The 54,017-nt window shown below is 58.0% G+C and carries 56 protein-coding genes and 3 pseudogenes (1 of these 59 running past the window's edge); 24 read left to right on the top strand and 35 right to left on the bottom strand.

The features are described from left to right. Both fadD2 and fadD1 read left to right on the top strand, forming a co-directional pair. Window positions 1–969 carry the 3' portion of a long-chain-fatty-acid--CoA ligase FadD2 gene (gene fadD2 / locus C8K58_RS28105; RefSeq protein WP_108574740.1) on the top strand. It extends 720 nt beyond the left edge of the window, so the window shows 969 of its 1,689 coding nt (coding positions 721–1,689); the start codon falls outside the window, past its left edge; it ends in the stop codon at window positions 967–969. A 336-nt stretch (window positions 970–1,305) separates the two neighbouring features. Further along, on the top strand, window positions 1,306–2,997 hold the full coding sequence (fadD1, locus tag C8K58_RS28100; protein ID WP_108574739.1) for a long-chain-fatty-acid--CoA ligase FadD1: 1,692 nt from the start codon (window positions 1,306–1,308) through the stop codon (window positions 2,995–2,997). A 55-nt stretch (window positions 2,998–3,052) separates the two neighbouring features. On the opposite strand, the gene C8K58_RS28095 is transcribed toward fadD1, so the two are convergent. Next, window positions 3,053–3,430 carry a hypothetical protein gene (locus C8K58_RS28095; protein WP_027605603.1) on the bottom strand — a complete coding sequence of 126 codons (378 nt, stop codon included), beginning with the start codon at window positions 3,428–3,430 and terminating at the stop codon, window positions 3,053–3,055. 201 nt (window positions 3,431–3,631) lie between these two features. On the opposite strand from C8K58_RS28095, the gene C8K58_RS28090 reads away from it, so the two are divergent. The 3 genes from C8K58_RS28090 (at window position 3,632) to def (ending at window position 5,478) form a co-directional block, all read left to right on the top strand. After that, window positions 3,632–3,817, top strand: a complete 186-nt coding sequence (locus C8K58_RS28090) for a CsbD family protein (RefSeq protein ID WP_016973106.1) — start codon at window positions 3,632–3,634, stop codon at window positions 3,815–3,817. A gap of 167 nt (window positions 3,818–3,984) precedes the next feature. After that, on the top strand, window positions 3,985–4,935 hold the full coding sequence (locus C8K58_RS28085) for a YihY/virulence factor BrkB family protein (RefSeq protein WP_027605604.1): 951 nt from the start codon (window positions 3,985–3,987) through the stop codon (window positions 4,933–4,935). A gap of 3 nt (window positions 4,936–4,938) precedes the next feature. Further along, the gene (gene def, locus C8K58_RS28080; protein WP_027605605.1) at window positions 4,939–5,478 is read left to right on the top strand and encodes a peptide deformylase; all 540 of its coding nucleotides are present in this window, start codon (window positions 4,939–4,941) and stop codon (window positions 5,476–5,478) included. A gap of 39 nt (window positions 5,479–5,517) precedes the next feature. Here def and C8K58_RS28075 read toward each other — a convergent pair whose 3' ends face one another. From C8K58_RS28075 to C8K58_RS28045, 7 genes are all read right to left on the bottom strand, one after another. Continuing rightward, on the bottom strand, window positions 5,518–6,336 hold the full coding sequence (locus C8K58_RS28075; RefSeq protein ID WP_027605606.1) for a class I SAM-dependent methyltransferase: 819 nt from the start codon (window positions 6,334–6,336) through the stop codon (window positions 5,518–5,520). A gap of 60 nt (window positions 6,337–6,396) precedes the next feature. Next, on the bottom strand, window positions 6,397–6,834 hold the full coding sequence (locus C8K58_RS28070; RefSeq protein WP_027605607.1) for a GNAT family N-acetyltransferase: 438 nt from the start codon (window positions 6,832–6,834) through the stop codon (window positions 6,397–6,399). 287 nt (window positions 6,835–7,121) lie between these two features. Continuing rightward, window positions 7,122–7,622 carry a hypothetical protein gene (locus C8K58_RS28065; protein WP_027605608.1) on the bottom strand — a complete coding sequence of 167 codons (501 nt, stop codon included), beginning with the start codon at window positions 7,620–7,622 and terminating at the stop codon, window positions 7,122–7,124. A 133-nt stretch (window positions 7,623–7,755) separates the two neighbouring features. Further along, a complete protein-coding gene (locus C8K58_RS28060; RefSeq protein ID WP_027605609.1) occupies window positions 7,756–9,165 on the bottom strand; it encodes an MFS transporter in 1,410 nt (469 codons plus the stop codon). A 12-nt stretch (window positions 9,166–9,177) separates the two neighbouring features. Further along, entirely contained in the window at window positions 9,178–9,915 is a 738-nt protein-coding gene (locus C8K58_RS28055) for an NAD(P)-dependent oxidoreductase (protein WP_027605610.1), read from the bottom strand. 10 nt (window positions 9,916–9,925) lie between these two features. Next, window positions 9,926–10,558 carry a glutathione S-transferase family protein gene (locus tag C8K58_RS28050; protein WP_027605611.1) on the bottom strand — a complete coding sequence of 211 codons (633 nt, stop codon included), beginning with the start codon at window positions 10,556–10,558 and terminating at the stop codon, window positions 9,926–9,928. 93 nt (window positions 10,559–10,651) lie between these two features. Continuing rightward, window positions 10,652–11,683, bottom strand: a complete 1,032-nt coding sequence (locus tag C8K58_RS28045; RefSeq protein WP_027605612.1) for a LacI family DNA-binding transcriptional regulator — start codon at window positions 11,681–11,683, stop codon at window positions 10,652–10,654. A gap of 212 nt (window positions 11,684–11,895) precedes the next feature. Here C8K58_RS28045 and C8K58_RS28040 point away from each other — a divergent pair, with 212 nt between their 5' ends. Beyond that, window positions 11,896–12,429: a gluconokinase gene (locus C8K58_RS28040; RefSeq protein WP_027605613.1), complete on the top strand. Its 534-nt coding sequence runs from the start codon at window positions 11,896–11,898 to the stop codon at window positions 12,427–12,429. An 84-nt stretch (window positions 12,430–12,513) separates the two neighbouring features. Further along, entirely contained in the window at window positions 12,514–13,866 is a 1,353-nt protein-coding gene (locus tag C8K58_RS28035) for a GntP family permease (RefSeq protein WP_108574738.1), read from the top strand. A 95-nt stretch (window positions 13,867–13,961) separates the two neighbouring features. On the opposite strand, the gene alaC is transcribed toward C8K58_RS28035, so the two are convergent. Continuing rightward, the gene (gene alaC / locus C8K58_RS28030) at window positions 13,962–15,173 is read right to left on the bottom strand and encodes an alanine transaminase (RefSeq protein WP_092358432.1); all 1,212 of its coding nucleotides are present in this window, start codon (window positions 15,171–15,173) and stop codon (window positions 13,962–13,964) included. A gap of 196 nt (window positions 15,174–15,369) precedes the next feature. On the opposite strand from alaC, the gene C8K58_RS28025 reads away from it, so the two are divergent. After that, window positions 15,370–15,852, top strand: coding sequence for a GyrI-like domain-containing protein (locus tag C8K58_RS28025; protein ID WP_027605616.1), 483 nt, complete (start codon window positions 15,370–15,372; stop codon window positions 15,850–15,852). Window positions 15,853–15,893: 41 nt separating this feature from the next. On the opposite strand, the gene C8K58_RS28020 is transcribed toward C8K58_RS28025, so the two are convergent. Further along, complete coding sequence (locus C8K58_RS28020) at window positions 15,894–17,078, bottom strand: hypothetical protein (protein ID WP_108574737.1); 1,185 nt, start codon at window positions 17,076–17,078, stop codon at window positions 15,894–15,896. A gap of 160 nt (window positions 17,079–17,238) precedes the next feature. Beyond that, complete coding sequence (locus C8K58_RS28015; protein WP_108574736.1) at window positions 17,239–17,730, bottom strand: N-acetyltransferase; 492 nt, start codon at window positions 17,728–17,730, stop codon at window positions 17,239–17,241. Between the two features lie 145 nt (window positions 17,731–17,875). Here C8K58_RS28015 and C8K58_RS28010 point away from each other — a divergent pair, with 145 nt between their 5' ends. The 4 genes from C8K58_RS28010 to C8K58_RS27995 are packed head-to-tail and all read left to right on the top strand — an operon-like array spanning window position 17,876 to window position 20,416. Further along, a complete protein-coding gene (locus C8K58_RS28010; protein ID WP_092358438.1) occupies window positions 17,876–18,295 on the top strand; it encodes a nuclear transport factor 2 family protein in 420 nt (139 codons plus the stop codon). Window positions 18,296–18,337: 42 nt separating this feature from the next. Further along, window positions 18,338–18,682, top strand: coding sequence for a YciI family protein (locus tag C8K58_RS28005; protein WP_092358440.1), 345 nt, complete (start codon window positions 18,338–18,340; stop codon window positions 18,680–18,682). Between the two features lie 34 nt (window positions 18,683–18,716). Next, window positions 18,717–19,196, top strand: coding sequence for an SRPBCC family protein (locus C8K58_RS28000; RefSeq protein WP_065925267.1), 480 nt, complete (start codon window positions 18,717–18,719; stop codon window positions 19,194–19,196). After that, window positions 19,193–20,416 carry an RNA polymerase sigma factor gene (locus tag C8K58_RS27995; RefSeq protein ID WP_108574735.1) on the top strand — a complete coding sequence of 408 codons (1,224 nt, stop codon included), beginning with the start codon at window positions 19,193–19,195 and terminating at the stop codon, window positions 20,414–20,416. Before C8K58_RS28000 ends, C8K58_RS27995 begins: the two co-directional genes overlap by 4 nt. A 62-nt stretch (window positions 20,417–20,478) precedes the next feature. Here C8K58_RS27995 and C8K58_RS27990 read toward each other — a convergent pair whose 3' ends face one another. Continuing rightward, window positions 20,479–21,333 (bottom strand): LysR family transcriptional regulator, encoded by an 855-nt coding sequence (locus C8K58_RS27990; protein WP_027605623.1) that lies wholly within the window; start codon window positions 21,331–21,333, stop codon window positions 20,479–20,481. A gap of 88 nt (window positions 21,334–21,421) precedes the next feature. Here C8K58_RS27990 and C8K58_RS27985 point away from each other — a divergent pair, with 88 nt between their 5' ends. Next, a complete protein-coding gene (locus tag C8K58_RS27985) occupies window positions 21,422–21,934 on the top strand; it encodes a multidrug/biocide efflux PACE transporter (protein WP_108574734.1) in 513 nt (170 codons plus the stop codon). Here the strand turns inward: C8K58_RS27985 and C8K58_RS27980 are convergent. After that, a complete protein-coding gene (locus C8K58_RS27980; RefSeq protein ID WP_027605624.1) occupies window positions 21,833–22,591 on the bottom strand; it encodes an SDR family NAD(P)-dependent oxidoreductase in 759 nt (252 codons plus the stop codon). The two genes, C8K58_RS27985 and C8K58_RS27980, sit on opposite strands and share 102 nt — an antisense overlap. A gap of 105 nt (window positions 22,592–22,696) precedes the next feature. Between C8K58_RS27980 and C8K58_RS27975 the strand changes: the two genes are divergently transcribed. Next, complete coding sequence (locus tag C8K58_RS27975; protein ID WP_098478869.1) at window positions 22,697–23,593, top strand: LysR family transcriptional regulator; 897 nt, start codon at window positions 22,697–22,699, stop codon at window positions 23,591–23,593. Here the strand turns inward: C8K58_RS27975 and C8K58_RS27970 are convergent. Continuing rightward, entirely contained in the window at window positions 23,590–24,507 is a 918-nt protein-coding gene (locus C8K58_RS27970; protein ID WP_108574733.1) for a LysR family transcriptional regulator, read from the bottom strand. The genes C8K58_RS27975 and C8K58_RS27970 overlap by 4 nt on opposite strands. A gap of 104 nt (window positions 24,508–24,611) precedes the next feature. On the opposite strand from C8K58_RS27970, the gene C8K58_RS27965 reads away from it, so the two are divergent. Genes C8K58_RS27965 through C8K58_RS27955 form a run of 3 tightly spaced genes read left to right on the top strand, consistent with a single transcriptional unit; the run spans window position 24,612 to window position 27,276 of the window. Beyond that, window positions 24,612–25,367, top strand: a complete 756-nt coding sequence (locus C8K58_RS27965; RefSeq protein WP_027605627.1) for a 5-oxoprolinase subunit PxpA — start codon at window positions 24,612–24,614, stop codon at window positions 25,365–25,367. Between the two features lie 59 nt (window positions 25,368–25,426). After that, a complete protein-coding gene (locus C8K58_RS27960; RefSeq protein ID WP_074847505.1) occupies window positions 25,427–26,305 on the top strand; it encodes an allophanate hydrolase subunit 1 in 879 nt (292 codons plus the stop codon). Beyond that, a complete protein-coding gene (locus C8K58_RS27955; RefSeq protein ID WP_108574732.1) occupies window positions 26,302–27,276 on the top strand; it encodes a biotin-dependent carboxyltransferase family protein in 975 nt (324 codons plus the stop codon). Before C8K58_RS27960 ends, C8K58_RS27955 begins: the two co-directional genes overlap by 4 nt. Before the next feature lie 61 nt (window positions 27,277–27,337). Here the strand turns inward: C8K58_RS27955 and C8K58_RS27950 are convergent, their stop codons facing one another. The 4 genes from C8K58_RS27950 to C8K58_RS27935 form a co-directional block, all read right to left on the bottom strand. Then, the gene (locus C8K58_RS27950; protein ID WP_108574731.1) at window positions 27,338–28,954 is read right to left on the bottom strand and encodes an inorganic phosphate transporter; all 1,617 of its coding nucleotides are present in this window, start codon (window positions 28,952–28,954) and stop codon (window positions 27,338–27,340) included. Between the two features lie 389 nt (window positions 28,955–29,343). Then, window positions 29,344–30,363 (bottom strand): transporter, encoded by a 1,020-nt coding sequence (locus tag C8K58_RS27945; RefSeq protein WP_027605631.1) that lies wholly within the window; start codon window positions 30,361–30,363, stop codon window positions 29,344–29,346. Window positions 30,364–30,511: 148 nt separating this feature from the next. Then, complete coding sequence (locus C8K58_RS27940; RefSeq protein ID WP_027605632.1) at window positions 30,512–30,817, bottom strand: PepSY domain-containing protein; 306 nt, start codon at window positions 30,815–30,817, stop codon at window positions 30,512–30,514. Window positions 30,818–30,917: 100 nt separating this feature from the next. Beyond that, the gene (locus tag C8K58_RS27935) at window positions 30,918–32,045 is read right to left on the bottom strand and encodes a glycerophosphodiester phosphodiesterase family protein (RefSeq protein WP_092358444.1); all 1,128 of its coding nucleotides are present in this window, start codon (window positions 32,043–32,045) and stop codon (window positions 30,918–30,920) included. Between the two features lie 232 nt (window positions 32,046–32,277). On the opposite strand from C8K58_RS27935, the gene C8K58_RS27930 reads away from it, so the two are divergent. Then, on the top strand, window positions 32,278–32,601 hold the full coding sequence (locus tag C8K58_RS27930; RefSeq protein ID WP_027605634.1) for a DUF2025 family protein: 324 nt from the start codon (window positions 32,278–32,280) through the stop codon (window positions 32,599–32,601). Between the two features lie 234 nt (window positions 32,602–32,835). Here C8K58_RS27930 and C8K58_RS27925 read toward each other — a convergent pair whose 3' ends face one another. Together C8K58_RS27925 and C8K58_RS27920 are read right to left on the bottom strand one after the other, a co-directional pair. After that, the gene (locus tag C8K58_RS27925; RefSeq protein ID WP_027605635.1) at window positions 32,836–33,159 is read right to left on the bottom strand and encodes an antibiotic biosynthesis monooxygenase; all 324 of its coding nucleotides are present in this window, start codon (window positions 33,157–33,159) and stop codon (window positions 32,836–32,838) included. Then, window positions 33,156–33,863: a CTP synthase gene (locus tag C8K58_RS27920; protein ID WP_108574730.1), complete on the bottom strand. Its 708-nt coding sequence runs from the start codon at window positions 33,861–33,863 to the stop codon at window positions 33,156–33,158. The genes C8K58_RS27925 and C8K58_RS27920 overlap by 4 nt, the downstream gene beginning before the upstream one ends. A gap of 80 nt (window positions 33,864–33,943) precedes the next feature. On the opposite strand from C8K58_RS27920, the gene C8K58_RS27915 reads away from it, so the two are divergent. Next, entirely contained in the window at window positions 33,944–34,825 is an 882-nt protein-coding gene (locus C8K58_RS27915; RefSeq protein WP_108574729.1) for a LysR family transcriptional regulator, read from the top strand. A 31-nt stretch (window positions 34,826–34,856) separates the two neighbouring features. Here C8K58_RS27915 and C8K58_RS27910 read toward each other — a convergent pair whose 3' ends face one another. From C8K58_RS27910 to C8K58_RS27895, 5 genes and pseudogenes are all read right to left on the bottom strand, one after another. Beyond that, window positions 34,857–35,378 (bottom strand): DUF1003 domain-containing protein, encoded by a 522-nt coding sequence (locus C8K58_RS27910; RefSeq protein WP_092358450.1) that lies wholly within the window; start codon window positions 35,376–35,378, stop codon window positions 34,857–34,859. Between the two features lie 84 nt (window positions 35,379–35,462). Continuing rightward, window positions 35,463–35,900: pseudogene (locus tag C8K58_RS33240) on the bottom strand (methyl-accepting chemotaxis protein); the annotation flags it as partial. Between the two features lie 111 nt (window positions 35,901–36,011). Continuing rightward, window positions 36,012–36,782, bottom strand: a pseudogene (locus tag C8K58_RS33235) (PAS domain-containing protein); the annotation flags it as partial. A 264-nt stretch (window positions 36,783–37,046) separates the two neighbouring features. After that, entirely contained in the window at window positions 37,047–38,105 is a 1,059-nt protein-coding gene (locus C8K58_RS27900) for a diguanylate cyclase (RefSeq protein WP_108574727.1), read from the bottom strand. Window positions 38,106–38,293: 188 nt separating this feature from the next. Beyond that, window positions 38,294–38,920: a TetR/AcrR family transcriptional regulator gene (locus C8K58_RS27895; RefSeq protein ID WP_108574726.1), complete on the bottom strand. Its 627-nt coding sequence runs from the start codon at window positions 38,918–38,920 to the stop codon at window positions 38,294–38,296. A 123-nt stretch (window positions 38,921–39,043) separates the two neighbouring features. Between C8K58_RS27895 and C8K58_RS27890 the strand changes: the two genes are divergently transcribed. The 3 genes from C8K58_RS27890 to C8K58_RS27880 all read left to right on the top strand — a co-directional run bounded on the left by C8K58_RS27890 (window position 39,044) and on the right by C8K58_RS27880 (window position 41,507). After that, a complete protein-coding gene (locus C8K58_RS27890; RefSeq protein WP_027605642.1) occupies window positions 39,044–40,102 on the top strand; it encodes an MBL fold metallo-hydrolase in 1,059 nt (352 codons plus the stop codon). A 339-nt stretch (window positions 40,103–40,441) separates the two neighbouring features. After that, on the top strand, window positions 40,442–40,960 hold the full coding sequence (locus C8K58_RS27885; RefSeq protein ID WP_108574725.1) for a hypothetical protein: 519 nt from the start codon (window positions 40,442–40,444) through the stop codon (window positions 40,958–40,960). Further along, window positions 40,950–41,507 carry an AAA family ATPase gene (locus tag C8K58_RS27880; RefSeq protein WP_108574724.1) on the top strand — a complete coding sequence of 186 codons (558 nt, stop codon included), beginning with the start codon at window positions 40,950–40,952 and terminating at the stop codon, window positions 41,505–41,507. Before C8K58_RS27885 ends, C8K58_RS27880 begins: the two co-directional genes overlap by 11 nt. Here the strand turns inward: C8K58_RS27880 and C8K58_RS27875 are convergent. From C8K58_RS27875 to C8K58_RS27860, 4 genes and pseudogenes are all read right to left on the bottom strand, one after another. After that, on the bottom strand, window positions 41,437–41,817 hold the full coding sequence (locus C8K58_RS27875) for a helix-turn-helix transcriptional regulator (RefSeq protein ID WP_081744427.1): 381 nt from the start codon (window positions 41,815–41,817) through the stop codon (window positions 41,437–41,439). The genes C8K58_RS27880 and C8K58_RS27875 overlap by 71 nt on opposite strands. Window positions 41,818–41,911: 94 nt before the next feature. Further along, entirely contained in the window at window positions 41,912–42,859 is a 948-nt protein-coding gene (locus C8K58_RS27870) for a hypothetical protein (RefSeq protein WP_108574723.1), read from the bottom strand. Between the two features lie 54 nt (window positions 42,860–42,913). Continuing rightward, window positions 42,914–43,081: pseudogene (locus tag C8K58_RS32835) on the bottom strand (MFS transporter); the annotation flags it as partial. A gap of 5 nt (window positions 43,082–43,086) precedes the next feature. Further along, on the bottom strand, window positions 43,087–43,734 hold the full coding sequence (locus C8K58_RS27860) for an HAD-IB family hydrolase (protein ID WP_043293519.1): 648 nt from the start codon (window positions 43,732–43,734) through the stop codon (window positions 43,087–43,089). A gap of 486 nt (window positions 43,735–44,220) precedes the next feature. Here C8K58_RS27860 and C8K58_RS32355 point away from each other — a divergent pair, with 486 nt between their 5' ends. After that, entirely contained in the window at window positions 44,221–46,080 is a 1,860-nt protein-coding gene (locus C8K58_RS32355) for a hypothetical protein (protein WP_133822154.1), read from the top strand. A 56-nt stretch (window positions 46,081–46,136) separates the two neighbouring features. On the opposite strand, the gene C8K58_RS27850 is transcribed toward C8K58_RS32355, so the two are convergent. The 3 genes from C8K58_RS27850 to C8K58_RS27840 all read right to left on the bottom strand — a co-directional run bounded on the left by C8K58_RS27850 (window position 46,137) and on the right by C8K58_RS27840 (window position 48,680). Then, entirely contained in the window at window positions 46,137–46,685 is a 549-nt protein-coding gene (locus tag C8K58_RS27850; protein WP_108574721.1) for a BRO family protein, read from the bottom strand. Between the two features lie 357 nt (window positions 46,686–47,042). Beyond that, a complete protein-coding gene (locus C8K58_RS27845) occupies window positions 47,043–47,492 on the bottom strand; it encodes a very short patch repair endonuclease (protein WP_108574720.1) in 450 nt (149 codons plus the stop codon). After that, window positions 47,493–48,680: a restriction endonuclease gene (locus C8K58_RS27840; protein WP_108574719.1), complete on the bottom strand. Its 1,188-nt coding sequence runs from the start codon at window positions 48,678–48,680 to the stop codon at window positions 47,493–47,495. A gap of 80 nt (window positions 48,681–48,760) precedes the next feature. On the opposite strand from C8K58_RS27840, the gene C8K58_RS27835 reads away from it, so the two are divergent. Next, the gene (locus tag C8K58_RS27835; RefSeq protein ID WP_108574718.1) at window positions 48,761–49,744 is read left to right on the top strand and encodes a DNA cytosine methyltransferase; all 984 of its coding nucleotides are present in this window, start codon (window positions 48,761–48,763) and stop codon (window positions 49,742–49,744) included. A 52-nt stretch (window positions 49,745–49,796) separates the two neighbouring features. Here C8K58_RS27835 and C8K58_RS32350 read toward each other — a convergent pair whose 3' ends face one another. From C8K58_RS32350 to C8K58_RS27825, 3 genes are all read right to left on the bottom strand, one after another. Further along, the gene (locus C8K58_RS32350; RefSeq protein WP_133822153.1) at window positions 49,797–51,158 is read right to left on the bottom strand and encodes a hypothetical protein; all 1,362 of its coding nucleotides are present in this window, start codon (window positions 51,156–51,158) and stop codon (window positions 49,797–49,799) included. Window positions 51,159–51,161: 3 nt separating this feature from the next. Beyond that, window positions 51,162–53,294 (bottom strand): ATP-binding protein, encoded by a 2,133-nt coding sequence (locus C8K58_RS27830; protein WP_108574717.1) that lies wholly within the window; start codon window positions 53,292–53,294, stop codon window positions 51,162–51,164. 363 nt (window positions 53,295–53,657) lie between these two features. After that, on the bottom strand, window positions 53,658–54,017 hold a 360-nt coding region (locus C8K58_RS27825; protein WP_178087838.1), incomplete at its 5' end, for a ribonucleotide-diphosphate reductase subunit beta.

The raw sequence follows: 54,017 nt of genomic DNA, 5'->3' as shown, positions 1-54,017 counted from the left end.
GCCTGCATGTCCCAGACCGGCGATGACGGCCACCCGCTGATCAAGGAAGGGCAGGAGGTGATGATCGCGCCGCTGCCGCTGTACCATATCTATGCCTTCACCGCGAACTGCATGTGCATGATGGTCTCGGGTAACCACAACGTACTGATCACCAACCCCAGGGACATCGGCGGGTTTATCAAGGAGCTGAAAAAGTGGCGCTTTACCGGGCTGCTGGGGCTCAACACGCTGTTTGTGGCGTTGATGGACCACCCGGAGTTCAAGAACCTGGATTTCTCCCACCTCAAGCTCACCAACTCCGGTGGTACGGCCCTGATCAAGGCCACGGCCGAACGCTGGGAGCAGATCACCGGTTGCTCGATCGGCGAGGGCTATGGCCTGACGGAAACCTCACCGGTGGCCAGCACCAACCCCTACGGCAACAAATCACGCCTGGGTACCGTGGGCATCCCGGTGCCCGCCACGGCGATGAAGGTCATTGATGACGAAGGCGCCGAGCTGCCCCTGGGCGAGCGCGGTGAGTTGTGTATCAAGGGCCCGCAGGTGATGAAGGGCTATTGGCAGCAACCGGCGGCCACTGCTGAGGCCCTGGACGCCGAAGGCTGGCTTAAGACCGGTGACATCGCGGTGATCGACGAAGATGGTTTTGTGCGCATTGTCGACCGCAAGAAGGATTTGATCATCGTCTCGGGTTTCAATGTGTACCCCAACGAAATCGAGGACGTGGTGATGGCCCATCCGGCCGTGGCCAACTGCGCAGTGATCGGCGTGCCGGACGAGCGCACGGGGGAGGCGGTGAAACTGTTCGTGGTGGCGCGTGCAGAAGGGGTGAGCCTTGAGGAATTGAAGGCGTACTGCAAGACCAACTTCACGGGTTACAAGGTACCCAAGCACATTGTCTTGCGCGACTCGTTACCGATGACGCCGGTAGGGAAGATCCTGCGCAGGGAACTACGCGACATCGCCTGATGTGGATTCGGTAAAAATGTGGGAGTCGCGGTGCGACGATTCGGCTTGCCCCCTCCCACATTTATCGTGTGTCGTCCTGAAGGCCTTATTCCAGAGCCTTTCATCAACGTATTTCACTTCTGTTTAAAGTGTGACCAAATATTGTAGGACAGTCGTGATTATGACTGCGGGGCCCTCTTTAGGCTCTAGTCGGCCCTTGGCAAAGCTGCTACTCTCGGCGCGCTTTGTGACGTCTAGGCCTGCTTGAAAGCGCCAGATTCACCAAAAAAAAACATACACCAATAATAATCGCATCAAATGCGATGATGAATTCGCGTCGCTGAGGAGTGGGCTTCCATGCACGAAGACTTTTGGAAGGATAAGTACCCCGCCGGGATTGCTGCAGAAATCAATCCAGACGAGTATCCGAATATTCAGGCGGTATTGAAGCAGTCCTGCCAGCGCTTCGCCAACAAACCGGCCTTCAGCAACCTGGGCAAGACGATCACCTACGGTGAATTGTACGAACTGTCCGGCGCCTTCGCCGCGTACCTGCAACAGCATACTGACTTGAAGCCCGGCGATCGCATTGCCGTGCAGTTGCCCAACGTCCTGCAATACCCGGTCGCCGTGTTCGGCGCCATCCGTGCCGGCCTGATCGTGGTCAACACCAACCCGCTGTACACCGCGCGGGAAATGGAACACCAATTCAATGATTCCGGCGTCAAGGCGCTGGTCTGCCTGGCCAACATGGCCCACCTGGCGGAAAAGGTCGTGCCCAAGACCGCCGTCAAGCATGTGATCGTCACCGAAGTCGCCGACCTCCTGCCGCCGCTCAAGCGCCTGCTGATCAACAGCGTCATCAAGTACGTGAAGAAAATGGTCCCGGCCTATCACTTGCCCAAGGCGATCAAGTTCAACGACGTACTCGCCAAGGGCCAGGGGCAAGCGGTCAACGAAGTCTGCCCGGCCAGCGGCGATGTGGCCGTATTGCAATACACCGGTGGCACCACCGGCGTGGCCAAGGGCGCGATGCTCACCCACCGCAACCTGGTCGCCAACATGTTGCAATGCAAGGCGCTGATGGGCTCCAACCTCAATGAAGGTTGCGAGATCCTGATCACGCCGCTGCCGCTGTACCACATCTATGCGTTCACCTTTCATTGCATGGCGATGATGCTGATCGGCAACCACAACATCCTGATCAGCAACCCGCGCGACCTGCCGGCGATGGTCAAGGAACTGTCGAAGTGGAAGTTCAGCGGCTTTGTCGGCCTGAACACTCTGTTCGTGGCGCTGTGCAACAACGAAGCCTTCCGCAAGCTGGACTTCTCCGCGCTGAAGGTCACCCTGTCGGGCGGCATGGCCCTGCAACTGGCGGCGGCCGAGCGTTGGAAAGCGGTGACCGGTTGCGGCATCTGCGAAGGCTACGGCATGACCGAAACCAGCCCGGTGGCCACGGTGAACCCGATCCAGCATATCCAGATCGGTACCATCGGCATTCCGGTGCCGTCGACCCTGTGCAAGGTCATCACCGACGACGGTGTCGAGCTGGCCCTGGGTGAAGTCGGCGAACTGTGCGTCAAGGGCCCGCAGGTGATGAAGGGCTACTGGCAGCGTGAAGACGCCACCGCCGAGATGCTCGACAGCGAAGGCTGGCTGAAGACCGGCGACATCGCGATCATCCAGCCGGATGGCTACATGCGCATCGTCGATCGCAAGAAGGACATGATCCTGGTCTCCGGTTTCAACGTGTACCCCAACGAGCTGGAGGACGTGCTGGCGGGCCTGCCGGGCGTACTGCAGTGCGCGGCCATCGGTGTGCCGGATGAAAAATCCGGGGAACACATCAAGCTCTTCATCGTGGTCAAGCCGGGCGCCACCCTGACCAAGGAGCAGGTCATGGAGCACATGCGCGCCAACGTCACCGGCTACAAGGTGCCCAAGGCCGTGGAGTTCCGCGATGCGTTGCCGACCACCAACGTGGGCAAGATCCTGCGCCGCGAGTTGCGCGATGAAGAACTGAAGAAACTCGGTCTTAAAAAGTAATCCAATCCAAATATGGGAGGGGCTTACCCCCTCCCACATTTTTTTGACCGCGTTCTTACACGGCGAACTGCGCGAAGCTCACACCCGCACCCGCCGGCCGCACATCCTTCAAGAACGAATCCTTATCCGCGCTCAGCTCCAGGGTAATCTCCGGCTTGCGCTTGCCCGCGTTGCGCACCACCAGCCCCTCGAGCTTTTCACGCAGGAACACGGTCGGCACCTTCAGGTGCAGCAGCTGGTCGGTCTCGGCGTTGTGCATCAACAGGTGAATCCACTCGTACTGGCCGACGGCAATACGCCCCACCGGCAGATCGAACCACCAGATGTTGCGTTTGCGGTCCAGGTCGGTGAAGTGGCAGTTGTTGACGCCGAGTACGGCACCGCCCAGTTCCTGGTTTCTGCGGGCGATGGCCTGTGCTTTATTGAGTTTCATAACCTTCCTACGGGATCTGTTATTCAGCGTTGGAGCCTGAATGTGCCGGGCATTCTCGTGGGTTGGCTGCAAAACATAAAGCCAAACCTGTCGTTGGCGATGAAATGTTCACCGAAAAATAATTGAAACTCTGCCGAACGGCCTCGGGTCAATCTCTACGTAATGACCAAAACCCTTTGATTGTTCTTTCGGAGAAATACCATGGGCAGCACAGCGGATAAGGCAAAAGGTTTGAAAGACGAAGCCGTCGGTAACATCAAGCAAGGCGTCGGCAAAGTCACCGGCAACGACAAACTGCGCGCTGAAGGCGTCGTGCAGGAAAAGAAAGGCCAGGTTGAAAAAGCCGTGGGCGACACCAAGGACGCGGTGAAAAAAGCGACCAAGTAAGACTGCCATCGTGCAGCCGGACGGCCATCCACGGATGGCCGTTTTTATGTCACATGCAGTGATTAAAGTTTCGAAATTGTTTCAAGGTCGCCAAATAGGCTACCTTGATGTAGAAAACGGCCCCTGAGTCGCCCATGAACCCCCTTTTTGCGGCGAAAGGAGACGCTATGATTTTTCCGGTTCTCGATGGTCTCAAGCTCCACACAGTGCTGGTGCGCACCGTCAAGGAATTCGTCGATGACGAGATGTCCACCTACGCCTCGGCACTGGCCTACCAGATGCTGTTCTCGTTGTTTCCCTTCCTGCTGTTCCTTATCGCCCTGATCGGTTTCCTGCACCTGCCGGACTTTTTCACCTGGCTGCGCCTGCAATCGGAGCTGGTGCTGCCGCCCCAGGCCCTGGAGCAGGTCAACCCGGTGATCGACCAGCTGCAGCAATCCAAGGGCGGCCTGCTCTCGGTGGGTATCGTGATTGCCCTGTGGACCGCCTCCGCTGGCGTGCGCCTGATGATGAGCGCCATGAACGCCGCGTACGACGTCGTGGAAGGCCGGCCGATCTGGAAGCGTTTTCCGCTGTCGGTTTTCTACACCATCGGCATCGCCGGCATGCTGCTGGCCGCCGCCGCGCTGATGGTGCTCGGCCCGCAGGTGATGGAATGGCTGGCCGGCCAGATCGGCATGCAGGAATTCGTGGTGACCTTGTGGACCATCGTGCGATGGCCGCTGATCGTGATCCTGCTGATGTTTGCCGTGGCCCTCATGTATTACGTGATGCCGGACGTGGAGCAGAAATTTCGCTTTATTACCCCGGGTTCGGTGCTTGCGGTGGTGGTGTGGATCGTCGCCTCCCTCGGTTTTGGCTACTACGTCAAAACCTTCGCCGACTACAACGCCATGTATGGCAGCATCGGTGCGATCATCGTGTTGCTCCTGTACTTCTACATCTCCGCCGCCGTGCTGTTGCTGGGGGCGGAGATGAATGCCGTGATCGAGCACATGTCGGCCGAAGGCAAGGAGCCAGGCGCAAAGGATTTCGATGAGCCCGCGCCCGCGCACGAAAAACAACATGTCTCCGGCCTCGGCCGCGACCACTCCAAACCCACTACCGATGAAGTCTGATCGATGATCCGTGAAATCCTGAAAATGGGCGATGAACGCCTGCTGCGTATCGCCCCACCGGTACCGCCGGAAATGTTCGACAGCCCCGAGCTGTGGCAATTGATCGACGACATGTTCCAGACCATGGAGCACGTGGGCGGCGTCGGCCTGGCCGCGCCGCAGATTGGCGTCGACCTGCAACTGGTGATCTTTGGGTTCGAAGCCAGCGAGCGCTACCCGGATGCGCCGCCGGTGCCGCAGACCATCCTGATCAACCCGTTGATCACGCCGCTCAGCCCGGTGCTGGAAGAAGGCTATGAAGGCTGCCTGTCGGTGCCCGGACTGCGTGGTGCGGTGGACCGTTACCAGCAGATTCGCTACGAGGGTTTTGATCCGAAGGGCGAGCCGATCGTACGTTTTGCCGATGGCTTCCACGCGCGGGTGGTGCAGCATGAATGCGATCACCTGATCGGCCGGCTGTACCCCTCGCGCATTACCGACTTCAGCAAGTTCGGCTTTATTGAAGTGATGTTTCCCGACATGGACCCAACCGCTGACGAGTAATCGCCGGCCCGTTGAGAACAAAATGTGGGCGGGACCAGGTTATTTGGCCGGTTTGACGAACCGCAACGTCATCCGGTCCGACTCGCCAATCGCCACATACTTCGCCTTATCCTGCTCCCCCAATTTCAACGTCGGCGGCAACGTCCAAACGCCGGCGGGATAATCCTTGGTGTCCTTCGGGTTGGCGTTGACCTCACTCTGGCCTGCCAGCTTGAACCCCGCATCGGTGGCCAGTTTCACCACCTGGGCGGTGGTCAGGTAACCGCTGTCCTTGATCGCCTCCAGCTCGGCCCCGTCCTTGGCCCGGTGATCTTCCACACCCAGCACGCCACCCGGTTTCAACACCGTGTAGAACGCGCGGAACGTGGCCTCGGCGGTATCGGCCAGCACCCAGTTATGCACATTGCGGAACGTCAGCACGGCGTCCGCAGAAGCAGGTTTGCCGAACACCGGTGCCTTGGGGTCGAACTCGACCACGACTGCCTTGGCATAGCGCGTCGGGTCGGCGGCGAATTTGTTTTTCAGGTTCTCTTCGGACGTGCGCGCATAGGCGCTGCTGCTTGGCGCTTGCACGGCGGCGATGTAATGCCCGTGATCCTTGAGCAACGGCGCCAGCAGTTCGCTGTACCAACCGCCCCCTGGGGTAATTTCGATCACCGTCTGCCTGGCGCCCAGGCCAAAGAATTCCAAGGTCTGCTGCGGGTGGCGATAGCCGTCGCGGGCGCTGTTGGCCGGGTCGCGCCAATTGCCGGCCAACACGCTGGCGTATTGCTGGGCGCTGATCGGTGCGTCGGCGGCCTGGCTGAACGTGGGAACGAGGAGTGCGGTAAGGGACAGAGCTGCAAAGGTCGCTTTCATGATCATCCGAAAAGTGGGCCACTGTGTCGCCGAGGCTAGCATGGGGCCCATACGGGGCGATCACACATTATCCGAGGACGACCTCACTAAACGATCTAAGCCCATGGCGATCATCGGTTTGTTGCGCTTGTAGCGCACCAGCCGCTCGCTGAGGGATTGCGGCAATAGCGTGTCCTGGGTGAAACCCATGCGCTGATACAAACCTTCCAGGTCCGGATGGCACAACAACCACAGCGTGCCTTGCACCTCGGCCGCCGCCGCGGCTATCAATCGCCCCGCCAACCCCTGGCCGCGATACGCCGGGTCGACAAACACGCCGGTCAACCACTGTCCGCCGACCACGGGTGTCAGGCACAGGCCGGCGACAATCTCGCTGTCGCGCGCTACCCACAAACGCCCGCCCTTGAGCGCCTTCATCGGGGAGTCATGACGGCGATAAAACTTGTTCAGCAGCGGCCACAGCGGCTCAGCCAGGGGGGCGATGTGCAGTTCGGGCATGGTGTTTGGGCAACATAATCAAGGGCCGGGGATTATAAGCGCCTTCTGTGCGGCAATAGGTGGTATACCCAGTGTTACATCCCCTGTAAGTGGAGCATGCATCATGGCCAAAGGTATGGATTCAAAGAAAGCCGCGAAGAAGAAACCGGCAAAGACCGCCGACGAAAAACGCGCCGACAAGAAAGCCAAGAAAACCGAGACGGGCCTGTTCGGTCACTGAGTTAATGATCATTCCCACGCACCCGCGTGGGAATGCCGCCAGGGACGCTCGGCGCCCCACCTGTGACTTAGATCGCCGCCAGGGTTTCTTTCACTGCCTGCGCCTGCGGGTCAGTGGTCTTCGCCGCTACCTGCTGCTCTTGCTGCTGCTTCAAACGTTCGGCCACTTGCTTGGAAATGGCGTCCTGCTTTTCCTGCGACATGTTCTGCACATCCGCCTCGGTCAACCCTTGTTCCTTGAGCAATTGCTCACGGATACGCTCGGCCGGGGTTTTGCTCATGTAATCGGTGAAGTCTGCGCGGGCGGAGCTGGTGGCGGGGACATCCGTCGTCACCGTGGTGGCCGCTGTGCTGGCCTGCAACTGCACGCGGGTCTTGGCGAAAGCTTCGTCGATGCGATCGCCGGCCTTGTCCAGATCCTTCTGCGCGGCCGGCAGGGTCACGCTTTGCTGCGCCGCTTGCAGGGCACCGCTGTACAGCGTGCTGGCGGCGGCGTTGGCCGGGTCCATGTCGGGACGCGTGATCTTTTGAAGGGTCGACACGGCTTGGGGATTGTTGTTAACCAGCATGATCGGTCACCTGGGAAAATGTTCGGTGCCATAGCGGGAGCAAATAACATGCCGGGTCCGATAACCCCGGTTTGACTGGATTTGGCCTGGCCGCCGCGGCAAACATTGTCCCGCAGGCGGCCAACCGTTGCCGTCAATGGGCGATATGTTCCAAGGCCAGGTTGCGCGTACGCGGGCCGAACCAACTGATGGTGATCATCACGATCAGCATGCTGCTGGCAATAAACGCCAACACACCGGGTGTGCCCAGGTGTTCGAGGATAAAACCGATCAACAGGCTGCTGAACACCGTCGACAAGCGGCTGAACGAATAGCAGAACCCCACCGCCCGCGCGCGGATATTGGTCGGGAACAGCTCGCTCTGGTAGGAGTGGTAACTGAAGCTCAGCCAGGCGTTGCAGAAGGTGATCATCACCCCGCAGATCACCAGCCCCACCGCCGTGGTCTGCAACGCGAACAGGCTGCCGAAGATCACCGCACCCATGGCGGAGCCGACGATCTGCCATTTGTTTTCAAAGCGGTTGGCCACCTTCACAAACAGCAACGGCCCCAGCGGGTAGGCGAGGGTGATGATAAAGGCGTACAGCAAGCTGTGGGTCACGCTGACACCCTGGCCCGAAAGCAGTGCCGGCAACCAGTTGCCGAAACCAAAGAAGCCGATGGCCTGGAACACATGGAACACAATCAGCATCAACGCGCGGCGGCGGTACGGCGGTTGCCAGATGTCGGCAAAACGGCCACTGCCTTGCACGCTGACGGCTTCGGGTTCGGGTTCATCCAGCGGTTTGCCATGGTCTTTCCGGCAGCGCGCCTCCAGGGTGTCCATGATCCTGCCGGCTTCTTCGAAGCGACCTTTCTGCGCCAGCCAGCGCGGTGATTCCGGCAGGCGCTTGCGCAGTTGCCAGATAAACAGCGCGAACACCGCACTGCTCAGCACCACCCAGCGCCAGCCAGACACCCCGAACGGCGCCTGGGGCACCAGCCACCATGACATCAATGCCACGGCCGGCACCGACAGGAACTGGATGAAAAACGCAAAGGCGAACGCAGAACTGCGCATGCGCTTGGGCACCAGTTCAGACAGATACGCGTCGATGGTCACCAGCTCGATGCCCAGGCCGATACCCACCAGGAAACGCATGCCGATAATGCCCAGCGCGGATGTCTGAATGCCCATCAATACCGTGGCGACGGTGTACCAGATCAGCGCGAAGGTGAAGATCGCCCGGCGCCCGAAGCGGTCGGCGATGGGGCTGAGCAGGCTGGCGCCGAGGAACAGGCCGAGGAAGGTCGCCGAGGCGAACGCCGCCTGGTCGGAGAAACCAAACACGCCCTCGCTGCCGGTGTGGAAAATCCCGTCACTGATCAGGCCGGGGCTGATGTAGGCGGTCTGGAACAAGTCATACAGCTCGAAAAAGCCGCCGATCGACAGCAGCGCTACAAGGCGCCAGACCGTGGCGACGGCGGGCAGGCGGTCGATACGCGCGCTGATATGGGCGGCGCGGATCGGGTCGATGCCGTCTGTAGCAGGGAGTGCAGGCATGGCGGGGGAAACTCAGTCAGTGATGGGGATATCGAAGGTCTGAAATGCATCGTCCAGCGGATGGTAACCCAACACCCGCGTGGTTTCGCTCAGGTCCAGGCGCTTGAAACGGTTATTGGAAATGCCATGGGCGATCAGGTGTTTCACGCCCTCGGCCTCCACTGCACGCTGCAGCAGCTGCACGGCATCCCGCGGGCTGAGCCAGGCGCTGAGGTCGCGGGCGTTGTTCAGGTCGTGGGTTTCAACGAATTCGAACGCGCCGATGCGCAGGGCAATCGTCGACAGCGGGGTTTTCGCCGCGTAGTAGCCACACAGCGCTTCGCCGTAGCATTTGCTCACGCCATACAGGTTGGCCGGCATCACCTGCATGCCTGGGGTGATCTGCCGGTCTACCGGGTAGCCTTCGATGGTTTGTGCGCTGCTGGCGAACACCAGGCGCTGTACACCCGCCGCCACGGCGGCTTCGAACAGGTAGGTGGTGGCGAGGATATTGTTCGGCAGCAATTCGTCGAACGTGGCGCTGGCGTGGGGGATGCCCGACAGGTGCACGATCACATCGATGCCTTCGAGCAGGCTGGCGAGGTTGGCTTTGTCGCTGAGGTCGGCGTGCACGAAGCGGTGTTCGCCCAGGTCGAAATCAGGCGCGATGCGGTCGGTGAGGGTGAAACGGTAGCGGTCTTTCGAGGCTTCGAAAAACGTCTTGCCGATTCTGCCGCAGGCGCCGGTGAGCAGTACGTTGAGTCCTTTCACGGGCATGTCCTTAGTTATGCCCGTCGAGGGCGAAGAGCTGGAAGCCGTGGTGCTGGCCGAGGCGCTGGTAGTAGGCCGCAATGGCGGGGTAGGCCGGGCGCGCCATGGGCGTCATCTGCCAGCGGTGCACCGAGAGGCCGATGAGGATGTCGGCGAGGGTGAATTCATCGCCGGCAACAAAGGCCCCGGTTTTGCTCAGTTGTTGCTCGAGGATGCCCATCTTGTCGTTCCATCGTTGCACGGCGGCTTCAATCTGCGCCGCGTCCAGGCCGTCCGGGTTATTGCGTACCAGGGCGGTGAAAGCATCGCCCCAGGCACGGTTGAGCTCGACGGCCTGCCAGTCGATCCACTGCTCGACCCGGGCCCGTGGTGCGGGCTCGATGGGCAGCAGGTCGTGGCGCTGGTAAAGCCCCACGAGGTAGCGGCAGATGGTATTGGACTCCCACAGCACTCCGTGGTCGTCGATCAGCACGGGTATCTGCGCGTTGGGGTTCAGGGCGAGGAATTCGGCGGACTGGGTGGGCTGGAAGCCGATGCCCCAGTCTTCGCGCACGTAGTCGATGCCCAGTTCCTGGCAGGTCCAGAGCACTTTGCGCACGTTGATGGAGGACGTGCGACCCAGGATTTTCAGTGAATGTGCCATGGTGCTTTCCTTGCGATGGAGAACAGCCAATCTAGCAGGCGGGAGAAGCTACGGCGATGCCTCCGAGCGGGCGGGGTCAAAATGTGGGAGGGACTACGTGCTCTCGCGAACCTGCAACTCAAATCCCATGTCCACCACCGGCTTGGCGATCCTGTTGCCCGCCATGATCGTCAACAAATGCTCCGCCGCCCGCCGCCCGATCGCTTCCCTGGGGGTACTGATGCTGCTCAGGCGCGGCACCATGAAGGACGACGCCGGCAAGTCGTTGAAGCCCAGCACCGCGACACGTTCTGGCACTTTGATGCCGTGGCGCATGGCTTCCAGCAGCGCGCCCTGGGCCAGGTCGTCGTTGCCGAAGAAGATCGCATCCACATCCGGATGGGTGGCCAGCAGTTGCAGGAACAGCTCGCCGCCCAGGCCCACCGAGGAAGGGCGTGGTGTCAGCAGTTCCAGCGCCGGGTCGTACAGGCCCGCCTGTTGCAGCGCGCGGCGGAAGCCTTCACCACGCAGCAGGGTGCGTTGGTCCAGTTGCGCGCCGATATACGCCAGGCGCTTGCGCCCACGGGAGATCAAATGTGCGGCCGCGGTTTCACCCGCCGCCAACTGCGAGAAGCCCACGCAGTTCACGCCGGCGTTGGGGTCCAGGTCCATCATGTACACACATGGCACATTGCTGGCCTCGACCATCCGTCGGGCGCTTTCGGTGCGATCGAAGCCGGTCAGCAGCAACCCCCGTGGCTGATAGGCCATGTAGTTGCGCAGCAGGTTTTCCTCTTCGTCGCGCGAATAGTGGGAGTTGCCGATCAGCACTTCAAAGCCTTTGGGCCGCAGCACCTGGTGGATGGCTTCGAGGGTTTCGATAAACAGCAGGTTGGACAGCGACGGCACCAGGACTACCACCGAATGGCTCTGGGCCGAAGCCAGGGCGCGGGCTGCGGGGTTGACCACGTAGTTGAGTTCGGCAGCGGCGTGCTGGACTTTTTCCACCAACTCGGTGGCCACGGTGCTGATGCCGCGCAGCGCGCGGGAGGCGGTAATCGGGCTGACGCCGGCCAGGCGGGCAACTTCGTTAAGGGTAGGGCGACCGGTGGTGCGGGTATTTTTATCGTTCTTGGAGGTCATCAGGCGGCTTGCCAAACAAAAATCGAGGCACTAAGGTAGCGCTGTCTCCAAAAGGCTGCAAATTATTGAACTATGGGTTGCCTGATCCGGTTCAAATGATTGGAGCGGATGCACGCGTCACTCCATAAAAATGACAAGACGGCGCGGGAAAAGCCTGTTTTTGCACTTGCCTCACCGCGTGCAAAGGTAGCGCTATCTGCGTCTTGAGGTGTTTCATGAGTCAACCTGTTACCGCCCTGGTCATCATGGGTGTTGCCGGCTGTGGCAAAACCAGCGTCAGTGAGGCCCTGTGCCGCCTGAACGGTGCCACCGCCATTGAAGGCGACAGCTTTCACCCCGCCGCGAACATCGAAAAGATGAGCGCCGGCCACCCCCTCAACGACGACGACCGCGCCGGTTGGCTCGACATCCTGTGCGATGAACTGCGCCGTTCGCTCAAGGCCGGTGAACATCCGGTACTCACCTGCTCCGCGCTGAAAAAGAAATACCGCGACCACCTGCGCGAAGCCGCGCCGGGCCTGGGCTTTGTATTCCTGGAGCTGACCCGCGAAGTCGCCGCCGACCGCGTGTCCCATCGCCCCGGCCATTTCATGCCGGCCAGCCTCATCGACAGCCAGTTCGCCACCCTTGAATCGCCCAAGGGCGAGCCGCTGACCCTGGCCCTCAACGCCAGCGAAGACAGCGTCGAGGAGTTGGCCAGGCAGACCAACGCCTGGTGGCTGACACACGGTTTTGAACCATCCAACTGATTTTTTGCCGGAAAAGATAGCGCTATCCCCGGCAGGAAATTCAACACCCGCTTTAATAACAACAACAAACAGGAGAGACCCCCCATGTTTGGCATGTCCCACGAGTCGTACCTGCTGTTAGATGCAGTCGTTACCATCATCGGGCTGATCGTCTTGATCACCCGCTTCAAGGTTCACCCATTTATCGCGCTGATCATCGCGGCCGGCTTCCTTGGCCTGACCTCGGGCATGCCGGTGGACAAGATCATCAAGGCGTTCCAGGACGGTTTCGGCGGGGTGCTTGGCTTTGTCGGCATCATCCTCGCGCTGGGCACCATGCTCGGCAAGATGATGGCCGAATCCGGCGGTGCCGATCAGATCGCCCAGACCCTGATCCGCGCCTTTGGCAAGGAAAAGGTCCAGTGGGCCATGATGTTCGCCGCGTTCCTGGTGGGCATTCCGCTGTTCTTCGAGATCGGCTTTGTACTGCTGATCCCGCTGGTGTTTATCGTTGCGCGCCGCACCGGCGTGTCGCTGATCAAGATCGGCATCCCGCTGCTCGCCGGCCTCTCGGCAGTCCACGGCCTGGTACCGCCGCACCCGGGCCCGCTGCTGGCCATCGGGGTGTTTGGCGCCGACATCGGCAAGACCATCCTGTACGGCCTGATCGTCGCGCTGCCGACCGCCATCATCGCGGGCCCGATCTTCGGTACGTTTATCGCCAAGTACATCCCGGGCAACCCGTCCCAGGAACTGGTCGACCAACTGGCCCGCGAGCCTGAGAACAAAAACCTGCCGAGCTTCAGTATCACCCTGGTCACCGTGCTGCTGCCGGTGTTCCTGATGCTGCTCAAAACCTTCGCCGACATCGCCTTTGCCGAAGGCAACGTGGTGCGCAACTGGATGGACATGATCGGTCACCCGATCACCGCCTTGCTGCTGGCGTTGCTGCTGTCGCTGTACACCTTTGGCAGTCGCCAGGGCATCCATTCCAAGCAGATCCTCAAGCTGCTCGACGCCAGCCTTGCGCCGACCGCCGCGATCATCCTGATCATCGGTGCCGGTGGTGGCTTCAAGCAGATGCTGGTGACCAGCGGCGTGGGTGACGTGATCGGCCACATGGCGGTGAACGCACAGATCAACCCGATCCTGCTGGCGTGGCTGGTGGCGGCGGTGATTCGTGTGGCGACCGGTTCGGCCACCGTGGCGACCATTACCGGCGCGGGCATCGTAGTGCCGGTGGTGGGGATGATTCCCGGGGTTAACCGTGAGCTGCTGGTGTTGGCGACGGGGGCGGGTTCGTTGATCCTGTCTCACGTCAACGATGCGGGGTTCTGGCTGGTGAAGCAGTACTTCAACATGACCGTGGCCGAGACCTTCAAGACCTGGACGGCAATGGAGACCATCCTGTCCGTTGTGGCACTGATCTTTATCATGTTGCTGTCGTTGGTGGTCTAACAGACACACTACAAGGCAAGGGTGAAAACCCAATCAACTGTGGGAGGGGGCAAGCCCCTCCCACAGGTTGACCACATTTGTTCAGGTGGAACGGGTCAGGCTTTAGCGACCAGCCCATCCGCCCGGAACATCCCGCGAATCCCGCGCACCGCCTGGCGAATCCGGTCCTGGTTCTCGATCAGCGCGAAGCGCACATGATCATCCCCATACTCGCCAAACCCAATCCCCGGCGACACACAGACCTTCGCTTCCAGCAGCAGCTTCTTGGCAAACTCCAGCGAACCCATGGCGGCATACGCCTCGGGAATCTTCGCCCAGACGTACATTGACGCCTTGGGATTCTCCACCATCCAGCCCAGCTCATGCAGGCCCTTGACCAGCACGTTGCGGCGCTGGCGGTACTGCTCGGCGATGTCCTTCACGCACTGTTGGTCGCCTTCCAGTGCGGCAATCGCGGCGACTTGCAGCGGGGTGAAGGTGCCATAGTCGTGGTAGCTCTTGATCCGCGCCAGGGCATTGACCAGTTCCGGGTTGCCCACCATGAAACCGATGCGCCAGCCGGCCATGTTGTAGCTCTTGGACAGGGTGAAAAACTCCACCGCAATGTCCTTGGCCCCCGGCACCTGCATGATCGACGGGGCTTTCCAGCCGTCGTAGACGATGTCGGCGTAGGCCAGGTCATGCACCACCAGCACGTCGTACTGCTTGGCCAGGGCGATCACCCGTTCGAAGAAATCCAGCTCCACGCACTGCGCGGTCGGGTTGGAGGGGAAGCCGAGGATCATCATCTTCGGCTTGGGGATCGACCCACGGATCGCCCGTTCCAGCTCGGCGAAGAAGTCCACGCCAGGCACCAGCGGCACCGAACGCACCTGGGCGCCGGCAATCACGGCACCGTAGATATGAATCGGGTAGCTCGGGTTGGGCACCAGCACCGTGTCGCCCTGGTCCAGGGTGGCCAGCATCAGATGTGCCAGGCCTTCCTTGGAACCGATGGTCACGATGGCTTCGGACTCGGGGTCGATGTCCACTGCGTAGCGATCCTTGTACCAGCGCGAAATCGCCCGGCGCAGACGCGGAATGCCTTTGGAGGTGGAGTAGCCGTGGGTGTCTTCCCGTTGGGCGACGGTGACCATCTTCTCCACGATATGGGGAGGCGTGGCGCCGTCGGGGTTACCCATGCTCAAGTCGATGATGTCTTCGCCGCGCCGACGCGCAGCCATCTTCAGCTCGGCAGTGATATTGAAAACGTAAGGGGGGAGTCGATCTATGCGCGCAAAGCGGCGCGGCGAACCAAGGTCTGCCATTGTTGCCTCGAGAGTACGTAAGCGCCCGGAACCGTCCGAGCGACGTCGGCCACTGCGGTGGCCTGCGGGGCAGACAATACGGTCGATGATGGCCAGTTGTCCAGATGTGTCGGGAAATTTTCTGCGTGGAGTACTGCAAGGATATGCCCCTATACTCGATACGGGTTTGTGCCCTCATAAGAAGGAGACTGTTCAGATGGATCAGCAGACAAAACAACCGTTAGAGCCGCGCATGGAAGACGGCAAGGCCCTGGTGATCGCCGGGGTGCAAGGGCGTTATTCGAAGGCCACCGTGGGCGATATCCCCAAGTTGTGGAGTGTGTTCGACGAAAGCGTAAAACACATCAAGAAACGCGTCGGCGGGGTGACCTACGGCGTTTGCCATAACCCCAGCCACGGTGAATTCGATTACATGGCCGGGGTGGAAGTACCGTCCAAGGGCGATGTGCCGAGCAACTTCGAGTCCGTCGAACTGCCTGCGCACCACTACGCGGTGTTCCCGCACTATGGCCCGGTGCAGGCACTGGAGCAGACCTATGAGCGCATCATGTTCGAGTGGTTGCCGCACTCGGGCTACAAGGTGGCGGGGGCGGATTTCGAGCGCTATAGCGCGGATTTTGATGGGCGCAAGGGCACGGGCACTGTGGAGATCTGGTTGCCGGTGGAGCCCAAGGCTTGATGCAACACGGCTGAGCTGCCTTGGCAGTTCAGCCGCTAGCGTCACTGGCTGAGCAGGCGCCCGATGAAGGATGCGCGCGAGGTGTGCAGGATACCGCTGCTTTGCAATGTGCTATTGACCGTCACCCACTCCACCCGGTTGATTTCGGTGTGCTCAGGTCTTCCTTGTGGGTCTCGCCACGCATCCGCGATGCCTCCTATACCGAAGGTAGCGTCCGGCTGACTGTTCGGATTGAACCGCAGCAGTCGGACGATGCTGCCATTACCGTAGCGAGCCAATACCACAATTTTCCCATCGGGCTGGACCAGTCCACTGGTGTAGTTACCGTAGCTGGCTTCGCTTTCCAGAGGTTTCCCTTCATTAAATTGTGGATCAAGTTGGCCGCTGGCAAGCAGAACGGCTACGAAGTTCATCCCTCGCGGGATCCCGAAACTGCCACCTATTACAACGATTTGGCCATTCTGGTCCTTGGCAAGCGCATCGACTTTTCTGTCTTCATTGGTCGTAAATGGCAATACGACAACGCCTTGGCTGCCAAAACTGTGGTCCAGTTCGCCGTCGTGCAGAAGCCCTAGAATATGGGCCTTCCTTGCACTGGAACCGGCAAGGACAAAACCGCGGTCGGTAATCAACACCCTATCGAGTCGGGTGTTGGGTGCTTCAATCGGACCCTGATTTCCGAAGTTGCTTTCCTGACCGTTGCTGTTGAGTTGGTAGATGAAGCTGGTTTCAGCATCATTGAATACAACGACGATATGCCCGGTGGCCTGCACTGCAATAGCGCCGGCTATCAACAAATGCGGGTTGAATGAATCGCCCAGTTCAGTTGTACCTTTATCGCCAAACGAAAAGTCCACAGTGCCCTGATCGGCATTGAATCGAGTAACACATGCAGTGTACAGGTCTCCCTGTGCGCTCAATAAGAGGGGCTTGTTATCACGCTGAATGAGCAGGTCCACGAGGACAAAGGTGTTTGGAACGGGGGTCATCCAAACCCCGTAATTCTTATCCAGTTCCCCGGCAAGCGTGTGTTTGCTGACAACGATAACTTTGGTTTTTTCAACAGCCGTCAGGCCCACCGTAATCGTCGAACCGTCGCTAAGTACACGGGACAGTCCGCCCGAAGGCTCTGCGATAACCGTGCCGTCTTTAGGCATTGAGTTGCCAAAGGATAGGTCTGGGTGCCCTGCGGTGTTTCGCCTTTTTTTCGTTGATGGGGTACTCATGGTCGTTCTCCATACCGGAAGTCGCGAGTTTCCACTCCTGCTCGTTGCTAACCATGAGCGACAACGTTGGCATTCCAGTACAGGGCAATGAACAATGTTTGTATAGCTGTGAAATCTGACAGTAGACACCGAGGGCCGGGTATCAGTCAGGCTTCAAGTGTCACTCGGCAAACACCCACCTCAACCTCCGCTCATACCCAATCCGGCCCTTATACGCCTCCCCGCTGTCCACCCATCCTGCGCCCAGATACAACCCCATCGCCGCCACATTGTTCGTGTCCACCGACAACTCCAGCGCCTTGATCTGCGGCCACACCTGCAATGCCGCCGCCGGCAAGGCTTGCAAACAGGCCTTGCCGAATCCACGCCCTTGCTGCTGCCGATCCACCTGCAATGCATGCAGCGTTGCGCTGTGTTCATCGGCCCAGTGGGGCAGGCAGGGTGGGCGTTTAAGCAGGAGGAAGGCCACCGGAGTGTCGTCGGCCAGCAGGGCAAAGCCTTTGACGCCGGGGCTGGGCTTGGCCAGGAGCGAATTGAGGGCGCAATACATGTCGCCGCAAAACGGCAGCTGTTCAGGGTGAACTTCGATGGCGCTGACGTGCTGTTGTTGCACGGCATTCAGCGTCTCGTAGGCGACAAGGCGGGTTTGCATCGGCGTGTCCGAACAGCGGCAAGGAAGGGCGCAGTCTATCGGGTTTGTGCTGGACGACATTATTTTTCAACGGGCTGTCGATTTGCCCGAGGGCCGTTCGACTAAGGGTGTCTTCCGTGATTTTCCAACCCGAAGGAGTATCACCATGAGTACCGCAATCAACACTCTGATCGAGCAATGGAAGCAAGCCGTGCTTTCCCGGAATATCCATAAAATTGTCAGCTATTACGCCGACGATATCGTCTCGTTCGACGCCGTGACCGCCCTGCAATTCAAAGGCAAGGCGGCCTACCGTGCGCACTGGGAGGCCTGCATGGAGCACTGCCCCGGCCCGGGCATTTTCGAGTTCCACGAACTGCGTATCGTCGAGTCCCAGGACAGCGCATTCGCCCACTGGCTCGCCCACTGCGGCGGCGCCGGGCCGGACGGTGAAGTAAAGGCTTGCTGGATGCGCGTGACCGCTGGTTATCAACGCTTCAACGGCGACTGGAAGGTGGTGCATGAGCACTGGTCGGCGCCGTTCGACATGGCCAGCGGCACAGCACTGTTCGACCTGAAACCTTGAGCGCCGCGAACTATAGTCAATAGTCCGAAGACGGAGACGCACATGAAATACCTCTGCCTGATCTACAGCAACGAGCAGGTGCTGCACACCTCGCCGGACAGCCCCGCAGACCCGGAATGTCTTGCCTACGCGCAGTCCATCCAAAAAAGCGGGCGGATGCTCGCCGCCGAGCCGCTGGAGTCGGTAACCACGGCCACCACGGTGCGCATGCGCAATGGCAAGCTGTCGATCACCGACGGGCCGTTTGCCGAAACCAAGGAACAGCTCGCCGGCTTCTACCTGATCGAAGCCAAGGATTTGAACGACGCGATCCAGGTGGCCGGTGGGATTCCGGCCGCCCGGGTCGGCAGTGTGGAAGTGCGCCCTGTGCGCCAATTGAATCTCTGAACACAACAACCATAACGCTTGAGGAGGTTTAGCCATGCCTACGCAACCTGCCGAATTTGAACTGTCCATCAGCCGCGTGATCGATGCGCCGCGCAGCCGGGTGTTCCGCGCCTGGACCGAACCCGCGTTGTTGCAACAATGGTGGGGCCCCCACGGCATGACCACCCCCGAGTGCGAAATGAACCTGTGGGTCGGCGGGCTGTTTCGCACCCTGATGCGCGCGCCGGATGGCAGCGAGTACCCGACCCAGGGCGTGTTCCTGGAGATTGTCGCCCCTCGGCGCCTGGTGTTTACCGACGCCTATACGCCGGGCTGGATCCCTTCGGGCAAACCGTTCATGACCGCCGAAGTGACGCTGCAGGAAGTCGAGGGTAGCAAGACCCTCTACACCGCCCGCGCGATGCACTGGAGCGCCGAAGACAAGCAGGCCCACGAAGCCATGGGCTTTCACGACGGCTGGGGCCAGAGCCTGGACCGCCTGGTGACGCTGGTGACCCAGGGTATGCGCGATTGACGCCTCCCATCGAGGCGATCTACCGCAGTGAGTCCCGGCGCGTCCTCGCCACCCTGATCCGCCTGCTGGGGGATTTCGACCTCGCCGAAGAAGCCTTGCACGAGGCGTTCTTCGTCGCGGTCGAGCGCTGGCCGCAAGAGGGGGGGCCGGACAACCCACGGGCCTGGCTGGTGTCGACCGGACGCTTCAAGGCCATCGACCGTTTACGCCGCCAGGCCCGCTTTACCCCGTTATTGCAGGCGCAGGCCGATGCACTGGAAGCCGCTGACTGGAGCGTTGAGGACGTGGAAGACGACCGCCTGCGCCTGATCTTCACCTGCTGTCACCCGGCGCTGGCGGCCGACGCCCAGGCGGCGCTGACCTTGCGTGAGATCTGCGATCTCACCACCGAAGAAATCGCCCGCGCCTTTCTGGCCACCCCGACCACCATCGCCCAACGCATCGTGCGGGCCAAGGGCAAGATTCGCGAGGCCAAAATCCCTTATCAAGTGCCGTCGCTGGCCGAGCTGCCCGAGCGCCTGGACAGCGTGCTGCGGGTGATTTACCTGGTGTTCAACGAAGGCTATTCGGCGTCCATGGGCGAGGACCTTACGCGCGAGGACCTGACCCGCGAAGCCATTCGCCTCGGCCGCCTGCTCCTGGAATTGCTGCCGGAGCCGGAAGTGATGGGCCTGCTGGCGCTGATGCTGTTGCACGAATCCCGCCGGGCGGCGCGCACCTCGGCCAGCGGCGAGTTGGTGTTGTTGGATGAACAGGATCGTTCGCGGTGGGACGCGTCGCTGATGGCCGAAGGTTGTGGGCTGGTGGAGCAGGCATTGAGCCGTCGCGGCTTTGGCCCGTACTGCCTGCAAGCGGCGATTGCAGCGGTGCATGCCGAAGCGCCCAGGGCCGGGGAAACGGATTGGCCGCAGATTATCGGGCTCTACGATGTGTTGCTCAGGGCCGTGCCGTCGCCGGTGATCGAGTTGAACCGCGCCGTGGCGGTGGCCATGGGCGAAGGGCCGTTGGCGGGGCTGCAGTTGGTGGAAGGCATTCTGGCGCGCGGGGCGTTGCTGGATTACCACTTGGCACATTCGGCGCGGGGCGAGTTTTGCCGGCAGTTGGGGCGGGTGGAAGAGGCCCGGGCAGCCTACGAAAAAGCCCTGTCGCTGACCCGGCAAATCCCGGAAAAACGCTTCCTGAAACACCGCCTGGCCGAACTCAATCTCCCCAAGCAATGAAGATCAAAAATGTGGGAGGGGGCAAGTCCCCTCCCACATTAATCTCAATTGTCTGAAAAAAATCACTCCAGCATCTTCCCCAACAACCAACTCCCCGCCGGCCCCGGCGGATGGTGCCGAGACCACAGTGCATCCACGGCCACCGAACGCGGCCAACCCCGTGCCTTGAGTTCGATCAACTGCCCGCCACCAAAGCGCTCCACCAGCCAGCGCGGAATCGGTGCCCAGCCAAACCCCAACTGGGCCATCTCCAACAGCATCAGGTAACTGGGGGCCGACCACACACGGCCATTGGCGCGGGTTTCGTTCGGGTTGATGATGCTGGCCAGACGCAATTCGCGGTGCTGTTGCAGGGTGTGCGCGGTGAGGGTACCGACGCCCGCCAGCGGATGTCTGGGTGACACGAACAGGGCAATTTCCGTGCGCTCGTCCACGGGCGCGCGGGTCAGGTCCGGCGGATACTCTTCCTGGTGTTCAATAAACGCAATCTGCGCGCGACCGCTTTGGACCAGGGCGATCAGGTCTTCGCATTCGGCGATCAGGCATTCCAGCTCCAGGTCCGGGTAGCGCTGTTCAAAGGCGCTGAGGGCGACCTCGAAACGGTCGGACTGGTAGGTATCGGACATGGCGATACTCAGCTTCGGCTCCAACCCCTGGGCCAACTGACTCGCCGCCAATTCCAGCCGGCTGCTGGCCTCCAGCACCTGCTCGGCGCGTTGCAGCAACACATGGCCCGCCGGCGTCAGCGTCGGCTTGCGGCTGCTGCGATCGAACAGCACCACATCCAGGTCAATCTCCAGGCTCGCCACGGCCGCGCTGACGGTGGACTGGCTCTTGCCGAGCTTGCGCGCCGCCGCCGAGAACGAGCCTTGGGTGGCCGCCTGCACAAACGCCTGCAGCACTTCGTTAGAGGCCATGACTATCGCCTTGATCGATGGTTATTGGTTATGAAGTATCGAGTCAAAGGCTAATGATGACAACCATCGTCACTCACGGAGCCGGGTCATGAACCCTACCAAGTCGATTACTGAACGTGTTTGCCAGGCCATTGGTTTCGAAGCCCTGGCATTGTTGATCTGCACCCCGTTGCTGGCGTGGATCATGGACAGGCCTGCCCTGGAGATGGGCATGGTCACCCTGGCGATCAGCCTGTTGGCGCTGGCCTGGAACGTGATTTTCAACGGCCTGTTCGACCGCCTCAAGGCGCGCCTGCAACTGGCCAGCAACGGTTGGACCCGCGTGCTGCACGCCTTGATGTTTGAAGGTGGGTTGATCCTGGTGTGTGTACCGCTGATTGCCGCCTGGCTGAACATCAGCCTGGTGCAGGCGTTTATCCTCGACATAGGCGTACTGCTGTTTTTCCTGCCGTACACCTATGTGTATCACTGGGGGTATGACGTACTGCGCGACAAGCTCCTACAGAAACATGCCGCCCGACGCCTCGATACGCTGGCCGGTGATCCAGGCACTACCGTCGGCGAGCAGGCTGGCAATCGCGCCGCCGATATCGTCCGGTAACCCGGCGCGGCCCAAGGCGGTATTGCTGGCGACCATGGCGTTGAGGTTGGCGTTGTCGCGCACGGCACCACCGCCGAAGTCGGTTTCAATGGCGCCGGGGGCCAGGATGTTAACGCTGATGCCACGGCCGCCCAGCTCTTTGGCCTGGTAGCGGGTCAGCACTTCCATCGCGCCTTTCATGGCGGCGTAAGCGGCGTAGCCGGGCAGGCTGAAACGCGCCAGACCGCTGGAAATATTGACGATGCGCCCGCCGTCGTGGATCAACGGCAACAGCTGTTGGGTCAGGAAAAACGGACCCTTGAATTGGATCGCCACCAATTGATCGAACTGCGCTTCGGTGGTCTCGGCGAAGCTGGCGTGAATGCCGATACCGGCGTTGTTGATCAGAAAATCGAAGCGGTCCTGTGCGAAAACGTCCTTGAGTACGCCAGCAATCTCACCGACGAAATCAGCAAATGTCGCGCTCTGGCTCACGTCCAGTTTCAGCATCGCGGCACGGCCGCCCAGCTGTTCGATCTGTGCGACCAATGCCTGCGCTTCATCGGCCTTGCTGTGGTAAGTGCCAATGATGTCGACGCCTTGTGCCGCCAGGTGCAGGGCGGTGTTTTTGCCCAGGCCACGGCTGGCCCCGGTGATCAATGCGATTTTACGGGTCATGGTGCAGTCCTCTGATGTGATCGTGGGAATAAGTGTATTTGTCCGTGGATAACGTGATAAACAGCGCTATACCGGAATCACTGGCCGAATAAGGCGAACAATCCCATGAACAAACTGGAGCTGCTGCGCACCTTTGTGCGCGTCACTGAGCTGTCGAGTTTCACCGGTGCCGGCGAGAGCCTGGGCCTGCCGCGCTCCACGGTGTCGGAACATGTGCAGGCGCTGGAAGAGCTGCTCGGCGCCCGCCTGTTGCAGCGCACCACGCGCAAGGTGCAGGCCACCCAGGATGGCCGCGTGCTGTATGAGCGCAGCAAGGATTTGCTCGCGCACATGGAGGAGTTGGAAGGGCTGTTTCGCCAGGACGAAGCGCAACTGGCGGGGCGGATTCGGGTGGACATGCCCAACATGATGGCGCGGGACTTGATCCTGCCGCGTCTGCCGCAATTCATGGACGCGCATCCGCTGATCGAACTGGAGATCAGCACCACCGACCGCCAGGTCGACCTGCTCGCCGAAGGCTTCGATTGCGTGCTGCGCGTGGGCGCGCAGCCGGACCAGAGCGTGGTGGCGCGGCTGCTGTGCAGCATGCCGATGATCAACTGCGCGAGCGCCACCTACCTGCAACGCTACGGCGTGCCCCGGACACTGGCCGACCTCGCCGACCATCACCTGGTGCATTACGTGCGGCCGTTGGGTGCACGCTCGGCGGGGTTTGAGTACGTGCAGGGCAACAAGGTGCTGCGCATTCCCATGGGCGGGCGGGTCACGGTCAACAGCACCGATGGCTACAAGTCCGCCTGCCTGGGCGGTTTCGGGATTATTCAGGTGCCGGCCCTGGGCATGGGTGACGAATTGGCCAGCGGGGAGCTGGTGGCGGTCCTGCCGGACTATCCGGCCCCGCCGCTGGATGTGTCCCTGCTCTACGCCGGGCAGCGGCATCTACCCCTGCGGGTGCGGGTGTTCATGGACTGGCTGGCGACCATTCTGCATTCGCAGCTTTAACGCCGCGCCGACAGCTGTTGCGGCGCGAGGAAGGCGTCGTGGAAGTAATCGCGAAATGCCTGCATTGCCGGGGTAAAGGCGCGTTCGCGGTGCCAGGCCAGGCCGACGCTCATGGGCGTGACGGGGTCGGTGACGGTCAGGGTTTCGATGCGCTTGCCTTCCAGCGACCAGGGCCGGTGCACCAGGTCCGACAGGATCGCCACGCCGCTGCCATTGGCAACCATGCTGCGCACCGCCTCCACCGAGCTGGTGCGCAGCCGCACCTTGGGCGTTTGCCCGGCCTGTTCCCAATAGCGCATGGCGCTGTGTTCGGCTTCATCGACGGTGAGCAGGATGTACGGCTCTTGCGCCACATCCGCCAGGCTCACCGCGCCGCGTTCGCACAACGGGTGATGGCTGGGCAGCCATAAACGACGTTCCGAGTTGAACAGGATTTCCGAGACGATCGCCGGGTGAGTGAGGTTCGCGGTGAGGACCACGGCCATGTCGAACTGGCCGTCGAGCAGACCCTGTTCGATGGCCTGGCGCTCCTGCTCGAACACCTCCAGGGTCACATCCGGGTGCCAGTGCTCCATGCGCTGCAGGTGGTGCGGCAGGAAGTAACCCAGCACCGTGTAGCTGGCCGCCAGCCGCAGCACGCCGCTGGCGCGGTAGTCGGGCAACGGGCTGTTCAGCGCATCGTCGACACTGCGCACAATCACGTAGGCGCGGTTGAGAAAGTGCCGCCCGGCATCGGTCAGGTTCATGCCCTGGGCCGAGCGCACAAACAGTTGCACGCCGAGCAGGGCTTCCAGCTCCTTGATCGCCGTGGTCACGGCAGACTGGGAGATGTTCAGATAAATCGCCGCCTGGGAAATCTGGCCGATTTCGGCGGTGGCCACGAAGTAGCGGATTTGGCGCAAGGTCAGGGACATGGCTTTATCTGATTTTCAGAAGATGAGCCATCTGATAATAGATCTTCCCAAGGGGTCAAGCCGCAGCCTACTTTCGAGCATCACCTTTTGGCGGAGCGTCCCCGATGCAGGCAGTGGATTTCAATTCAGACATGGGCGAAGGCTTCGGTCCCTGGACCATCGGCGACGGCGTCGACGCGGAGCTGATGGCCTATATCAGCTCGGCCAATATCGCCACCGGCTTCCATGCCGGCGACCCCGGCACCATGCGCCGCACCGTCGCGCGGGCCAAGCAATTGGGGGTGGCCATCGGCGCGCATCCTGGCTTTCGCGACCTGGTGGGTTTCGGTCGTCGACATATCCATGCGCCGGCCCAGGAACTGGTGGACGACATGCTCTACCAACTGGGCGCCCTGCGCGAAATCGCCCGCGCCCAGGGCATGACCCTGCAACACATCAAGCCTCATGGCGCGCTCTACATGCACCTGGCCCGCGACGAAGAAGCCGCGCGCCTGCTGGTACAGAACCTGCAAATCATCGAGCCGACGCTGTTGCTGTACTGCATGCCCAACTCGGTGATCTGGCGCGTGGCCAAGGAACTCGGGCAGCCGGTGGTGCGCGAATTCTATGCCGACCGTGAGTACGATCTAACCGGCTCCATTGTGTTTACCCGCAACGTACGTGCGCTGGATCCGGCCACGGTCGCGGCCCGTGTCCTACGGGCGTGTCAGACGGGGCTGGTGCGTACCGTAGAAGGCGAAGACCTGTTTATTGAATTCGACTCCATCTGCCTGCACAGCGATACCCCCGGCGCGCTGGAGTTGGTGGAGGCCACCCGTGAAGCGTTGGACCAGGCCGGCATCACAGTCAAAACCCCCTAATAAGATCGTACGTTTACTTTTTTGCCTGCCTTTCTATAACGATTCCAAGAGGAACAGACATGGCTGAAACGTCCCCCATCCGCTACAGCTTCGGCGGTGATGAACACCTGTTCGCCGAAGTCAGCGAGAGCATGTCCCTTGAGGCTTTTTTCAAGGGCATGGCCGTGACCCGTGCCGTGGAACGCCTGGCGCTGGAGGGCGTGCTGGATGTGTGCCTGGCCAATGCCTCGTTCCAGATTCGCTTCGACCCCGACCGCATCGCCCCCCATGTGCTGCTCGACGCCGTGCAGAGCGCCGAAGCCCAGGCCGTGGCCGAGCGCACCCTGCACACGCGCATCATCGAAATCCCGGTGCTCTATAACGACCCCTGGACCCATGAAACCCTGATGCGCTTTCGCGACCGCCATCAAGACCCCGGCGCCACCGACCTGGAATATGCCGCGCGCATCAATGGCCTGGCCGATGTCGAGGCGTTTATCGCCGCCCACAGTGGTGCGCCGTGGTTTGTCTCGATGGTGGGTTTTGTCGCGGGCTTGCCGTTCATGTTCCAGATGGTCGAGCGCGAGCGGCAGTTGCAGGTACCCAAGTACCTGCGCCCGCGCACCGACACGCCGAAGCTGACGCTCGGCCATGGCGGTTGCTTCGGTTGCATCTACTCGGTGCGCGGCGCCGGCGGCTACCAGATGTTTGGTGTGACCCCGGCACCGATCTACGACCCGGCGCAGCAGCTGGCCTACCTCAAGGCGCATATGGTGTTTTTCCGGCCGGGTGACATCGTGCAATTCAAACCCATCGACCGGGACGCCTACGACCTGGCGGTTGCCGAGGTGGAGGCAGGACGTTTCGACCTGCGCATTCGCCCGGTGGAATTTTCCCTCGATGCGTTTCTCGCCGACCCCATCGGCTATCCGAAAACCCTGCAGGAGGCGCTGGCATGATCAAGGTCCTCAAACCCGGCCTCGCCACCTCTGTGCAGGACCTGGGCCGCGAAGGTTATTACCATCTGGGCATTCCGCCATCGGGTGCTTTGGACCAATACGCCCTGAGTGCGGCCAATCATCTGGTGGGTAACCCGGTAGGCGCTGCCGGCCTGGAATGCACCTTGATCGGGCCGGAACTGGAGTTTCAGCGCGATACCCTGGTCGCGCTCAGCGGTGCGTTGATGTCACCGCGCCTGGACGGCGAAGTGGTGCATCAGGACACCGCCTTTGAGGTGCGCGCCGGGCAGGTGCTGCGTTTCGAATTTCCCAAGGCCGGTGCCCGCACTTACCTCGCCGTCGCCGGTGGCATTGACGTGCCGTTGGTGCTTGGCAGCCGTTCCACCTACACCCTCGGTGCACTCGGTGGTTTCCACGGGCGACGCTTGCAGGCAGGCGATGAGCTGCCCATCGGTGAAGCCAGCGGTCTCGGGCGGGCAGGCAACAGTTTGCCGATGGCATTGCGCCGCTCGGTGGGCGGCGATGTCACCTTGCGCGTGGTGCCGGGGCTGTATTACGAGCGCTTGACCGCGGGTGCCAAGCGCAGCTTTTTTGCCGAACCGTGGACGGTCGGCTCCGAGGCGGACCGCATCGGCTATCGCTTCAAGGGCGGCAGTGCGCTGAGCTTTCAACCGCGTGAGCAGCCGTTCGGCGCGGGGTCGGATCCGTCGAATATCGTCGACAGTTGCTACCCCATCGGTTCGATCCAGGTGCCGGCGGGGTTGGAGCCGATTGTGCTGCACCGCGATGCGGTATCCGGCGGTGGCTACGCGATGATTGGCACGGTGATCAGTGCCGACCTGGACTTGATCGGGCAGATGCAGCCGAACCAGCGGGCGGGGTTTGTGGCGGTGACGTTGGAGCAGGCACTGGAGGCGCGGCGGGTGTACAAGAAGCGGCTCAAGGCCATGGCGGGACTCTTCAACAACTGACACGACACACATCCAAATGTGGGGGGAGCAAGCCCCTCCCACATTTTCAATCTTGGGTTGGTCAGAAGAGTTGGGTGAACAGCCAGTAGAGACTACCCGACAACACAATCGCCGCCGGCAAGGTGAGCACCCACGCCATCAGCAAATTGCGGATGGTCCGCATCTGCAGCCCACCCCCATTGGCCACCATGGTCCCCGCCACACCCGACGACAACACGTGGGTGGTCGACACCGGTAGCCCGAACATATCCGCTGCGCCAATGGTCAGCATCGCCACCGTCTCGGCCGAGGCGCCCTGGGCGTAAGTCAGGTGAGTCTTGCCGATCTTCTCGCCCACGGTGACCACGATGCGTTTCCAACCGACCATGGTGCCCAGCCCCAGGGCGATGGCCACGGCGATCTTGACCCATAGCGGAATAAAGCGCGTGGCATCGTCGATCTGTTGCTTGAACAGTTGCAGCTTGCCTTGGGTGTCGGCGTCGAAATTGCCGACCTTGCCTTTGTCCATCAGGCGAATGGTTTCGCTGCTCAGGTACATGTCGTTACGCACGTTGCCCACGGCTTCGGCGGGGACTTTGGCGAGGGAGCCGTAGCCTTTGACCTGGTCACCAATCTGGCCGGCGAGGGCGGCGAGGGCCGGAATCAACTCGGGTGTGGCTTCCTTGGTACGCATGTAGGTCGACAGCACCGGCCGCGGGTCACCCGCCAACGCCAGCGGCGCTGTTTTCATCAGCGCCACCTGGGTCACTTCGGCGACTGCGGCGAACTGCAACGACTGTTCGGCCGGCATGGTGCGGTTCAGCGCATAGGCCATGGGCAGGGTGCCCACCAGGATCAGCATGATCAGGCCCATGCCTTTTTGCCCATCGTTGGAACCGTGGGCGAAGGACACGCCGGTGCAGGTGGCGATCAGCATGCCACGGATCCACCACGGCGGCGGGGTGTCGCCCTTGGGGGCCTTGTACAACGCGCGGTTTTTCACAAAGGCGCGCAGGGCCAGCAACAGCAAGGCGGCAAAGGCAAAGCCGATCAGTGGCGAGAGCAGCAGCGCATAACCGATCTTGATCGCCTGGCTCCAATCCACACCGCTGGTGCCATCACGCCCGTGCATCAAGGCATTGGCCACGCCGACGCCGATGATCGAACCGATCAGGGTATGGGACGACGAGGCCGGCAAACCCAGCCACCAGGTGCCGAGGTTCCACAGGATCGCGGCGATCAGCAACGCGAAGATCATCGCGAAGCCGGCCGATGAACCCACCTGCAGAATCAGCTCCACCGGCAGCAAGGCAATGATGCCGAACGCCACCGCACCGCTGGACAGCAGCACACCGAGGAAATTGAAGAAACCCGACCACACCACCGCAAACTGCGGCGGCAGCGAGTTGGTGTAGATCACCGTCGCCACCGCGTTGGCAGTATCGTGGAAACCGTTGACGAACTCGAAACCCAGGGCAATCAACAGCGCCACACCCAGCAGCAGGAACGGCGTCCACGTGGTGAGCTGGGCGCCCATTTCGTGCATGTCGTGCATGAGGCTGTAGGCGGTAAACAACAGGCCCATGGCAAGCACGGCGAAGAAAACGATCACCGTCACCAGGCCGGGTTTCTTGTCCAGGCGCGGTTTTGAGTCGACGGAGGATGAGTGCGTGGAGGCAGTCAGGGAAGGGGTGGCCATGCCGGGGCATCCGTGTGGGGAGGATGCCGCTCATATTCATTGCAGAATGTTACAGCGATGCTGCCGCAAATCATTGTTTAGGTAATTGGATCTGCCACTGGTCTATAAACCGCTGGAGAGCCACGTGTCTAAACAACTTTTCAGACCTTGAAAAATCTCCCTGTGGCGAGCGGGCTTGTCCCGCGTTGGGCTGCGCAGCAGCCCCAGTAAAGAAGAACGCGGTGTATCAGACACTCTGTAGAGGCTGGTTTTGGGGCTGCTTCGCAGCCCAACGCGGGACAAGCCCGCTCACCACAACAGCCCTATTTGCCGGACGTTCAGCGTTCAGCTAGCGTTGTGTGGATACCCACGGTCATCGGGACCAAGCCCCTCCGACAATTGATCGCATTTCAATTTGAAAACTTGCGAAACGCCCAGCGCCCGGCGATCAGCGTGAAGGTCGCGACCAACGCCACCAGGATCCAGAACCCCTCGGGGTCCTGTGAAAGTGGCACACCGCCCACGTTCATGCCGAAAAAACCGGCGATGATATTGATCGGCAACGCCAGCACCGTCACCACGGTAAGGGTGAACAGCGTGCGGCTGCTTTGCTCGTTGAGGTTGGCGGCGATCTCTTCCTGCAGCAGCTTGATCCGTTCGCCCAGCGCCGTCAGGTCGTTGATGATCAGCGCAAACTCCTCGGTGGATTTGCGCAACTCCTTCACGTCTTCCTTTTGCAGCCATTGCGGCGGGCGGTTGAGCAGGCGCAGCAGTGAACCCGGTTCCAACGCGAGCAGGCGTTGCAGGCGCACCAGCACCCGGCGCGCCGCCCCCAGTTCCGCGCGGTTGGTGGACAGGCGCGAGGACAGCAACTGGTCCTCGATATGGTCGACGCTGATGCTGGTCTTGCGCACGATCTGGGTCAGCACTTCCCCCTGGTCGCGCAGCAGGTGCACCAGCAACTCCAGCGGCGAACGAAAGCGTTCGCCGGCCTTCACCGACGAGCGCAGCTTGTCCACCGAGTGCAAGGGTTGCAGGCGTGCGCTGATCAACAGCCGGCTGCGGGCGCAGACCCACAGCGTGGAAATATCCGACGAAACCATGCTGCTGAAGTTGAACACCACGTCGTTGACCACCGCCAGCAAGGCTGAGTCGACGTGTTCGATACGGGTGGAGCGCGAGCCTTCGTGCAGGGCCTCGAAGAATTCTTCGGGTAAATCCAGGTTGGCCTGCATCCAGCGTTCGCAGGCGGCGTGGGCCAGGTTCAAGTGCAGCCACAGGAACTCTTCCGGGTCGGCGGGTTGCTGCAAGGCCGCGAGGGCCGCGGCCGAATCAATCTGTTCGCCCTTTTCACCGGGACGAAAACGAAAACCGTAAAGCAAGCCAAACAGGTCGGAGTCCTGGTGGCTGTGGTCGAGGCTGTGGTTCATGGAGACTCGCAGAGAAAGCGCCTGTAGGACGTTTCACAGGTTCGCGTGGGCGAATCATTGCAAGGAGGTATGACAGTTATATGACGTTTTAACGCTGCGCATAAAAAAACGCGCCACCCGGAGGTGGCGCGTTTTTTCGAGGTTCAACTCAAGTGTCTTGCTTGTTTTCCAGCACCGCGCCGGTCTTGGCGTCGAGCTTCACTTCAAAGCGCTTGCCGGCGGTGTCGGTCAGGTCGACTTCGTAGACCAGTACCCCGTTTTTGTGGTCAAGCTCGGTGTCGGTGATGCTGCTACCGGCGTGGGTGGCCACGGCGGCGGCATTGAGTTTCTCGAACGGCATCACGGCGCCGGACTTGAGCAGGCCTTCAATCTGGTCCGGGCGAACATCGGCCTGGGCCAGGCCGGCGGTCAGGGTCAGGGCGGTGGCGGCGAACAGGGCGGTCAGGGTTTTCATGGTGTGTATCCTTCTCTGGTGAGCTGTTTAAGTGGCGCCAGATTAACCGGCGCAACTTAACTCATCCTTAATGGCGCACTGACACCAATGACCGACTCACTCAGTACTTATAGTCGTTCAGCAGGTCTTGCACGCTGGACGACGGCCAGCGCTTGTAGAACTTCAGCAGTTCGGCGGCGCGGTTGGTGAAGATACCGTCGACGCCGGCTTTCATCACTTTGTCGAAATCGACCGGCTCATCCACGGTGTAGACGTGTACCAGCAGGCCCTTGTCGTGGGTCAGCTTGTTCATTTCAGGTTTCACCAGGTCGGTGTAGCTCTGGTCGCCATGGGCGGTCAGCTCAGCCGATGGGCCGGTGCCGATGGCGCCGAGGCTCTTGGCTTCGTCGACCCACTTTTCGAACTCGGCAGCGTCTTTCGGCTCTTGCTTGGCGTAATAGGCGGCCTTGGTCGGTTCGCCGGATTCGGCAAAGGTCTGCGTGGATTTCGGCTCGATGCTGCCCGGGCCAACCCACAACAGCAGGATTTTTGGGGTGTTCGGCATTTCTTTCTGCAGCTCTTTCAAGCTGTCTTTTTCAAACGTCTGCAGCACCACACGGCCCTTGCCCTGGCCGACACCGGTGTTGCTCTTGCCCAGCTTGGAGCCGGCGGAGCTCAACCAGCCTTTATCCAGCAGCTTGTTTTTCAGGTCGGCTTCGATACCCGGGAATTGCTTGGGCTCCTTGGTTTCGATGTACAGGCCGGGTTTGTGCTGCGGGTTGCCTTCGGCGATCTTGATGATGTCGTCCAGGCTCTGGATCTTCAGGCCAACGAAGCCTGGACGCGCACGGTCCGGGTAGGCGGCGTTGAACCAACTGCCGGCGTCGAGGGTTTGCAGTTCTTTCCAGGTGAACTCGTTGGCCGGGGCGTCCTTGCGCTCAGGGAACTTGGTGGCCACGTCGGTGGTGCGCTGCAGGTTGTTGTCGTGCAGGGCGAACAGCACGCCGTCCTTGCTGCGCTGCAGGTCCAGTTCCAGGTAGTCGGCACCCAGGTCGCGCGCGACTTTGTAGGCGGCGGCGGTGGATTCCGGCGCGTCGTAGGACGCGCCACGGTGAGCGATCACGGCGGGGTAGGGAATGCCTTCGTTTGTCGCCAGTTCAGCCGGGCTGATCGGTTCGGCAGCCTGTGCCTGGCCGAGGCCAAGCGCCAGTGCGAGCAGCAGGGCGCTCTTGGAAAACGTGACAGGCATATGCGAAGTCCTTTCGTGGAGGTAGCTTTGAGAAGGCCTCCTTTTTAACAATTGATTGCGAAAGGCGCTATCACCAAACCGACATTAACGTGCGCACGTGCCAATTTTCTCGGTTTTTTTGCGCGGCATTGCAGTACTCTTGCTCGCAGCCGCCCCGCCAGAGGACGGTATTTTCTGCCACGCGTGTAAACCATCTTTCCAGTCCCTGTGGGACTTTTCAGTGAGGTTTACCATGCGCATCACCTCCGAGCTTATCTGCCAGGCCGCCGACCAACTCCACGGTTTTGTTGGCCTCAACCGCAAGACCGGCCAGTACATCGTGCGTTTCAGCGAAGATTCCTTCGGCATGGACGTGGCCGACGACGGCATTATCCCCACCGCTGAATTTGTCTGGCTGCCGGCCCCCGAGCAGACCATGACCCTGTCCCGCGAGCGTATCCAGTTGCTGCTCGACCAGAATATCGACGACCGCATCAACATCAGCGAGCCGCTGCGCGTGTACATGAAACGGGTGGAGATTCCACAGATCAGTGCGCTGCGCAGCCTGGTGAGCTAGGCGGCATAGGCGGTGAGCGAGGGTTCTGTGGCAGGCCGGCTTTTTAGGGTAGCGGGCCTGTTGTGGTGAGCGGGCTTGCCCCGCGCTGGGGCGCGAAGCGGCCCCTGAACCAGACGCTGCGGTTAGTCAGGAGAACCGCGTCAACTGAATTGGGGCTGCTTCGCAGCCCAGCGCGGGGCAAGCCCGCTCACCACAACAGGCCTGCTAGCCACAGAGGGCCAGGCGATACGACGGTTACTGGCCTTGGAATGTGTAGGCCCGCTCCACCTTGCACACCCGTGTTTGAAACGCCGAGTACCAGGTGGCGCGTCCTTGTTCGCGCACCGCCCGGTGCTCGGCCTGCTGCTTCCAGGCCAGGATCGCCGCCTCGCTGCTCCAGTAGGACACGGTAATCCCCAGGCCATCCTCCCTCGCCGATTCCACCCCGAGAAACCCCGGTTGATCGCGAGCCAACTCCAGCATGCGGGCGGCGGCCTGGCCGTAGCCTTGATCGCCGTCGGTGCGCAATGAGCTGAAAATCACTGCGTAGTAGGGTGGGGCGGGGGTCTTGGCGATCATGCGTATTGCTCCTGGCACGCCTTGAGCAAGGCAATCGCCAAAGGCGGCGTGACGCCCTTGAGGGCGGTACGTTCAGGCTGGAACAGGGTGGCAACGAAAAATGGATGGTCGAGCAACTCCACCGCGCGCAGATCGCCGGCTGCGTCATGCCCGCTGGGAATCATCTCGCGCTCGAGCAGCGCATCGGCGAATTCGGGGTTGATGCCGTAGCGGCAGCGGTAACCTTCCTCGATGTCAAGACGGCCGTAGGCCTCGGCGATGCGTGTGTAGGGTGTCAGGCGCAGGCTGTCGGTGGCGTCAACCAGTGCGCAGCTCAGGGGGGTGATCACTGCGCGTTCGGCGCCCGGCGCCAGCTCGCCATGTTCGGCATCGGTCCAGCCCAGTTCGTTGCGGGCGTATTCCAGCACCGCATGTTGAAAACCACCGCAAGTGCCGAGGAAAGGTCGCCGCTGTTCGCGGGCAAAACGGATCGCCCGCAACGCGCCGTCGGTGTCGCGGTAGGGGCTGGCGGGCACGCACCAGAAACCGTCGAAGTCGTGCAGTGCTGTGGTGGGCGTGAGGGTGTCGGTGTCGAGCCATTGCAGATGAACCTGCAAACCGAGGGTTTCGGCGGCCCGTTGCAGCGCGACGGGAATGGCCTGGTGCGCGATGACATCGGGGTTGTAATCGCCGATCAGGGCGAGGTGCAGGGTGGTGGCTTTCATCGTGTGCGTCCCATGGCTTGTGGTGTCCTGATGCGCACTATAGATTGGCGTGCACGCAATCAATATTGGCGTTTGCCCACATGCTCAATGCAGCCACGCACTATCAGCTCGATTACCCCGACCTGTCGCTGATCCTCGCCCTGGTGCGTGGCGGCACCCTGGCGCGGGCGGCGGCATTGTTGCGGGTGGATGTGTCCACGGTGTTCCGCGCGGTGCGACGGCTGGAGGCCGCATTGGGCCAGACGCTGTTTGAAAAAAGCCGCGCCGGCTACCTGCCCACCAGCCTCGCCAATAGCCTGGCGCAGCAGGCCGAACGTGCCGAACAAGCGCTTGAGGCGGCGCGCATCGGCGTGGAGCAGGGCGGCGAGGTGATCAGCGGCACGGTGCGCCTGACCTGTACCGACTCAGTGCTGCAAGAGCTGCTGCTGCCGGCGCTGGCGCAGTTCATGCCGGACTACCCGGCGCTGACCCTGGAGCTGAGCACGTCGAATGATTTCGCCAACCTCAGCCGCCGCGATGCCGACATCGCCCTGCGCCTGACCAGGACTCCGCCAGCGCATCTGGTCGGCCGTTGCCTGGGGGCCGTGGCGTATCAGGTGTGTGCCAGCCCCACGTATGCGCATCAACACGCCGCACGCTCACTGGCGGACCTGGCCTGGATCGCGCCGGACGATTTCCTGCCCGACCACCCCACGGTGACCTGGCGCCGCGAACACCTGCCCGGTGTACGCCCCAGCTATCGCTGCAACAGCATGTTGTCGGTGACCGAACTGGTGCGGGCCGGGTTGGGGGTGGCGGCGCTGCCGGACTTTCTGCTGGATGATGGCCTGCAACCCCTGGGCCCCGCGTTGGCCGGGCACGACACCGCGTTATGGCTGCTGACGCGCCCCGATTGCCGCGCGTTGCGCTCGGTGGTGACGCTGTTTGATGAGTTGGGCCGGCATGTGCAGATGAAACCCTGACACACCTCCCTCCCACGTGGAGTTCGCGTTGTTATTGAGGTTTTCGCACATAGTGCTCGTGCATTTCGCACGTCAGGGTTTCGATGTGTTCGGTCAGTTGCTTGGTCATTTCCGTCAGCCGGGTGTTTTGCTCCAGCAATTCGAGCAACTGTCTGGTGGTTTGCGCGGCCTGGGCCTGGCGTTCGGTATTGGCGATGGCCAGGGCTTCACGGTGTTGCGCATCGGCGTCGGACTGGGCTTTGTCGCGGGCCGCCTGGCGCGTCTGGGCCAGCAGGATCAGCGGCGCGGCATAGGCGGATTGCAGGCTGAAGGCCAGGTTGAGGAGGATGAACGGGTACACGTCGAAGTGGGTGATGCCGGTTACGTTCAGCGCCACCCACAAGATCACGATCGCGGTTTGCGCACCGAGGAAGGTCGGTGTACCAAAGAAGCGCGCAAAAGCCTCGGCCTTGAGGGCAAAGGTATCGTTGCCGAAGGTCGGGGCCAGGTGGGCGTGGCGGCGGTGAAAACGCAGGTGATCGACGGGGGCGGTTTCGGGCTTGTCGGGGGTCATGGTCGGCTCGGGTCATCAACGTTAAGACAGTGAATCACTATAGTCCTGGCGACCTGTCTTACACATGAATAACCCGTGGCCTACTTAGTGGGCACTCCGCTCATTGGCAAACGCACTCACCGCGTGCACCGCCTCGCTGGTGCCTTCGCGAATCTGCAGGATCACCGTACCGGCCTGGTCGGCCAGTTCCACGCCCTGGGCAGCGCGGTCGCGGGTCGCGTCCATGCTGTCGATGGCTTGGCGGGTTTCAGCCTGGATCACCGCGATCATGCTGGAAATCTCCGTGGTGGACCCGCTGGTGCGCGCCGCCAACTGCCGCACCTCATCGGCCACCACGGCAAAACCACGGCCTTGTTCACCCGCACGCGCCGCTTCGATAGCGGCATTGAGTGCCAGCAGGTTGGTTTGTTCGGCAATGCCGCGAATGGTGTTGACGATGGTAGTGATCTGCTGCGAGCGCTCGCCCAGCTTGGCGATCAGTTGCGAGGAGTTGTCGATGTCCGAGGAAATTTCACGCATGCCGCTGGCTGTTTTCTGGATCACGTCGGCGCCTTTTTCTGCCATGTCCTGGGTGTGCAGCGACAGGTGATAGGCCTGGGCGGCGCTCTGCGCGTCAGCGGCATGTTGTTGCACGCGCGCGGTGATGTCCGAGGCGAACTTCACCACTTTGCGCAGGCGCCCGCTGGCGTCGTACACCGGGTTGTAGCTGGCTTCGAGCCAAACGGGCCGGCCGTTTTTATCCACGCGCTCGAACTGGCCGCTGAACAATTCACCTTGGTTCAGGCGTCGCCAGAACTCGCTGTAGGCTGAGCTCGCGGCGGTCTCTGGGGTGCAGAACAGACGATGATGCTGACCCTGGATCTGCGCCAGGCTGTAGCCCATGCGCTGCAGGAAGTTGGCGTTGGCGGTGATGATCGTGCCGTCGAGGTTGAACTCGATGACGGCCATGGCCCGGCCGATGGCTTCCAACTTGGCGTTGGCCTCGCTTTCGGCCTGCAGGCGCGGGGTAACGTCCAGGGCGTACTTCACCACTTTGATCACGCGGCCCGCGTTATCATGTACCGGGGTATAGCTGGCTTCCAGCCACACCGACTGACCATTGCCGCCCACCCGTTCAAAGGTACCTGACTGGAACTGACCCTTTTGCAGGTTGGCCCAGAGTTGCTGGTACTCGGCGCTGCGGGCGAAGGCGGGCGTGCAGAACATCCGGTGGGATTGGCCTTCGATCTGCTCGGCGCGGTAGCCCAGGGTATTGAGGAAGTTGTCATTGGCCCGCAGCACGAGGCCTTGCGGATCGAATTCGATCACCGCCATGGAGCGTTCGATGGCGTCCAGCAGGCTGGCCTGATGAGCCACGGTGTGTTGCAGGGTATCGATGGTTTTCTTGTGGGCGTTGAATAGCATGTTCGGGGGCTCGGGCAAGCACGCGTCTGGGAGGATCCATGTATAGGCGCCTGCCTCCGTAAGGCATTTGCCCTACGGTTGACCTGCTCATTGTCAGCTCCCTTGTGCTGACAGCGGGGGGTGGAACAACGGGTTAAGAGTCATCAGCCTGACAAAAAGTTCGCCCCATGGGCAGGACCATTTTTGGGTAGGCGACCAATGGAGGCATTGTGCTATCTCGTGCGGGGCTGCACGGAGGATCCAGACCGGTGTCGTAGGACAACGTCAGGCGGAACAGGCTATCCGGTCGTCGTTGACACTGACTCGATTACGCCCGGTGTCCTTGGCGGCATAAAGTGCCCGGTCCGCCGCGTTCAGCCACATGGCTGCGTCGGTGAAGCGCGGCTGGAAGTCCGCCAGGCCGATGCTCAGGCTGACGCGCAATTCCGGTAGGTGCGGGGTGCGGTAGTTGCCGAATGTTTCGCGCATCTGCTCCATGATCTGCGCCGCTTGCTCCAGAGGCATTTGCGGAAGAATCACACAGAACTCATCGCCACCGTAACGTCCGGCCAGGTCGTTTTCCCGCAGGTTGCGCCGCAGTTCCAGGCTCAGTTGCCGCAGCACCGTGTCGCCGACGATATGGCCGTGGGTATCGTTGATCTGCTTGAAGTGGTCAATATCGATCAATGCGATGGTGGCGTGGCTTTGCTGCTGCTGGCACTTGTGGAACTTGAGGTGCAGCAGGTCTTTCCACGAGCCGTGGTTGAGCAGGCCGGTGAGGCTGTCGGTGCGGCTCAGGGCACTAAGGGCGCGTTTATGTTCCGAGAGCTTGATCGCCAGTTGATAACAGACCATGCCGATGGCCATGGGGTAGAGGGTCAGCATGGGCAGGCAGGAGTAGACCTGCAGCAGGCTGACGTCGGGGTTGAACTGGATGCCGAACAGCGCCCACGCCACGCCGATCCCCAGCCCCTGGGCGAGCAGTCCACGCAGGAACAGGCGCCGGCCGCCGGCGGCGACGTTGTTCATGGTCATCATCGACAGGATGGTCACGGCTGTCAGCGGCGTGAACTGCGTGGCCGCCGCCCAGAACCCGCCGAGTACCGAGTCATACAGGAAGTTGCGCTGTTCAGCCTGGTAAGGGAACGGCGAGCGGGTCGACAACTGGTACGCCAGGTGCGCCCAGGCAAACCCATTGAACAGCAGTAATGCCCAGACCCAGCCCGCCATGGCGAGCGGGTACAGGGCGCCGGTGACGCTGATGCTGCCGACACCCAGGCCGATGATCCTTGGCTGGTAGATACGCCGGGCAAATGAGAGCCCTTTGCCTCGTCTGTTTTCCATAAATTCCTGGTTCAGCTGTTTTTCACATTTACGCCGGCGCGGCCACTGGATCGACCGTTGATCGGATAAGGCCTGTGAATATTGTCAGTTATTCCCATGGGAATAATCAGTGGCCTTCCAGGCCATTTGCGCAAAACAGAGGGCGAATGCGTCAAAAGCGACCAGGAATGTCGCTCCTGCAACGGTTTTTACTCGGGGCGGGGGGCGCTGACTTCATAGCCGGCCAGGAACAGGTCAATGGCCGAGTCAATGACGCGCGCCTGGTGGGCGGCATCCAGGGTCGGCTGGCCCAACGTGATCTGCGGCCAGAACGCGAAGGCCTTGAGCAGGCTTTGGATCTGGTGGGCGGCAAACGCCGGGTCGGTGCAGGAGAGGCGGCCGTCTTCCTGGGCGGCGCGTACCCACTGGGTAAAGCCTTCTTCGCGCTGGCTCAGGCGGGTGACCATGTCTTGCGCGCGTTCCGGTGAGTGGATGGTGGCGGCGATGGCTACCCGGGCCAGATCGAGGAAATTGGTGTCCGACATCATCTTCATCTTGGCTTCCAGCAAACCACGCAATTGTTCGCGCAGGGGGCGCTCGCTGGTGTAGCTGACGTCGAGTTGGGCGACGCTGCTGGCCCAGAGTTGGTGAAGGATTTCGGCGAACAGTTCTTCCTTGCTGGGAAAATGGTTATACACCGTGCGCTTGGACACCCCAGCGGTGGCGGCGACCTTGTCCATGCTGGTGACCTCGAAGCCGTTATCGCGAAACTCAGCGATGGCCGCTGCCACGATGGCTTGGCGTTTGCGGTCGGTGAGGCGTTGAGGGGCAGTCATGGGTGGCGTTCGGCTCTTGAGGGTAAATTACACTGGGTAGTTTACTTGCTGCGGATTTTGTTGCAATCTTGAAACTACACTGTTCAGTGTAACTTATGCGCGGACCGTAGGAGTCACTCTGTAATGGCCACCATCTCAACCCGCCTCAAGTCTTCACCTGCGGCGCCCAAGCCTGCCGATCTGGACCTGGGGCGCTTCAGCAACGAGGCCCCCGTGCAGCACGGTGGCTTTGGCAAGACCTTGCGTATCTTCTGGAACATGCTGTTTAACAAGCCACGCAGTACGCGGCCGGTGGGGCAGATCCCGGTGCAACCGCTGACCCGCGAGCAATTGTTGGCGGCGCCTGATCACAGCGTGTTCCGCCTGGGGCATTCCACCGTGTTGCTGAAAATGCGCGGCAAGTTCTGGCTGACCGACCCGGTGTTCGCCGAGCGTGCCTCGCCATTCAGTTGGGCTGGCCCCAAGCGTTTCCACCAGCCGCCTATCCGTCTTGAAGAGCTGCCGCCCCTGGAGGCGGTGATTCTTTCCCACAACCACTACGATCATCTTGACCATAAGGCTGTGGTCCAACTGGCCGACAAGACCCGTTACTTTCTCGCGCCGCTGGGCGTGGGCGACATCCTGGTCAAGTGGGGTGTCGACGCCAGCAAAGTGCGGCAGCTGGATTGGTGGCAAGGCACCGAGGTGGATGGCATTCGCTTTGTCGCCACGCCGGCGCAGCACTTTTCCGGGCGCGGCCTGTTTGATGCCAACCAGACCCTCTGGTGTTCCTGGGTGATGATCGACGGCACGCGTCGTATCTTTTTCAGCGGCGACACCGGCTACTTCGACGGCTTTAAACGCATCGGCGAACAGTACGGCCCGTTCGATCTGACGTTGATGGAAACCGGTGCTTACAACGTCGACTGGCCCCATGTGCACATGCAGCCGGAGCAAACCCTGCAAGCGCATATCGACCTCAGGGGCCGCTGGCTGCTGCCGATCCACAACGGCACTTTCGACCTGGCGTTCCATGCCTGGCACGAACCTTTCGACCGCATCATGGCGCTGGCGTGGGAGCGCAATGTGTCGATTACCACACCGCCGATGGGCCAGGCGTTCAGCTTGAACCAGCCGGAGCGTGGGTATGCATGGTGGCTGGAAGTGGAAACCCAGGGTGCACAAGAGCACCTTGTGGGCTGAGGGCGCAGAGGTAATGGAAAAGGAGTTTTCAAGCTGTTTCGGGTCTGCGACAGGCGCCGGCGAAGGATGCGATGATCCCTGGAAAGTGTTTTCAGGGGAGGCGTACCGATGGACAGCATATGCAGATGGTTTTTGCGAGCAGATGCGGTTTGCCAGGTTGGCCAGCCGTTGTCTGCGCTCTTGGGCATGACCGATTCGGCATCTCCATGTCGCCGTCCTTCCCCCGATCAAGTGCCCCCCCGCAGTATCGAGTTTGATGTCGATCCCCCCCCTCAAACCCACCCCAAGGGTGGCGTCCTGATCCCCGGGTATAACGTACCGGCAATTCCCATCAGACCCATGCCTGATCCCTCGTTGACGCTGATTGCCCTGAGCGGTATCGACCCAGAGGGCCCGGTGATGGTGGAGGTGCCCCTGGTGCAGAACAACAGCCGCTTTGCCGCCACGCAAGCGTTGGCCGGCAGGCGCGTGGGGTATGCCGACCGATATGGACGTGGCGATGGGCATGAACCGATTCAACACCGTGCGCCCTTCATGCGTGCGCTGGACGTACTGCGCCGGGCCGGGGCGCAACTGATACCCGTGCCGGCGCAACGTGTCGACGGCACCCTCACGTTCAACCTGCACACCCATAATGAAATCGATGAAATCGTGAATGAATACCGGCTGGATGCCCTGGTGTCGGACAGTGAAAGTGCTGCGTTCCATGCTGCCTGCTGGAGTGGTTACCCGAAGTTCGCCGAGGCTCTCGATGACGGCGGGACGTTGTGGTTCTACGGTGCGCGATGGTCGAAGGAATCGTTGGCCGTGCTGGCGCAGGGTTATCGCAATGCCAGGGAGGGAAGCCATGGCCTATAGAATTCATATCCTCGGTGCTGCGGGGGCGGGCACTACCACCCTGGGCAGGGCCTTGGCGGAGAGTCTGAACGTCGCTTACTTCGACACCGACTATTTCTACTGGCAGCAAACCGACGCCCCCTTCACCATTGCCCGGCCCAAGGATGAACGCATCCGCCTGCTGCAGGAGCAGACTGTCGGCCTGGCAGGCTGGGTGCTGTCCGGTTCACTGTGTGGCTGGGGCGACCCGATGATCGCGCAGTTCACCCACGTGGTGTTCCTGCGCCTCGACCCGCACGTGCGCCTGCACCGTCTGCGCATGAGGGAGGTGCAACGCTACGGTGATGAAATCCTGGAAGGTAGCAGTCGCCACGAGAACAGCGTCGCCTTCCTGGCCTGGGCCGCTCGTTACGACAACGGCAACCACAGCCTACGCAGCCTGCGTCGGCATGAAACCTGGTTGGCGACACTGACCTGTCCGGTGATCCGCTTGGACTCTACGCACCATTCGGCTGGGGCGTTGGTGAATCAATTGATGCTGCTGTGGAGCCCATCAGCCGCGACATAATGTTTTGTGCTGCGGGTTCGGCAGGGGCGGTGTCAAAACGCCGTACACTCATGCCCCACCCCGGCGCAAACCCCGGGAAAAACACCAGCCCTTGCGCCTCCAACCGAAACGCCAATGCCAGGCGGGTTTCATCACCTACATCGCCCTGGCTTTCGAACTGTTGGATGGCATCCACCGTCACACCCGCCTGGCGGGCCAGCTCGTCGCGGCTCCAGCCCAGCATCGCGCGGGCCTGTACGCTGTGTTTGGCGGTGAATTGGTGCAGGACGATCTGCTGTTCTACGAAAGAGCTCATTGCCAGGGAGGACATGGGGTTTCTCCAGGGTTCGACGGGGGAGGGCAAACTATACTGTGTTTTTGTACAGTTGTTTTGACCGCTCATCAACTGGATGCTTATCGACCCACTATTCCAACCCTGGCGCCTCACGAATGATCAGGTGATCGAGGTTCTCGATATTCGCGCTGAATACCCCGAAGGTCTGCTCGGGGTTCTTCTTGCTGGGCACTTGTTTCAGCTCCGGTGTCACCCCGTAGAAGAAACAATACAACGCCCGCTCACTGTCCGCCGCCGCCCTGATCTGCTCGAGGAACGCCTTGCGCTTGCGGTAGTTCTCGATGAGCTTTTTGCTCAGGTAGACGTTGACCGAGTAGGGCTTTTTGTCGAGCCACACCTTCTTTTCGAAGTCGATGCGGAAGCTGCTCGTGTAGTCCTTGATCGCCTTGACCTTGCCCCAGTAGATCAGGCCTTTGTTGTCTTGCAGGTATTCGATCTTCTTGAAAAACGCCGCGTAAGTCGCGGTGTGCTCGCCGATTTTCAGCGGCATGCGTTTGAGTTTTTCCTTGTCGTCGATGTTCGACACAAAACATTCCACCGGGTGGGCGAACACGCTGGTCTTGTCCGGGGTGGTGTCGCTCGAACTGACAGATTCGCCGCTGCGGGGTGAAGGTGTTTTCGCTGAATCTTGTGGGACCAGCCCCTCGGTGCCGGCCACTGCGGTTTTACGCTCGTACGTACGGCGGGTGAGGACAAATTCCGATGGGAAATTGTCCTCACGCTCATCGTCGTTTTCGCCTGCTGCACCCTTGTGGAGGCTGGCATAGCGGCAGCCGTCGATATGCCGGGTGCTCGGCGTGTTTTTGAAATGCGGGGTGCGTTGGTAGTTGACGTTCTTGGCGTTAAACGTGCTCAGCACATTGCCTGCTTCAAAGGCAGCGCGACAGGCATCGTTGGGACAGAGGAAACTGTCCTTGTCGGAGTCAAAGGTGGTGGTTTCGTCGAAATTCAGGTCTCGTACGTCGTAGATCGACAGCTTGTCATCGAGACTCAGGCTGTAGGCCGTGTCGAATTTCATGGGGCTCGGGTCCGTGAGAGGTTTCGCTATTAATAGCGGGAACCCGCGCAAATATCAGCAAGAACCTGCAACCCGTCGTCCGCTGAGGAAGCACAAGGTCCCACCTATCGCTGTGAGTGTACCCAAGGCATAGAACATGCTGGCCGGCGCCGCGTTGATCAGCAGATACCCGCATATCACCGGGCTCATCGCCCCACCGAACGCCGCCAGGTTCTGCGCCCCCCGCATCACCGCTGCAACCGAGCCCGCTTTTTCTTCTTCGCATGAAAATGCCGAAAATGCGCATCCTGTGCCGCCGCCAACAACTCCCGATCCCCACGCGTATCGCCCCAGGCCCGCAGCCGATACTCGCCCAAATCGCCATACACCGCTTCCAGCCTTAGCACCTTATTCTCACACCGGCAGTTATTCCCGGTGAGCTTGCCGGTCAACACCCCGTCGACCACCTCAAGCTCAGTGCCAATCAACTTGATCCCAAGCCGATCGGCAAACGGCTGCAGCACCAACGCCGGCGACGCCGAACACAGCGTCACCACCGCCCCCGAGCCCAACTCCTGCTCCACCGACAGCACCCCCGCCGGGCGCATCAACCGCGCCCAATTACGCTGACAATACTCCTCGGCCTTCTGCTGCACCCACGTCTTCTCCACCCCAGTCATAAAGGTGCGGATCAACTGCGCCTTCAACTCATCCCGGCTGATCTGCCGCACCAAAAAGCGCAGCCCGGGCACGGCCAGCTTGACCATCCGGCCATAAAACTCGCCGGTGCCAAAGGCAAACTTGAGGAAGGGCACGAAACTGTCGTGGTGGGTCAGGGTGCCGTCGAAGTCAAAGACGGAAAGTACTTTGGCATCCACAGGGCCGGCTTCGAGCATGTCTGGGTTCACGGGTGGTCCTTGATCAGGTGGAGCGGGTTCTCATAACGTGTTATCGGCACCCGCTAGGATGCGCGATATTTTTGTCAACGCGAACAGAGTTTAACCGCTCAGCGACTGAATGTAAGGTCAAAGTATGGTTTTAGCGGTAGTGAGACCGCGCCATAAAGGAAAACAGCAGCCTTATATGGGGACCTTTAATGGTGAATCTAAGGATGTGAATAGACACTGTTCAGGTCAATATCGCGAAGATTTTTAGTAGTGTTTTTGTTTGCAGTTGTCGTAGAGTCGTTAGCCAGGATGAATGAATAATAGATTTTTAGTTATGAGGTTGTGCCTTCAAAAATCATCTCTGAAAATTAGATAAATAGAAGTGTTGAATGAGAAGCTTTAGTTAAATTGATTGGTTTTCTAAAAGGGTGAGAAATGCATAATGTATTCAGTTCTGAAGTTTATAGTATTGCGAGTAAGCTTAGGAAGGATAGGTTGAAAGAACCTTTTTCTTTTCTTGGTGATGAAAATGGAGTGAACGCTTTTTTCGTTTCTGGACGTATTTTTTCGATTTCTGAGGATGTGCGATCGAAAATATTGTCTGATGTTATAAGTGGCGGGTTTGATATTGCGTTAGTGGAAAAGGCATGTTTTTTTAAGTGGGCTATGGAGAGGGCGGAGAAAACTTTTAGAGAAGCTGAACTTAAAATTAAAGATGTGAACTGTAAGGAGATTATATCTCATCTGGAAACTTTGATCTTGCGAATGGAAGTTTATGGCGTAAGTATTGACGGAAGAACATATGCAGAAGATGTTTTGAATTCGCAGGCAAGTCATTTGGTCTCCACCTTGACATCCGTTCTATATCTCATCTCCAAAAGAAAATCATTGGGCGAAAATACTTCCGATCATCAGCGGCAGCTTTCAGAGTTTTGGGCTGAAATGGCTCACTACGAGTCTTTGAAGGAGTTTATTCAGGAAGCATCACACGGAAACTGTATTCCGGTAGATGTTTCCGTGCAAAGCCCAGTTGTTACTGCTAAAAATCTTGATAGATTTGTTGGACGAGCAAGTTATTTTATGGACTGGTATGATCATGCGTGGCGCAATCTGGAAATATACAGGGATCTAAATTATAAGTTTTATAGTATGTATGAAGGGAATGCTGATGAACTGTATGGTTTGATGTCGCGAAGTGGCATGGGGAAGCTCAGTCGAGATGTGATGAGAATTGATCTATCTCGAGGCGATTGCTTTGAAGACGAATTGCTGAGATATAAAATAATAAAGCGTTTAGAGTTGATGTATTCGAGTGATGGAGTTTATAGTTATAAAGGTGAGATGTTTACTATAAAAAATCTACTTGAGAGTTTTAGTTCGTTGTTGAATTATGCTCGTATAATAGATGAAGAAAATAGGAGTCGGATCAAAAAAGGGGGGCGGGCTACGGTGCGTTCAATGGGGTTGCACCGAATATGTAGGTTGCTAAAGATTCCTGTTAAGAAAAAGGCGTTGCTTGATGTTTTTATTTGTGATTTGAATATTTCTGGGCCCAGCGCTGATATAGGTATATATATGCTAGGGCAAGAGTATTATGTAATTCCTTCTCACGTTCTATCTCTATGTTTTGAGAAGGTAATAGATCGGATTTTAGTCCGAGGTGATGTGTCGCTCCTAGATAGTGCTGCTATTGATAAAGGTTATTTTTTTGAGTCTGAAGTTAAGCGGGTAGTTGAGAAATCAGGGCGAGCCTTTTATAAACTAAATAGAGATGTTAGGAAGGGCGCCCCTGAAATTGATGGTGTTTTCAATGTTGTCGGCCCAGTTTGGGCTATATGTGAGGTGAAGTGTAGTATTAAACCTGAATGCAGACGCGACGCCTATCAGTTCACTGAAAATCATCTTGTGGGAGCTTTGACTCAGTTGGATGAGCGCTACGACTATCTCAAAAAAACAAAAAACGTAATTCAAGGGTTTGCTTTTGGTGAGTCAGAGGTGTTGTTGTTGATTATAACCAATCATAATTATTTTACCGGTCTTAATCTGAAGACCTCGATGGGGAGAAATGTCCATGTAGTGGATTATCTATACCTGCATGATTTACTTGTTGGTGGCTTTGTTCCAGCTTGGAGCTACAATGGGAAAAGTCAAAAGTATTTGCGTTCAGAGAATTTGGTGGTTGGTTTAGGCCTCGTTGAGGCTATAAAAAATCCCATAGGGAATTTGATATGTAAGGAGTCAGATTCATTTCAAATTCAGAAGTCAGGTATTGCTATACGAATCCATAAAGAATCAGTCGTAGATGAGATGTCTTTTTATGATGAGTCTGTTCGAGAAACGCTCAGTGAGCTATGAGATATGGTGTTTTTTGAAAGTATTAGAACCGCTAATGAGCGGTTTTAATATGATTTCTATCGATGTATAAAAGTCAAAGCTAAATTTTCCGTTTGTTGAATAGCCAAGAAAAAATCGCTTAGCTTCCGTAGGGACGCTTTTCTTGGCGGCAAGCGCCGGCGAGTTCTGTTGAGCAGAATATATGGCATGTCTCTCAGCCGTATCCAACCTTCATCCTGCCAATGCAAAAGTCTCAAAGACATCTCCGGCCAATCCAGCAAACTCAACATTGGACGGTCTGTGGATCGTGATTGATGCCTATCACGTAAAGTAGGCACCACTTGGTGTGTCAACCATTTCCGCAATAGACGATGCCCGGGCGCGTAGTGATAAATGAGCAAGCCATATACGCCGGACTCGCTGATCATCAGCATATCGTCAGGCTGGCCGTGATAGCAGATTTCCATCGTTTGCCTCTGATCCTCATCGAACTTGCTGACTTTGCGCTCATCTAGATACAGTCCCGTCAGGCGACCAAGGTCACGGGCACAGAACCATGGCTGATTCTCTACAAGTAGGGCATGCAAATGCAGGTTGTGGCGGGTGAGGATGGTAGGTTCATGCATGACACACCTCCGGGCCGGAGCGTGTTTGAGAAATGGTGCAGGTGCTGCGAATGTCCTTCGCAGAGGATGCAAAGTGTCCAGGCATTTCCGTTACCTCTGGTTGCTTTCTTAGGGCATGCGTTATGGGTGTCGGGAGCTAAGAAACCCACCAGAGACGGGCCGGACATATTCCCCTTTCGGGTCTTGTATTCGCCCACTCCCGACATAACGGGGATTTTTCACAGGCGTAGTGAAACCGCTGGCGAAAAAAAGCCGCATGGCTGTCGGGTGCGGAGGACCGCTCTGGTTGAGGCGTTTCTTAGGCGCCGAGGTGAGAGGTAGGTGGACGATTGGAGGTGGTCAAGCTTCCAAGATTATTCATTCTATTTCAGTGGTGATGGGCTTACTGTCGTGTTCAGGATCGATCATTTTTTGGATTTCAGTTCGCAGAGCATCACGGCTTTTTGTCTGGCATTCCCAGATGATCGATACGCGCCAACCTGCGGCTTCAAGCGCTTGTTGAGCCTTTGTATCTCTCTCAACATTTTTTGCGAGCTTAGGTAACCAAAAATCTGATCTGCTTTTGGGCGTATATGCGTATTTACATCCGGGGTGCCTATGCCAGAAGCAGCCGTGAACGAATAAACATAATCGGTGCTTCGAGAATACCAAGTCTGGCGTTCCCGGTAGGTCCTTTCGGTGTAGACGATAGCGAAGCCCCAGCTCATAGCACGCCGACCGGACAATCATTTCGGGCTTCGTGTTTTTGCCCTTGATTTTGGACATGTTTTTAGACCGCTGCTCCGGGGTGACTACGTCTGCACTCATTTAGGTTCCACTCAATGGAAAACTTGCTTTCAACCAAGTCAGTACCGTAGCGCTGTCCTGTAGGCCAGTTTCTCTCAGTAGCTCCACAAGGTCCTTGCCGGCAAGAATCATTACAGGGTGACCGTCCTCCACGATTTCCTTATAGGCTTGATCATGTAGCCATGATGTCGTGACGATTACGCCAAATTGACGGTGCCGAAGGCGAGAGATCAGCCTTGAAACATCCCTGACACCTACAGAGCTATTTGTACCGTAACACTTGGCTTCAATCGCAAAGTCTACAAGCACTGAAGTCTCAGGTCTCCCGATCCGAAGTCTGCCAATACCGTCCCGCCCACCGTCTCGATATCGCCGTGTCAGGTCCAGCTCTACAGTGTCGGGCAAGCACACCCTAACCAAGTGGGCTGCACATTCCTCGAATGCGTAAGGGGCTGACTCGAAGTGTTTATGTAGGATCGCCAACGTCTTGACATCATCTTTCAAGGTTGGGAGCTGGTCTTTCTTTGACCTGATAGGTTGTGAGCGTTTGGCGATCAGAGGGGTGTATTGGCCCGTTTTCACCCATTTAAGCCATCCAGCCGGAGCATTCTCGCTGTCGTTCGCTCTTACGCCTGAAATAATATCCGTAAGCCATGCCCTGGGGATTTCTGGCAGGTCGAGAATGGTGAAGGTGGCTCTGTAATTCTGAAATCGCTGACCGTTGCTCGCGTGCCAGACTGCTACCAAATCATCATTGTGAGTGCTTCCAATTCTGCCGGGCACTGCCAGTCCCCTGAAAATCATGTCGCGATAGATACCAGCCTTGGTAAAAACGAAAATTGGTGGGATATCCGCCCGTAAACCGGAGTGTTGCCGTTCAAAAATTAGCTCTAAAAGATTGTTGCCATACCGGTTGGTTTCGTCCAATTTACGACCCGGCTTCTTGTTATCGCCATAGTAGGTGAACACGCCTGTGGAGAGGTCCAGTTCATCGGGCCAGTCAAGATCCTCCATGCTCGACAACAGCGCGATGAGACGCGGGTCGTTGCGCTTTCCTCTAATTCGAAAGCCGCCTTGATTGCTGAGGCTAAGAAGCTTCGTTAGAGGGTCGTCACTCGAATTTCCGTTTCGGCTACCTGAATAACGAGCATCGATCACCAAATTTGAGCTTGAGAGCTCGTCAACTGTGTAAACCAGATTGTCGTTCATGGTGGTGTCCTTGTGCCATTAAGGTTGAATGGTGCCGGGAACCTGGTAACCTGGCTAGAAGATAAAATTAAGGCTGTGAAATGGATCAGATTCGTACGTTTGACATGTTCTGCGGGGCAGGAGGCAGCAGTCTGGGGGCTCGTGAAGGTGGTGCGAAAATCATGGGTGGAGTCGATTTGTGGGGGCCAGCGGTCGAGTCCTTCAAGCTGAATTTCCCTGATGCGCATGTATTTCAAGAGGATCTCCGAATTCTGACACCCGAAGACGTTTTAGCTAAAACTGGTCCTATAGACTTACTAATCTCGTCTCCTGAATGCACGCATCACACCTGCGCGCGAGGCGCTAAACCTCGCTCCGAAGAAAGTAAGGACACTGCTTTCCAAGTAATCAGATATGCAGAGGTGATGAAGCCTCGCTGGATCACGCTTGAAAATGTTGTGCATATGAAACCTTGGGGTAGGTACAAAGAGTTGATGGAGGAGCTTGTTCGTTTGAAGTACAGCGTACGTGAACAGGTTATAGATGCTTCTGGCTTTGGCGTTGCTCAGCGCCGACGCAGACTTTTCATGATTGCAGATCTCATAGATATGCCCAGTCCTGTATTGCCATTAAATACGGCTTATAAGAATGTTTGGGATATTTTAGATAAAACTGAAAAGTATAAAATGACTCCGCTCCGCCGCCCCAATCGGGCGAAAGAAACTCTTGCTCGCGCAGACCGTGCGATTTCTGAGTTGGGAGAAAATACGTCATTTTTGATTGTATATTACGGTACTGATGGTGGCGGGGGGTGGCAGCGTATGGACTCCCCCTTGAGGACTATCACAACAGTTGATCGCTTTGCTTATGTGAGGCCTAGTTCTGAAGGTCATATGATGCGTATGCTTCAACCCGAGGAACTCCGGAAAGCTATGGGGTTCCCGGAGCACTATAATTTTCCGAACGTAACTAGGCGTGAAAAGGTAAAATTAATGGGGAATGCCGTTTGTTCTCCTGTTATGGAGGCCATTGTTTCGTCACTAAGTGCAAAATTGGAATGTAAAAAAAATAAAGATGCTGCGTAGATTTGAGCCTTGCTGTAAAGGTACGGCAAGGCTGTGATCTTTCTGGATGCTATTAGTAAAATCGCATAACGCCAGGTCTTCTTGCATGTGTTGTGTAGTGGTGCATTATTTCCTCTAGAGTGTTTCTTCTCAATCGCGCTATAGGCGTGATAGGCATTGAAAAACTAACAGAATGCTCACTAGTAAATCTACGGCAGGAGACCAAAATGCACTTTGCTACGCCCCCAACTTTGATTTTTCCTATGTTTTGTAGTGCGGCCCTTGCCGGCTGTCCATTTCTAAGGAAAGATTTCAAATCTGTTGCGTCGAAAATTACACCAAGAAGATACCTGTGACTCGGAATCTTTCCCTGGACCTCATCGCACTCTGCCGACAATGATATTAAACAAGGTGCAGTTCTGCTAACCAACGTTTCATCGGTGGCTATTGTTTCTCCATTAACTATAAACTCTTTATATAGTACTTCTGCCCATTCAGCACCGAAGTGAGCTGAAATGAAATTTTCCGGATTGTCATTGAGCTTTGAAATTACTCCTCTGAAGTTATATGGTTGATTTCCTCCTGTATTGAAATCCTCGACTAGATAAAAAGAGTTGAGAGATGCTGTGTCTATAGAGGCTGATAGTTTGAGTTTTGCACCGTCCAGTGCGGACAGCTTTTCACATATAGCATTGTCAACATCTTGTGCGCGCGAAGGTTGAGCTCTGAGTTGGTCTTCTAGTACGGGAAGCAACGCGTTATCTAGCGCGCCGGAAGCATTCGAGATAGCTGCAGCTTTTCCTACTGCCTCCTGGCTCAGGAATGCTAGTAATTTCAACCACTCTTCTGATATAAATTCACTTTCAATGCCAGGAGCGTTCTTGATTACTTGAAAGAGACTATTGCTTGCTTGTGTTGCAGCTAAAAGAATACGTTCTTCCCAATTCATTACGATTGAAAGAGATTGCGACTTTGCGACTTCTCCGTAGATTAGTTTCGCAAATAATTCATAATCAATATCCGCTTCTGCGGCGCCGATTCCTACCTTGTTTTTATCCATGAACCCAAAAAAAACTGGTAGGTTAAAGCCTATGTCCGGTGCTCTTGACATAAGCTCGCTTACGATTTTATGTTCGTCAGCCTCATGTTTTGACCAAAAAATCACACCGTATGGACCAGTTGGCACGATTTGTTTTAGGAAGTTTCCGATGGTCGCAGCATGGTCGACCCCATTTATACTACTTGTCGGTGTTAGATGTATATCTGAGAAAATAAGCCTCAATCCAGAGCAAGGTTGAGTAATTGGTGGTACAAATTCACCTACATCAAAAAGATATGGTATGGCGCTATAGCCTGCCCTGCCTAACGCCCGGACGATGGAATCTAAATCCTCTTGGTTATTATCTAATGCAACAACTCTGGAAAAAGGTTTCATTTTCTAATCCTTGAAGGTAAATACTACGGCTGCGCCATCATAAGAGGGGGAGAAATTAAAATCATCTCGTAGTTCTTCGGCACGGCAAACCATAAAACGCCCACCCATTGACTCAAGTACTAACCTAGCAAAATAGAGTCCTAAGCCAGACCCTCCTGCCTTCAAAGTCATAAAGGGCTTGGCAATTGAGTCAGGGTTAAGTTGGAAACCCATGCCATTGTCAATTATTGCGAGCGTGCCTTCCTTAAGCTCTTGATCCCAAGATGAAAGAATTAAAATCGCGGCTGGATCGGAGCGATTTTCAAGTTCTTTTCTATAGCGTGACCAATAAATGGCGTTGTCAATTACGTTGCTGATTGCACCTATAACGAGGTTTAGCGGACCTTTGATCTTAAAGTTTATTGCCTTGTCTGTATCGTTAGTCCAGTCGGAGAGCGCCACTTCATGTCGTGGGAATCTATGCTGGTGCATTTTAAGTACGCGTGTCGTTAGCTCGTTAACAGGAAGAGATCGGTTTTTTTCTCTCTGTAAAAGCGGTTTGAATGTATCGAGCAAGCTTCTAAGATGACGGACTGTGCTTAAGATTATTTCTTTGTTTGAGTTGCGTTCAAGCTGACCTACTATGTTGTCTACGCCGTGAACCATTTCGTGGAATGCGAGGCCGATGTTCATATTTGCCATGCCTGATCCCACCATCACTTCTTTGAAACTATCTAGCTCGTTTTTTATTGCCGCAACTGCTGGAAGTATTTCTTGTTCGAGTTTGTGTTTCTTAGCAACTTTGATGATTTCATCAAATGCATTTTCAATAGGTGGAAGTTTTTCTGTGTTTTTAATTGCTTTGTCTACAGCGTCACGATCCGGTGCCAACTCGCGCTCGAATTTATCAAATATACTCAACGCAATAGCGCGTAAACTGTCGAAGGACTTGTTTTCATCAAAGCCTTCACGGTTTGTCTTTTCTCGGAGGCCTGTGCTTTTGTCTAAGTCTAGATCTATATATGATACAATACTATTTGAACCAAGTTTTTTGCCTGGTGTGTTTATTCGTCTCGCATTCAGACGTAGCCAGTCGTCGCCTGGTTCGCCGTAGTTAAAAACCCGAACTCTGTCCCTGTAAACGCGAACGCCTGACTGGCCAGCTAGCCATGCTTTCATCTGTTGGCTATCGCCAAAAAGCCGCAATATCTCAGGGCTTTGATGAAAAGCATATATTCGACCTTTTATTGGGCCTATGTCTTTCAATATATCTGCACCTACAAATATTTTTTGCTCTTTTTTCTGTTTTCCTGTTTTTGTATCATCACCTTTTTCTGGAAGAATATCTAAGCGTCCTGTATAACGTCTGTATCTACGTTGCAGTCCTTTATATTTAGGAGGCTGAAAAAAGTAAGCCCATCTGAAAACTCCTTTCTCATCAAGGCGATACGTTAATTTCCACATCGCTCTATCGAGCATATCCTCAACATCGGGCAGGCCACTTATCTCATCTTGTCGGCCTGGAACGTCTAGGCTTACGTTGAATGAATCTACACGGTTAAATGGATTGCTGAGTGATTTTACTAGTCGGTACAGTTCTCTTATATCCCCGCGCTTCCACTCCGCCAGATAGAGGTCTGAAATTTTTATGAATGTGCCACTTCCAGTTTTAAAATGTGAAGGTTTAGTTTTTTCTATGACTTCAACCGATAAGCTGTCATTCAGATATTTTGAACTGCCAATTAGTACATCCCAGTCTATATTGAACTCATATTCTGTTGAGTTTTCTTCTCTGGTGATAACCTGTAACTTTTTTCCTAGTTTTTGAACTGCAAGTCTACCCACCCCCTTTTCACCCAAGGGGAGTCTATTGAATAATTTTGATCTTTTTCTATTCTGAGCTGTGCGTTTCGAATCTGTTCCAACTTCTAACCACGCACCGGTGATTACCGAAAGGCTCATCCCGGAGCCATTGTCTTCAACTTTTACACAAGGATCGACCTCATTGAGGTCGATCGTAATGGCGACTGTACTGGCATCTGCGTCGTAGGAGTTTTTTACAAGCTCAAATACGGCTAATCGATCATGTCCAATTAACTGGTCGCCCAGAAGCCGTAAGATATGAGATTGAACTCGAAGTGGATGTTTGTTTGGCATGCTATTCCCTTAGGTTTCAATTTGACGTTTTTAGGAATTGCTTAGGTGGCTAATAATGTGGGTGCTCGGTATGGTTTCTGTACATCTTATATTTGCAGAATATCGAATTGCATTTTGCATATACACTGCCTCCTTGCATGGGATAAGATTGCTGGATCGTATTATGATGGCTTTTTGAATCTCGGCAAGTGTTGCTTGGTGATGTCAGTGTTTTGTTATGTTTTGGTTGGTAGAGCTTGGTCTTCTGCCTGAAATTCTTTTTTCGCAGGCTTGTTTTTAATGTTTTTGACATGTAACTAGAAATAGAGCGTTGAGCATAGAAAAAAGGCTGCCCAAGGGCAGCCTTTTTATCAGTAATTAACGTTAATCCCAGCTCAACGCCCCACCCGTCTGATACTCAATAACCCGAGTTTCAAAGAAATTCTTCTCTTTCTTCAAGTCCATAATCTCGCTCATCCAAGGGAACGGGTTAGTCGTCCCCGGATACTCTTCCTTCAAGCCGATCTGCGACAGGCGACGGTTAGCGATGAACTTGAGGTAATCCTCCATCATCGCCGCGTTCATGCCCAGCACACCGCGCGGCATGGTATCCCGCGCGTATTCGATCTCCAGCTGCGTCCCCTGCAAAATCATCTGGGTCGCTTCTTCCTTCATCTCGGCATCCCACAAGTGCGGGTTTTCGATCTTGATCTGGTTGATCACATCGATACCGAAGTTCAGGTG

It is taken from the genome of Pseudomonas sp. GV047 (genome assembly GCF_003058245.1).
Classification (GTDB): domain Bacteria; phylum Pseudomonadota; class Gammaproteobacteria; order Pseudomonadales; family Pseudomonadaceae; genus Aquipseudomonas; species Aquipseudomonas marginalis.
The sequence above is the reverse complement of the archived record's forward strand: the minus strand, read 5'-3'. Positions and strand labels throughout refer to the sequence as shown.

Excerpts from the sequence above, each read along its gene's own strand:
- fadD1 (WP_108574739.1), top strand. The coding sequence starts at position 1,306 with ATGCACGAAGACTTTTGGAAGGATAAGTACCCCGCCGGGATTGCTGCA.
- C8K58_RS28095 (WP_027605603.1), bottom strand. The coding sequence starts at position 3,430 with ATGAAACTCAATAAAGCACAGGCCATCGCCCGCAGAAACCAGGAACTG.
- C8K58_RS28090 (WP_016973106.1), top strand. The coding sequence starts at position 3,632 with ATGGGCAGCACAGCGGATAAGGCAAAAGGTTTGAAAGACGAAGCCGTC.
- C8K58_RS28085 (WP_027605604.1), top strand. The coding sequence starts at position 3,985 with ATGATTTTTCCGGTTCTCGATGGTCTCAAGCTCCACACAGTGCTGGTG.
- def (WP_027605605.1), top strand. The coding sequence starts at position 4,939 with ATGATCCGTGAAATCCTGAAAATGGGCGATGAACGCCTGCTGCGTATC.
- C8K58_RS28075 (WP_027605606.1), bottom strand. The coding sequence starts at position 6,336 with ATGAAAGCGACCTTTGCAGCTCTGTCCCTTACCGCACTCCTCGTTCCC.
- C8K58_RS28070 (WP_027605607.1), bottom strand. The coding sequence starts at position 6,834 with ATGCCCGAACTGCACATCGCCCCCCTGGCTGAGCCGCTGTGGCCGCTG.
- C8K58_RS28065 (WP_027605608.1), bottom strand. The coding sequence starts at position 7,622 with ATGCTGGTTAACAACAATCCCCAAGCCGTGTCGACCCTTCAAAAGATC.
- C8K58_RS28060 (WP_027605609.1), bottom strand. The coding sequence starts at position 9,165 with ATGCCTGCACTCCCTGCTACAGACGGCATCGACCCGATCCGCGCCGCC.
- C8K58_RS28050 (WP_027605611.1), bottom strand. The coding sequence starts at position 10,558 with ATGGCACATTCACTGAAAATCCTGGGTCGCACGTCCTCCATCAACGTG.
- C8K58_RS28040 (WP_027605613.1), top strand. The coding sequence starts at position 11,896 with ATGAGTCAACCTGTTACCGCCCTGGTCATCATGGGTGTTGCCGGCTGT.
- C8K58_RS28035 (WP_108574738.1), top strand. The coding sequence starts at position 12,514 with ATGTTTGGCATGTCCCACGAGTCGTACCTGCTGTTAGATGCAGTCGTT.
- alaC (WP_092358432.1), bottom strand. The coding sequence starts at position 15,173 with ATGGCAGACCTTGGTTCGCCGCGCCGCTTTGCGCGCATAGATCGACTC.
- C8K58_RS28025 (WP_027605616.1), top strand. The coding sequence starts at position 15,370 with ATGGATCAGCAGACAAAACAACCGTTAGAGCCGCGCATGGAAGACGGC.
- C8K58_RS28020 (WP_108574737.1), bottom strand. The coding sequence starts at position 17,078 with ATGAGTACCCCATCAACGAAAAAAAGGCGAAACACCGCAGGGCACCCA.
- C8K58_RS28015 (WP_108574736.1), bottom strand. The coding sequence starts at position 17,730 with ATGCAAACCCGCCTTGTCGCCTACGAGACGCTGAATGCCGTGCAACAA.
- C8K58_RS28010 (WP_092358438.1), top strand. The coding sequence starts at position 17,876 with ATGAGTACCGCAATCAACACTCTGATCGAGCAATGGAAGCAAGCCGTG.
- C8K58_RS28005 (WP_092358440.1), top strand. The coding sequence starts at position 18,338 with ATGAAATACCTCTGCCTGATCTACAGCAACGAGCAGGTGCTGCACACC.
- C8K58_RS28000 (WP_065925267.1), top strand. The coding sequence starts at position 18,717 with ATGCCTACGCAACCTGCCGAATTTGAACTGTCCATCAGCCGCGTGATC.
- C8K58_RS27990 (WP_027605623.1), bottom strand. The coding sequence starts at position 21,333 with ATGGCCTCTAACGAAGTGCTGCAGGCGTTTGTGCAGGCGGCCACCCAA.
- C8K58_RS27985 (WP_108574734.1), top strand. The coding sequence starts at position 21,422 with ATGAACCCTACCAAGTCGATTACTGAACGTGTTTGCCAGGCCATTGGT.
- C8K58_RS27980 (WP_027605624.1), bottom strand. The coding sequence starts at position 22,591 with ATGACCCGTAAAATCGCATTGATCACCGGGGCCAGCCGTGGCCTGGGC.
- C8K58_RS27975 (WP_098478869.1), top strand. The coding sequence starts at position 22,697 with ATGAACAAACTGGAGCTGCTGCGCACCTTTGTGCGCGTCACTGAGCTG.
- C8K58_RS27970 (WP_108574733.1), bottom strand. The coding sequence starts at position 24,507 with ATGTCCCTGACCTTGCGCCAAATCCGCTACTTCGTGGCCACCGCCGAA.
- C8K58_RS27965 (WP_027605627.1), top strand. The coding sequence starts at position 24,612 with ATGCAGGCAGTGGATTTCAATTCAGACATGGGCGAAGGCTTCGGTCCC.
- C8K58_RS27960 (WP_074847505.1), top strand. The coding sequence starts at position 25,427 with ATGGCTGAAACGTCCCCCATCCGCTACAGCTTCGGCGGTGATGAACAC.
- C8K58_RS27955 (WP_108574732.1), top strand. The coding sequence starts at position 26,302 with ATGATCAAGGTCCTCAAACCCGGCCTCGCCACCTCTGTGCAGGACCTG.
- C8K58_RS27950 (WP_108574731.1), bottom strand. The coding sequence starts at position 28,954 with ATGGCCACCCCTTCCCTGACTGCCTCCACGCACTCATCCTCCGTCGAC.
- C8K58_RS27945 (WP_027605631.1), bottom strand. The coding sequence starts at position 30,363 with ATGAACCACAGCCTCGACCACAGCCACCAGGACTCCGACCTGTTTGGC.
- C8K58_RS27940 (WP_027605632.1), bottom strand. The coding sequence starts at position 30,817 with ATGAAAACCCTGACCGCCCTGTTCGCCGCCACCGCCCTGACCCTGACC.
- C8K58_RS27935 (WP_092358444.1), bottom strand. The coding sequence starts at position 32,045 with ATGCCTGTCACGTTTTCCAAGAGCGCCCTGCTGCTCGCACTGGCGCTT.
- C8K58_RS27930 (WP_027605634.1), top strand. The coding sequence starts at position 32,278 with ATGCGCATCACCTCCGAGCTTATCTGCCAGGCCGCCGACCAACTCCAC.
- C8K58_RS27925 (WP_027605635.1), bottom strand. The coding sequence starts at position 33,159 with ATGATCGCCAAGACCCCCGCCCCACCCTACTACGCAGTGATTTTCAGC.
- C8K58_RS27920 (WP_108574730.1), bottom strand. The coding sequence starts at position 33,863 with ATGAAAGCCACCACCCTGCACCTCGCCCTGATCGGCGATTACAACCCC.
- C8K58_RS27915 (WP_108574729.1), top strand. The coding sequence starts at position 33,944 with ATGCTCAATGCAGCCACGCACTATCAGCTCGATTACCCCGACCTGTCG.
- C8K58_RS27910 (WP_092358450.1), bottom strand. The coding sequence starts at position 35,378 with ATGACCCCCGACAAGCCCGAAACCGCCCCCGTCGATCACCTGCGTTTT.
- C8K58_RS27900 (WP_108574727.1), bottom strand. The coding sequence starts at position 38,105 with ATGGAAAACAGACGAGGCAAAGGGCTCTCATTTGCCCGGCGTATCTAC.
- C8K58_RS27895 (WP_108574726.1), bottom strand. The coding sequence starts at position 38,920 with ATGACTGCCCCTCAACGCCTCACCGACCGCAAACGCCAAGCCATCGTG.
- C8K58_RS27890 (WP_027605642.1), top strand. The coding sequence starts at position 39,044 with ATGGCCACCATCTCAACCCGCCTCAAGTCTTCACCTGCGGCGCCCAAG.
- C8K58_RS27885 (WP_108574725.1), top strand. The coding sequence starts at position 40,442 with ATGCCTGATCCCTCGTTGACGCTGATTGCCCTGAGCGGTATCGACCCA.
- C8K58_RS27880 (WP_108574724.1), top strand. The coding sequence starts at position 40,950 with ATGGCCTATAGAATTCATATCCTCGGTGCTGCGGGGGCGGGCACTACC.
- C8K58_RS27875 (WP_081744427.1), bottom strand. The coding sequence starts at position 41,817 with ATGTCCTCCCTGGCAATGAGCTCTTTCGTAGAACAGCAGATCGTCCTG.
- C8K58_RS27870 (WP_108574723.1), bottom strand. The coding sequence starts at position 42,859 with ATGAAATTCGACACGGCCTACAGCCTGAGTCTCGATGACAAGCTGTCG.
- C8K58_RS27860 (WP_043293519.1), bottom strand. The coding sequence starts at position 43,734 with ATGCTCGAAGCCGGCCCTGTGGATGCCAAAGTACTTTCCGTCTTTGAC.
- C8K58_RS27850 (WP_108574721.1), bottom strand. The coding sequence starts at position 46,685 with ATGCATGAACCTACCATCCTCACCCGCCACAACCTGCATTTGCATGCC.
- C8K58_RS27845 (WP_108574720.1), bottom strand. The coding sequence starts at position 47,492 with ATGAGTGCAGACGTAGTCACCCCGGAGCAGCGGTCTAAAAACATGTCC.
- C8K58_RS27840 (WP_108574719.1), bottom strand. The coding sequence starts at position 48,680 with ATGAACGACAATCTGGTTTACACAGTTGACGAGCTCTCAAGCTCAAAT.
- C8K58_RS27835 (WP_108574718.1), top strand. The coding sequence starts at position 48,761 with ATGGATCAGATTCGTACGTTTGACATGTTCTGCGGGGCAGGAGGCAGC.
- C8K58_RS32350 (WP_133822153.1), bottom strand. The coding sequence starts at position 51,158 with ATGAAACCTTTTTCCAGAGTTGTTGCATTAGATAATAACCAAGAGGAT.
- C8K58_RS27830 (WP_108574717.1), bottom strand. The coding sequence starts at position 53,294 with ATGCCAAACAAACATCCACTTCGAGTTCAATCTCATATCTTACGGCTT.